This is a genomic window from Geobacter benzoatilyticus (assembly GCF_017338855.1).
GTDB lineage: Bacteria > Desulfobacterota > Desulfuromonadia > Geobacterales > Geobacteraceae > Geobacter > Geobacter benzoatilyticus.
Genome location: NZ_CP071382.1, coordinates 1169156 through 1226147, shown reverse-complemented (window position 1 = coordinate 1226147; position 56992 = coordinate 1169156). Strand labels below are relative to the sequence as shown.

The following is a 56992-nucleotide window of genomic DNA, read 5'->3' as shown; positions in this document are numbered from 1 at the left end:
CATCAACCCGGAGATATTCTTCTCGGGCGAGACCCTCGACGCCCTCATCCCCGAAGAACTCGACGCAATTGCAGCACATCTGCGGCAGGCGGAACTTCGCTGCACCTTCCATGCACCGTTCATCGACCTGAACCCGGGGTCGGCGGAGCGACTCATCCGGGAAGCGACCATGCATCGTTTCGAACAGGTGCTGAATGCAGCGGAGATCCTCCGACCGGACGTCATCGTGTTCCATCCCGGATACGACCGGTGGCGCTACGGCGAAAATCAGGATACGTGGCTTGCCCACAGCATCGTCGCCTGGCGCCGGGTGCTGGAGCGGACGGAGTCGCTCGGCACCACCATAGCGGTGGAAAACATCTTCGAGGAGGAGCCTTCGACGCTGAAGGCGCTCCTTGAAGAAATCAACCATCCCCGCCTGCGGCACTGCTTCGACGTGGGGCACTGGAACCTGTTCAAAACGGTGGGGATGGAGGAGTGGTTCGCCGAGTTGGGGCAGTTCATTGCCGAAACCCACATCCACGACAATTTCGGCAAGCGGGACGACCACCTGCCGCTGGGCGAGGCAGACATCGACTTTGAACTCTTCTTTTCACTAATGGACCGCTATGCCCCGGGCGCAGCCTGGACCATCGAGGCCCACTGCCGCGACGCCCTCGACCGGGCGCTGGTTGCCATCGAGAAATACAGCAAGTGATCACGGCCCGCGCAGGCGGCCTTTTCATGGGACTGCCGAGTCTCTACAGGTAGGGCGAGAAGAGCTTGGCCACCCCGTCCCTCAGCTTTTCCGGCAGGGGCCGGCTATCCATTTCCGCAAGGGTTACTTCACGGGACCGGCCCAGCACCCCTGCCACATGCTTCGCAAGGGTGCCCGAAAATTCCCGGTCGTAGACCTCCAGATTCAGCTCGAAGTTGAGGCGCAGACTGCGGGGATCAAGGTTGGCGGAACCGATGAGGCTCCAGAGGCCATCCACGATGAAGAGCTTGGTGTGGACGAAGGGAGGAGGCTGGTAAAAAACCCGTATCCCCTGCTGGAGAAGCTCCCAGAGGTAGGAACGGGAAGCCCAGTTCACAAAGGGAAGATTATTCTTGCCGGGGAGAATCAGGGTCACTTCCACGCCGCGCAGGGCCGTAGTGACAAGTGCTGCCACCAGCGCACGGTCGGGGATGAAATAGGGGGTCATGATCTGCACGCTGCGGGTTGCGCAGGAGAGAGCCCCCATGAGGATCAGGAACAGTTTGCGGAATTCCTTGTCCGGACCGTCGCCAATGGCCCGGACGATGGCGCGTCCCGCAGGAGCGACCACGGGAAAGTGGTGCTTGCTGTCAAGGAGTTCCCCGGACACGAAGTACCAGTCCTCGAGGAAAATCTGCTGAAGCTCGCCTACCACCGGCCCTTCCACCGAAAAGTGCAGATCTTTCACCACCGACGGAACCGGCCGCTCCACGAGATGCCGGTCGCCAATGTTCATTCCCCCCGCAAAAGCCCTTTCGCCGTCGATTATCAGCATCTTCCGGTGATTGCGAAGATTCATGTAGACGCCCTGCCTCAACGGCAGGAAACGGGCGACCTGAATCCCCGTCCCCTCCATGAGGGTCCGTGCCCGCGGCAGGGAATACTTCTCGCCGAGGCCATCGATGATAACCCGCACATCAACTCCCCGCGCCACGGCATCGGCCAGTACTCCCATGAATCGGCGCCCCGCATCGTCGGAATCGAAGATATAGGTGGAAAGATGAACCGACCGACGGGCGCCGGCAATGGCCTCGATCATTGCGGGATAGGCCTCTTCGCCGTTTTCCAGGGGGACAATGCGGTTTCCCGTCACCAGCGGGATGCTCACGACCCGATCGGACAGCCGCCGGAGTTCGCTCAGGTACTCGGCGCCGGGAGGAAGGGCCGTGGCGGTGCTTTGGTCGATTTCGGAATTGAAGAGTTCGGGGTCCGACAGGCGTCGGCCGCTTTCCAGCCAGGTGCGGGCCCGGCGGGAAATCCGGTTGACCCCCATGCTCCAGTAGAAGAGGGGGCCCATGAGGGGAATCGTGAGGCATATGACGATCCACCCCAGGGCGGAACGGGGATCGCGCTTGAACACCAGGGAGTGCCCTGCCGAAAGAAGCGAGAGCGCAACAAGGGCAGCTACCCCTATGACAACGGCAAAATCATCAATCACATCAGCTCCCGGATGCCCCCTGAATCACCTTAAGATGGTAGCCTATCCCCAGGCCAAGTCAAATAACCGTTCGATTTATTGAGTTTTACATCGAGAACCACTATACTTACCAACCATGCAGCAGTAAAAAGGAATTTTTGTGACCAGAGCCAATCCGCGCCAAACGGCGCTCGACATCCTCATGCGGGTCGAACGCGACCGGGCCTTTGCCGAACCCATTCTTGACCGGGAGCTTTCCCGGGGAACCCTTGCGGGGCCCGACCGGGGCCTCCTCACCGAGCTGGTCTACGGGGTGCTCCGCCGCCAGGGGACCCTCGACTTCCTGGTGGATGCCTTTGCCGCCAACCGGAGCACCAGGCTCGAACGGGCCGTTCTGGTGATTCTCCGCCTCGGTCTTTACCAGCTCTTCTTCCTGGATCGAATCCCCGTTTCGGCCGCAGTGAACGAATCGGTAAATCTCGCCAAGGCTGCGGCTCCCAGGGCTGCGGGATTCGTTAACGCTATACTCCGGCGGGCCGACCGGGAGCGGCAATCTCTTTCCTGGCCCGACCGGGAGAATGATCCCGTCGCGTACATTGCAGCGCGCCACTCCCATCCCCGCTGGCTCGTGGAGCGGTGGATCGAGCAGCTCGGCGTCCCGGAAGCGGAAGAGCTTGCCGCCTCCATGTCGGAGCAGGCCCCCCTGACCATCAGAGTCAACACCCTGAAAACCACCCGCGAGACCCTCATGGCGGAGTTTGCCGCCGCCGGAATCGCTGCGGAGCCCACCTCCTGGGCGCCCCACGGAGTGCGCATCATCTCAAAGGCAGCCGTCACCGCTCTTCCCGGCTTTTCCGGGGGACTATTCGCCGTGCAAGACGAATCTTCGCAACTGGCGGCGCTTTTTCTCGATCCGAAGCCCGGCGAGAGTATTCTCGACGCCTGCGCCGCCCCCGGAGGCAAAGCCACCTACCTGGCCCAGCTCATGGAGAACCAGGGGGAAGTCCTGGCCTGCGACATCTCGGCGAAGAAGCTCCGCCTGGTGGCGGAGGCGGCAACACGGCTCGGCATCGGCATCATCCGCACCATTGCCGCAGATGCCGCCAAACCCGATGTGATTCCCGACGAATCCGTCTTCGACCGGATACTGCTCGATGCCCCCTGTTCAGGGCTTGGCGTCATCCGGCGAAACCCGGAAGGAAAGTGGTGGAAGACTCCGGAGGATGTGGCCAGGCTCGCCGCCACCCAGCGGAACATTCTCGACGCCCTTGCCCCGCGACTTCGGACCGGCGGGGTAATCCTCTACTCCACCTGCTCCACCATGGAGGCCGAAAACGAGGGCATAATCGATGATTTCCTTTCCAGAAACGGGGGTTTTGTGTTAGAAGACTTAAATGCCTTGTATCCCGATGCAGCGGGACTTTTCACCAGCCGTGGAGTTTTCCGGAGTTGGCCCCACCGTCACAGCATGGACGGATTTTTCGCAGCCCGGCTGAGAAAATGCCTGTAATGGAGGATTTAATGAAGAAGATTGCCCCGTCCATCCTCTCCGCCGATTTTTCCCGGCTTGGCGACGAGGTCAGGGCTGTGGCTGCCGCCGGAGCCGACTATATACATATTGACGTCATGGATGGACACTTTGTCCCCAACATCACTATCGGGCCGCTGGTTGTGGATGCAGTCCGGAAGGTGACTACGCTCCCCCTCGACGTCCATCTCATGATTGAAAACCCCGACCGCTACATCCCCGATTTCGCCAAGGCCGGCGCCGACATAATCGTCATCCACGCCGAAGCGTCGGTCCATCTGCACCGCACCATCCAGCTCATCAAATCCTTGGGGAAAAAGGCGGGGGTATCCCTCAACCCGGCCACTCCGCTCTCGGCCCTGGAGTATGTCCTCGACGAACTGGATCTCGTCCTTCTCATGACCGTCAACCCCGGATTCGGCGGCCAGTCGTTCATTGAAGCCTGCCTGCCGAAGATCCATGCCCTGCGGGCCATGCTCGACCGGCGGGGATGCGATGCCGAACTGGAAGTGGATGGGGGTGTGAAGATCGACAACATCGACCGGGTCGCCCACGCCGGAGCCGACGTCTTTGTTGCCGGAAGCGCCGTTTTCGGAAGCGATAATTACGAAGCCACCATAAAAGAGTTAAAGCGCCGAGCAAAAGAGCCGATATTGTAAATACACTCTATGCGCAACATCATTCGACTGACATGACATTGACAGCCCTGGTCATAGACGATTCCGAAACCTTGAGAGCGGAGATTCTCCAGATCTTGAAGGAGGCATCCCTATTTGACTCCTACCTGGAGGCCTGCGACGGACTCGAAGGATTCAAAGTCCTTCTCAACAACCGGGTGGACCTGGTTCTCTGCGACCTGGAAATGCCGAGGATGGACGGTTTCCGTTTTCTTGCCATGATGCGGGCGCGGGAAGAATTTCAGGACGTGCCGGTCATCATCCTGACTGGCCGCGAAGACAGGGATACAAAGATCAGGGGTCTTGAGCAGGGGGCTTCCGATTACCTTACCAAGCCCTTCGATGCGGGCGAACTGGTGGCCAGGGTCCGTGTCCAGCTCAAGGTGAAATCGCTCCAGGATGAGCTGAAGCGCTCCAACGACATGCTGAGGACCCTCTCCATCACCGACCCCCTCACCCATCTCCATAACCGCCGCCACCTCATGGAGATGGTGGAGAAGGAGTTCCAGCGGGCTTCACGCAAAGGGGCGCATCTTTCCCTCATCATCCTCGACATAGACTATTTCAAGAAAGTCAATGATACCTACGGGCACCAGGAAGGGGACCGCGTCCTAACGATTCTTGCCGACATCGTCCGGCGGCGGCTCAGAAGCTACGACCTTGCGGCCCGCTACGGAGGGGAAGAGTTCGTGCTGCTGCTGCCGGAAACTCCCGTCCATGAAGCCCTGCCTATCGCCGAGCGGCTGCGGCTTGAAGTCCAGGAACACATCTTCGACGGAAGCCTCCAGGGGCAGGTCATAACCATCAGTCTCGGTGTAGCAACGTACCCGTCACCACGCATTGAGAGCATCGATTCGCTCTTCAGGCAGGCCGACGAGGCCCTCTACCGGGCGAAGCAAAGCGGCCGAAACCGCGTGGAGCTCATGGCCGGGGTGAGCCCCGCAAAATCAGAGCATTCCGAAGTCTAGCCGCGCTGCGCCTCGCCAGATTCACTTCCCCCCATAATCCGCTCATAAATCCGCCGTACCGCTTCGGTGATTTCCTCATACTCCCGCATGAGAAAGTCGCCGGGATGCCGCAATTTAGGATCATAGCCCAGTCGTCGCGCCAGCTTGTCCAGATATTCCCGGGGCCCTCCCAGATCGTTTATGGAATAGTCATGAATGAGGCGGAGCCGGTTCTCCAGGCGACGGAGAAACTTGTACCCCGCCTGGAGCGCCGTGGAGTCATCTCCGGTAAGCACGCCACAATGCCGCATCGCCTTAAGGGCCAGAAGCGTGTTGGTGCTCCGTATCTCGGGGAGGTTCACGCCGTGGCATAACTGGAGGTACTGGACCATGAACTCGATGTCCACAATCCCCCCCCGGCCGGTCTTGATGTTGTAGCTTCCCTCAGTCTCCTTGGCCAGCTCAACCTCCATGCGAGTCCGCAGGCGGTGGATCTCCTGGCGCACCGGTTCTTCGGCCCCGGAGCCGTAGACCGTTTCCCTCATCACCTCTTCAATCTGCCGCCGCAGCCGCTCGTCGCCGAACACCACCCGCGCCTTGGTCAGGGCCTGGCGCTCCCAGATCTGGGCTTCCTCCCGGTGGTAGTTCCGGAACGATTCCAGGGACGTGACCAGGGGGCCGGCGTTCCCGGAAGGGCGGAGCCGGGTGTCAATCTTGTACACGTACCCCTCCCTGGTGGGGGTGGTGAGGATGGAAATAATCTTTTGCCCCAGCTTGGCGAAGTACTCCCGGTTGGATATCTGTTTATCCCCTCCGTGGGTTTCCCCCTGCTCATCGTAGATATAGATGATGTCCAGGTCCGAGTGGTAGTTCAGCTCGTTGCCCCCCATCTTTCCCATGGCCACCACGGCAAAGTGGGCCTGGCGGAGATCGCCGTCGCTGTCCAGGTACATGGGTTTGCCGAAGCGGGCCAGCTCCTTCTTGGCCATGCGGCAGGCGGCGGTGAGACAGACCTCGGCAAGTCCGGTCAACTGATAGGTCAGCTCCGACTGGCCAAGCTTCCCGTAGATGTCATTCAGTCCGATGCGGAGGAATTCTTCATTGCGGTAGCGACGCAGGATGTCGAGGCGCTCCTCGTAATCTTCCGCGGCGGCAAGCATTCCCTCCAGCTCACCCTCCATAGCTTCTCGGTGCTTGAGGTATGAGGCGCCCGTCCTGGAGACAAGGCTGTCCAGCAGTTCCGGATGACCTATGAAGATCTTCGTCAGCAGCTCCGAGGTGGCAAAGAGGGTCACCAGGAGCTTGAGAATCTCGCGGTTCTCCGCCAGAAGCGCATAGAAGGAAGAGCGGGAGCCCACGGCGCAGAGGAATCGCTCCAGATTATTGAGCGCCATGTCCGGGTCGGGGGAGGCGAAAATCTCCTGGAGGAGAAGGGGCGAGATCTGCTCCAGGAGCCGCCGTGACCGCTCGGTCAGGTGGGCGCGGGGGGGACCGTCGCGCAGGAGGAGCAGGTTCGCGTAGGCGGCATCCACGTTCTCGAAGCGCCGCTCGGCCAGCATATCCTTGATGAGGTCGGGGTCGGCGCTGTGATCGAAGAAGAAATAAGTCTCCGGCCGCACCTCCTCCTTGAGCTTCTCATCCCGGGACAGAAACAGGCCGCCGTAAATGGAGGAAATCCGCCCCCGGTGATGCTCCAGTACTTCCCGGAATCTTTCCAGTCCGTCTTTGCGCAGATAACCGCAGCGCCGGGCCAGGGCCAGCATCTCGTCGTCCTTTTTGGGAAGAGAGTGGGTCTGGCGCTCCTGGACCACCTGAATCCGGTGCTCAACGGTGCGGAGAAACCGGTAGGCATCGGCCAGGGCCCCGGCGTCCTCTTCGGCGATGATGCGCCCGTCGCAAAGGGTTTCCAGGGCCTTGAGGGAGTTCCGCTCCCGCAGGGCAGGATTTTTGCCGGCATAAACCAGTTGCAGGGCCTGGATGAAGAATTCGATTTCGCGGATTCCCCCCCGCCCCAGCTTGATATTCAGCTCCCCCTCCTGCTGCCGGGCCAGGGATGCATCGATCTTTTTCTTCATGGACATCATATCCTCGATCAGATTGTAATCGAGGTACTTGCGGTAGATAAACGGCTCGATGGCAGCAAGAATCCTGTTCCCCAAGTCGATGGAGCCGGCCACGGGACGGGCCTTGAGCATGGCGGCCCGCTCCCACGACTGGCCCCAGTATTCGTAGTAGGTGACCGCCGAGTGAAACGAACAGGCCATGTCCCCGCTCTTCCCCTCCGGCCGCAGACCCATATCCACCCGAAAAACGAAACCGTCGGCCGTCACCTGGGAAACCGCCTTGCTGATCATCTCCCCCAGCTTCACGAAGAAGGCATGGAGCGGGATTTTCCCCTGCATCCCCCCTCGGCCGTCGGGTATTCCTGCCGTTTCACCCTGATCCGACGAGTAAAAGTAGATAAGATCTATATCCGAAGAAAAATTCAGCTCCCGTCCGCCGAATTTCCCCATCCCAAGGATGGTGAATTCAGCCTCCCGGGGGCCGTTGGGTGTCTCCATGAGGGGAGCGCCGTGTTCGTCAACAAGCTTGCGCCGGGCCACGTCGTGGGCCACCTGGAGCGTTGCCGCAGCCAGGGCCGACAGCTCTGCGGTAACCTCCTCCAGGGTAGCGGCACCGGTCAGGTCACGGGCGGCAATCCGGAGGATCTCCATGAACTTGAACCGGCGCAGAAGCGGGAAGAGGATGGTGTAATCGGTCTCCTTCGGCACCAGGGAGCGGAGCTGGGTCAGCATCCCGGTCTCGCTCCGGCCGGTCTCAATCCCTTTTGCCGCGAATACTTGATGAAAGAAGGAGGGGTCGCGGCTGAGGATGTTAACCAGGAAGGGGGAGGAACCGCAGATTGTGAGCAGTTGGAGCAGGGACTCCTTCCGCGTGCAAACGGCAAGAATTTCGTCTCTATCCGCAACGCCGCTCACCCGCTCCAGGCCGTTCAGGGCCATGTCCGGCTGCGGCGCGGCAAGGGAGGCGACGGCAACATCGATTACGAGGCTGTCGGGAAAGACGTGCTGGAGCAGGCGGAGATTCGTGGCGGAGCGGGCGGCATAGACGAATCCCTGCTCCTCCAGCAGCTCCACCAGGGCCTGATCGTTGTCGATATCGGGGGAGGTGCCGATGGCATCCTCCAGGCGGCAGGCAAAGGAGTCGGCGTGGGTCATGGCGTCACGAGGTCTTTGAGCTTCTTGGAGTAATCACCGGTAACCACCCCCTTTTCGGTGATAATTCCGGCGATGTAGCGGGCCGGGGTCACGTCAAAGGCGGGATTGCGGACGGCGATACCTTCCGGCGCCACGGGAAGCCCCTGGAGGTGGGTCACCTCACGGGAGTGGCGCTCCTCGATGGGGATCTGTTCGCCGTTTTCCAGGGACAGGTCGAGGGTGGAAATTGGGGCAGCCACATAGAAAGGTATGTTGTTTTCCCTGGCTAGGACCGCCACGCTGTAGGTGCCGATCTTGTTGGCCGTGTCCCCGTTGGCGGCGATCCGGTCGGCTCCCACCACGCAGCAGGTGATCTCGCCCCGATTCATGAAAAAGCCGGCCATGTTGTCGGAGATGAGGGTAACGGGAATGCCGTCCTTCATGAGCTCCCACGCCGTGAGCCGCGCCCCCTGGAGCCAGGGACGGGTCTCATCGGCAAAGACCTGGATGTTCTTTCCGGCCTCGTGGGCCGCCCGGATTACCCCCAGGGCCGTGCCGTAGCCGGCCGTGGCGAGGCCGCCGGCGTTGCAGTGGGTAAGGACCGTGGCCCCTTCCGGTATCAGTGCCGCGCCGTGGCGGCCGATGGCCTTGCAGATCGCCAGGTCTTCCTGTTCAATCCGGATTGCCTCGACTTTCAGAATCTCGCGCAGCTCATCCAGGGATTTGTCGCAACTACAAACTGCCACCCGTTTCATCCGCTCGATGGCCCAGAAGAGGTTCACCGCCGTGGGGCGGGTGCGGGCCATGACATCGCAGACGTTGTCCAACTGCCGCAGAAACGACTCCTGGGTGTCGGCGATGATCTCCCTGGCCCCCAGTGCCACCCCCATGGCAGCAGCCACCCCGATGGCCGGGGCCCCGCGGATAATCATCCCCCGGATCGCCTCGGCCACGCTCTTGTAGTCGCCGTACTCGCAGTAGACCTCCTCGCCCGGAAGCCGGGTCTGGTCGATCATCACCACCTTATCGTCGCGCCACTCTATGGTTCTGAAGGACATGACTACTCTCCCTTGAGCTTCTTCATCAGCAGCTCGTTCACCACCGCCGGATTGGCCTTCCCCTTGGAGGCCCGCATCACCTGACCCACGAAGAAGCCGAAGACCTTCTCTTTGCCGCCCCGGAACTCCTCCACCTGCCCCATGTTGGCGGCCATGATCTCGTCGATGATCTTCTCGATGGCGCCGGTGTCCGATACCTGGACGAGTCCTTTTTCCTCCACGATGGCCTCCGGGGCCTTGTCGCTCTGCCACATCTCGTCAAAGACGGTCTTGGCGATCTTGCCGGAGATGGTCCCCTTTTCGATCAGGTGCAGCAGCGCCGTGAGCCGCTCCGGCGTGACGGGGCACTCCCCGATTCCCTTCCCCGCCTCGTTCAGTGCCCGGGTCACCTCTCCCATCACCCAGTTGGCAGCCCCCTTGGCCGGGGCGCCGAGGGCCACGCACGCCTCGAAGTACTCGGCCATCTCACGGGTGGCGGTCAGGACTTCGGCGTCGTAGTCGGAAAGCCCCAGCTCGGCGCGGTAGCGATTTCTCCGCGCCTCGGGAAGCTCGGGAAGCGTGAGACGCGCATCTTCGACCCAGTCGTTGGAGATAACGAGGGGCACCAGATCCGGATCTGGGAAGTAACGGTAGTCGTGGGCCTCCTCCTTGCCGCGCATGGAGCGGGTCTCGCCGCTTTCCGGGTTGAAGAGGCGGGTCTCCTGAACCACCTTCCCCCCCTCTTCGATCAGCTCGATCTGGCGTTCGATCTCGTACTCGATGGCCTGCTTCACGAAGCGGAAGGAGTTGACGTTCTTGGTCTCGGTGCGGGTGCCGAAGGTTGTGGAACCCACCGGCATCACCGACACGTTGGCGTCGCAGCGGAAGCTCCCCTCCTCCATGTTGCCGTCGCAGATGCCGAGGTAGACCACGATCTGGTGGAGCTTCTTCAGGTAAGCCACCGCCTCGTCGGCGCTGCGGATATCCGGCTCCGAGACGATCTCCAGGAGCGGCGTACAGGCCCGGTTCAGGTCCACGCCGGAACCGCTCCCCAGGCCGGGGATGTCGCTGTGGACCAGCTTTCCGGCATCCTCCTCCATGTGGATGCGGGTGATGCCTATCCGCTTCGTTTCCCCCTCCACCTCGATATCTAGGTGGCCGTTCTGGCAGATGGGGAGCTCGAACTGGCTGATCTGGTACCCCTTGGGGAGGTCCGGGTAGAAGTAGTTCTTCCGGGCGAAGACCGAGCGCGGTGCGATCCGGCAGTTGGTGGCGAGACCGGCCTTTATGGCGAACTCGACAACCTTCCTGTTGAGGACGGGAAGGGCGCCGGGCATCCCGAGGCAGACCGGGCAGGTCTGGGAGTTGGGGCTGGCGCCGAACTGGGTGGAGCAGCCGCAGAAGATCTTGGTGTCGGTCTTCAGCTGGACGTGGACTTCAAGGCCGATGACGGCTTGGTAGTTCATGGATATCTCCGGATGATAACGTAGGGGCGATCCTTGTGATCGCCCGATCTGGAATGGGCGAATACAAGATTCGCCCCTACGGAATATCTAAATCTGTGCTTTTTGCATATGCCACTCCGTGGCCTGCTCGAAAGCGTGGGCGGCGCGAAGGATGGTCTCCTCCCCGAAGGGGCGGCCGATGAGCTGGAGGCCGATGGGGAGTCCGGCAGTGCTCATCCCGGCGGGGACGGAGATGCCGCAGGTGCCGGCCAGGTTCACTGGGATGGTGAAGATGTCGGAAAGGTACATCTGGAGCGGGTCGCTCGTTTTCTCGCCGATTTTGAAGGCCGGGGTCGGGGCCACCGGGGTGAGGATGGCGTCCACGGTCTCGAAGGCCTTCAAGAAGTCCTGCATGATGAGGGTGCGGACCTTCTGGGCCTTCAGGTAGTAGGCGTCGTAGTAGCCGGAGGAGAGGGCGTAGGTGCCGATCATGATCCGCCGCTTCACCTCGGCCCCGAACCCCTCGGAGCGGGTCTTGCGGAACATGTCGATGAGGTTCGCGGCCCCTTCGGCCCGGTGTCCGAAGCGGACCCCCTCGTAGCGGGCCAGGTTGGAACTGGCCTCGGCGGTGGCGATCAGGTAATAGGTGGCCACGGCGTAGTCGGTGTGGGGGAGCGAGATATCCACGAACTCGGCACCGAGCCCCCGGTAGGTCTCGATGGCCTCGTCCATGGCCCGCTTCACGTCCGGGTCGAGCCCCTCGATGTAGTACTCCCTGGGAAGCCCCAGCTTCAGCCCCTTCACGTCGCCGGTGAGGGCCTTCGTGTAATCGGGGACCGGCACCTCGACGCTCGTGGAGTCCATGGAATCATGGCCGGCCACGGCCTGGAGCATCAGGGCGCAGTCGGTCACGTCCCGGGTCACGGGGCCCACCTGGTCCAGGGACGAGGCGTAGGCGATGACCCCGTAGCGGGAGACCCTCCCGTAGGTGGGGCGAAGTCCCACGCAGCCGCAGTGGGAGGCGGGCTGGCGGATGGAGCCGCCGGTGTCGGTGCCGAGGGTCGCCGTGGCGGTACGGGCCGCGATGGCCGCCGCCGAGCCGCTGGAGGAGCCGCCGGGGATGCAGTCGAGATTCCACGGGTTGCGGGTGGGGCCGAAGGCGCTGGACTCGCCGGAGGAGCCCATGGCGAACTCGTCCTGGTTCAGCTTCCCCACGATGACCGCACCGGCCTCCTTCAGCTTCGCCACCGCCGTCCCGTCGTAGGGGGGGACGAAGTTACCGAGGATCTTCGAGGCGCAGGTGGTGCGGATCCCCTTGGTGACGAAGATGTCCTTGAGGCCGATGGGGATGCCGGTGAGGGGGGTCATGTCGCCGGCGGCAATGCGCCGGTCGGCAGCTTCCGCCGCGGCCAGGGCCTCTTCGGGGGTGACCGTGATGTAGGCGTTCACCTTCGGGTCCACCGCCTCGATTCGGGCGAGCATCGCCTTCGTCGCCTCAACGGAGGATATCTCCTTCCGCTTCAGCCGGTCGTGCAGTTCGTGTATGGTCAGATCATGAAGTTCCATGCTATCTCCGATGCGTGCAATGTAACGTATGTGCTAGAAATTCGTCACCGTGGTGTTCATCTCGAAGGAACCCTGGAGGCTCGACGAGAAGCAGCCGGACAGCAGAAGCGCCCCCGCAAGGAGGAGGAGTCCGGGGATGAGCCGGTGCGCCGGCATGCTCACTCGATCACCTTCGGCACCCGGAAGAATCCTTCCACCCGGTCGGGGGCGTTGGCCAGGGCGTTCTCCACGCCGATGGAGGGGCGGACCGCGTCGGCGCGGAAGGCGTTTTCCACCGGCACTGCGTGGGAGGTGGGGATGATGCCGTCCGTGTCCAGCTCGTTCAGCTTTTCCACGTAGGCGAGGATGGCGTCCATCTGGCCGGTGAAGGTCTCCGTCTCCTCCGGGGCCAGCTCAAGGCGTGCCAGGAGAGCAACGGCGTCTACTTCAGCTCTGGTTATCTTCATGGGGGATCTCCGTGGGGTGCAACAGGTGAAATGAACGGTATTTTGTAGCACGAACGGGGGGAAATGACAAGAAGTGGGGGAAGGAGAGGCCGGCCGTCACAACCGGCCCCGGAAGGTTAGAGTATCGGCTCCAGCGGCAGGGCCTTCCAGACCCGCAGCTTGTTCCGCTTGGCCGCCGAGGCGTACCGGTCCGGATTGTCCCTGGCCGGATTCCAGCTGTTCTCCGGAAGCATGTCCCGCTCGATCCGCTCCTCCACACGGCGGGCCAGGGTGGGGTTGCGGACAAGCACCCCCACCTCGGTGTTCAGGTTGGCGGAGCGGGGGTCCAGGTTGAAGGTGCCGACAAACAGGGTCTCGCCGTCGATCACCAGGGTCTTGGCATGGATGGCGAAGGTGGGGGGCTTCTCCTTCAGCTTCGGGTAGCGCTCGATCAGCTCCTTCCGCACGGCCGGGTCGGGACGGAACTCCCGGATGGCGATCCCCGCCTTCAGGAGCCTGCCGCGCTGCTTCCGGTAGCCGCTGAAGGCCTGGAGATTGTCGGTGGCGGCCAGGGAGTTGGTGACTATCCGCACCTCCACCCCCCGCTTGACGAGTCCCCGAAACAGCTCCAGCCCCCCCTCCGGCATGACCAGGTAGGGGGATTGGATGGTGACCCGCCGCCTGGCCCTGCGCACCGCATCCACCAGGGCCGCCGTGCTCCGGCCGCCCCCCTTCAGACCCTGCCGACCGCTGTTCTTCCCCGGCAGGTCGGAGATGAAGCGGGCCTCCTCCCAGACCATCTCCCGCAGCAGGACGTCGAACCTCCGGGGGAGATCCTGGAGCGCCTGGCGGACCTCCGGGGCGAAGTTCTCCGGCTTCCCGGCATAGGCGTGGAGTCCGGCATAGACCTGGCCGGTCCGCTCCGGGGTCATCTTCTTCAGGGGCTTTTTCAGCAGCTTCTCCACCGGCACCGCCAGGGGGCTTTCCCAGAACCGGGCGAAGCTGGCCTCCGCCTCGGCCACCGCCGGCCCCATCATCAGGATATCCCGGTCCCGGAAGGTGTACTCCTGGTCATAGTCGTAGTATTCGTCGGCCATGTTGCGGCCGCCGGTGATGCCCACCATGCCGTCGAACAGGGCGGTCTTGTCGTGCATCCGCTGGTTGACGGCCCGGAAATCGGTCACAACATTGGCGAGCCGCTTTGCCTTCGAGGTCCCCACCGTCATCTTCGGGTTGTATATCCGGATGTCGATGTTGGGGTGACGGGCCAGGGCCAGGAGCGATTCCGGCGGCGCGTCGATGAGGAGGTCATCCACCAGCACCCGCACCCTCACCCCCCGCTCCGCCGCCCGCAGCAAGGCTTCAGAGGCCAGGATACCGACGTTGTCGCTGCTCCAGATGAAATACTGCACGTCGATGGTCTTCGTGGCATGGTCCGCCAGCCACGCCCGGGCCAGGAGCGACTCCTCTCCTTTTTCGAGGACATACAAGCCGGTCTTGCCGGGGTGGGCGGCCAGGAGAGGCTGGATGCTCCGGAAGAGGGGGAGCGTGGCCGGGGAGGTTTCGGTGGCCGACAGGGGGCGCGGGCCGGGAACAGCGGTGAGGATGAGCAGAGTGGACAGGATGAAAAGCCGCAGATGTCGGATCATTATTTGCCTCTTATTGGTTTCATGGAGTCGGATTAGACCATCCACGATACCCGGAGAAAAAGAAAAAGGGCCATCTATGGCCCTTCCTCAGCTTCTACACCATTTGATCACGCCGCCAGTTTCCACTCACTGTCCTGATCCATTTCCACAAACAGACGCAGGACAGTTGCCGATTTTCTGGCAGCGTCTTCCCGGTGGTAATCCGTGATCTTCTTCCCGCGTGCGATAATTTCACGGAAAAGAAGCTCATTCGATTTACTCATCTCGACCCGCCCATGTTCCCATTTGCTAACCTGGGCCTTGTCGATTTGCAAATTCCTGGCGAGGTCGGAACTGGACCAGCCTAGAGCCTTACGGAGGAATACAATCTCCGCCGGCAAAAGCCGCTCTGCCTTCTTCACCAGGAACTTGGCTATACAGTCGTGCAGGCCCTCAATGTTGCGAATCTTTGGCATGACAACGCCACACTCGGGGCATTTCCGAACAGTAATCCCATTCAGGGTGATGTTCTCAAGACCGCATTCGCGATAATGGTAGTTCTCAACGGACTCAATGAGCTCGCTTCGGTCGCAAATAGGGCATCTCATCTCTTCTCTCTCCACGCAGTCACAATCATTAGTTCGTCTTCGGCAACGAAAGTGACGACAACCGCCATTTTCGGCGTTTCAACTCTGTACCGCCAACTTCCGTTCTCGTACTCGCCTTCACTTACTTTCCCGCCACGAAGAATATTGATGCAATCGCTGGTGTCCATTTCCCGTTCTTTCATGCGATCTATGGCATGTGGTCGGGAATAGGTGACATATCCATCTTTCAGGATATGCTGAATCAGCTTTCTGGCTTCGCTCGGTTTCAACGGTTCAACCATGATATACGCCTTAAGAGGTAGATTTCAACGCTAAAGTTGTGTTCAGCACAACTACAAAAGGCTTCCAGCCTCGGGTCTGTCTGGGATTCATGTGTAAATGGTTTTTGGGGGCCAGTTCGGCTGCGCTTCCACCCTTATTCTACATTACCTCAAAAAGCAGCCTGTCCCCTTTTCAGACCTTGTCCCCTTTTCAGACCTAACCTGCGTAGAACCTTCTTGAGCAATTCCCCCTTGTTCTTCGTATAAAAATACGAGTCATATGCACAGTTCGAATAGCAGTCAACGTTACAGCTTTGCACACGCTCCTTGAGAATTGCGCGAACTCGCTTCAGCTGCTTGAGATCAAGATCGAGGAACCGAAAATCCAGTTCGTCCATCTTCTTCGTGCAACTACGGATATGGCCGGTTGGGGTGACATTGATCCACCCATAGCGGGTCGGATAGTTACACTCCCAAAACTTTTCACGCCGTATGAACTTGAAGATGTTTTCAAAATACGAGTTCGGATCGATGATGGGATACCGGGCCCGCTTCTTCCGCAGAATCGTGTCTACTATCGTACGCAAAAGGGCTTCGTCTCCCGGCATGAAATAGATATCGCGGGCTGACCGGTGAACCGGGTCCAGGGGAGGGACGATAAATCCCAGCGAAAGCTGGATATCCCACTTCCGGGAGAATTCCATAAGCGCCTGGATCTCTTCGAAGTTGTTCTTGTATATCACCGAGTTGATCCGGGCATGCATATGATGCTTGATGCGGGCTTCCTTAAGAGCATCCATCAGTCCTGGGCGGAATATCGAGGTCTTGCGGGTCACGGCAGTGGCAATTGCCCCATCAACTGAAATATTCAGATAATCCAAGCCTACACGACCGAGGATGTTGACGGTGTCAGGGGTAAGTATAGTGCCATTTGTCGTGAGGTCCGTCAGGATGTGATGGCGAGTGCAAAACGATATTGCTTCGGGCAGAGGGTCCCAAATCATTGGCTCGCCTCCAAGAAAAGTCATCAACCCTACGGAGAGTTCTTTAGCTTTCTCCACATGAGCCTGAAAGAACTCAAGGGACATGTCGGCAGATGCGTTGTCGCGCTGCCAACAGTACGCACAATCGAGGTTGCATCGGTCAGTGGGAAGCATGCGGACAAACGCCGGCGTGCCGTGCCGGTGGCTGGAAAGATAAGCCTTGGCGAGGTTCTCAAATTTCGCAACGCGCTCAATGGATCTTTTCATGGATCGTCTCCTCAGCTATGCCCCCCAGCTCATCTTCCCCTATTCTTCTCGCCCATTAGCTCCGCCATGCGGACTGCGGGCCGGTCGCCGACCTGGCGGCCGTCATGGTAGAAGGTGACCAGCTGCAGGTCGCCACCTTTGAATGCCCGGACAGCCACGTCGTCGGGGCTGAAGGTGGCCCGGCCCAGGGATTTCTTCGTGGGCCAGTCGATGCCGCTGTAGGAGAGATATACCAGCTTGGAGCAGTAGACCCGCTCCTTGGATTCCACGTCGAAGTTGAAGTCGTAGGGCTTCCCCACCTGGCGCAGTGCCTGGATGATGATCCGGCCCCGCTCTTCCGGACCGGCGGCGGCCTTGCGCAGGATGCCGAGGCTGTCCACGTTGAGGAAGTGCTCCAGCGTGTTCATCTCCACGCCGGAGCGGAGCGCCTCCACCACCAGCCGTCCCTGGCGGATCTCATCATGGTGGCGGACCACCACCGGGTTATCCCAGATTCCAAGATTCTTCAGCTCCTCCTCGCCGCCAATCCAGACCGCCGCATGGCCCCAGTAGCCGGGGATGAGCTTGTCGGTGAGCCGGAAGGGGGTCTTCTCCAGTAGGATATCGCCGGCCCTGAGGGTTGCCGTAACCTCCTTCGCCACGTCGCCCCGCTTGGCCAGCTTCCCCTTGCGGGTCTCCACCAGCCCCACCGCGTTGCCGAAGAGCATGCTGAAGAGGTTGACCCCTTCCCGCTCCAGGCCGGTGAGGGTGTCGGTGGTGGCGGCCCCCAGGAAGCCCAGCTTGCGGCCGATCACGTAGAGGGGCGATATTGTCTTGACCATGGTGTACGAGGGGCTCTGGGCAATGAGCATGGCAAGGTAGGCGGTTTCGGAATCATCGCGCAGAAGGGCCGGATGTTTTTTCGATTCGCCCTCGAAGAACGAGATGGCCCGCCGGACCCGCTGCCGGTTGGCGATGGAGTTATAGCTGAGGGAGACCTTGGAGAGGGCGGCACTGGTTACGGCATAGCCGGGGTCTTTTTCGTTGAGGATGCGGCGCAGCTTGGGGTCCCCCTCGAAGAGGGAGACCGCCAGCAGATAGTTGTCGTAGAGGACCAGGGCCGAGGCCAGGGAGACCATCACCCCCCTGAAGCGGGCCTCTTCGGTGATCCCCGCCCTCGCCAGTTCGGCGGCCGAGGCGTCGAGCCAGCACTCGTGGCTCTCGGCCACGGCCAGCATCTCTTCCCGCAGGGACAGATGCTCGTTGATCCCCTGGTTGAGAAGCGCGATGTCGTCGCCGGTGAGGGGCTTCCCCTGGTCCGCCTTGGCGCGGACCGCGTTCCCCACCTTGATGGTCTCCGCACGGAGGGCCAGGGCCCGTTCCGCCAGGGTCCGGAAGGAGGTAATTTCCCGGTCCAGGGACCGCTCAACCCCTGCCCGGCCGCCGTTGTGGGCCGAGGCAAGGTGCTCGCGGCACTCCGTCTGGCGCTGGGCCAGGACCGTGGCGGGAGCGAGGATGGCGAGCAGGAGGAGTGCTGCGGCGGTGATGCGCTTCATTCAGTGGCCCCATTGAGAGAATGATTTTTTTTCACCCCCCTGTTCGCCTTGCTCGCTTCCCCCCTACAGGGTAGGGGGGACTGAGGGGGGTCATAATCATCTCTTCGACAGTTGTACTGCATAACTTTTAATAAATTTTTTAAAATTGATCCAGACATCATTGAAGCCGAAGGACTGCATTTCGGCCTCGGCGTCGGCGAGGGACCATCCCTCCATCTTCATCCGGTAGGCTGCCACCACGATGCCGGTCCGGTCCTGGCCGTGGCGACAGTGGATAAAAACCGGCTGGTTGGCCGGGTCTGCCATGAGCGCCACTGCCCGGTCGACCTTCTTCCGGAGACCATCGCGGGACATGGCAATGGGAATGGCGATTGCCTTCATCCCGGCGGCTTCAACCTGCCGCTGTTCGCTCTCGGTGGTGCGGAGATCGATGACGGTCCGGATTCCCATTTTCCGCAGGGTCTCGTATCCTTCCGGCCCCGGCTGGGCCCCCCGGTAGATTCCCGGCGCCACGCGTCCCCCGTTGGGAATCCCCGGCAGGTTGTAGATCCGTTCCGAGAGCCTCGCTCCCGGGGGGAGGATGACGGATGCTTGTGGCTGCGCCGCCGGTTCCGGGACCGTTGCCGCGGCACCGGCGGCCAGTCCCGCTCCCAACACCGTGAGCAGGCAGGCGGCAACGGCTGGTCGAATGGCAATTGATATCATTGATGTTTCTCCTTTTTTTCGTTGTTATTTAGCATCCCACAGCCGCCAGCGCCGCCTCCTTCACCCCCCTGAGATCCAACTTGCCGGTCCCCAGGAGCGGCAGGGCATCCACCGCCACGTAGCACTCCCGTCCCGGCTTCCAGAGGTTGGGGAGGTCGCTTTCGGCCAGGAGCCGATGGAGGGTCTCGGCGTCCCCCGCCTCCCGGGCAAAGACCACCACGAGCCGTTCCCCCCTTTTTTCATCGGGTACGCCGGTGACCGCCACCACGCCGGTCATCCCCAGGCGGGCATGGAGCGCATCCTCCACGGCGCCGTGGGGGACCATCTCCCCGGCGATCTTGCTGAACCGGGAGAGGCGGTCGGTGATGTGGAGAAAGCCGTGGTCGTCCAGCCGGCCGATGTCGCCGGTGACGTACCAGCCGTCCTTCACCACCTCGGCGGTCTTCTCCGGCTTGTGGAGATAGCCGAGCATGATGTTGGGCCCCTTCACGAGGATAAGCCCCGTCTCCCCCTCGGGGAACGCGGCGAAGGTGTCGGGGTCCACGATCTTCACCACCACGCCGGGAACCGGGAGCCCTACGCTCCCTTCACGGGATGCGACCTGGCGGACCCCGTTGACCTCCACGTCGGGAAGCGACAGGGAGATGACCGGCGACAGCTCCGTGGCGCCGTACCCTTCCATGGGGCGAATGCCGAACTTTTCCTGGAAGGCGTCGGCCAGCTTCGGCTTCAGCTTCTCGGCACCGGTGATGACGAGCCGAAGCGTAGAGAAGTCCTCCGTCCTGGCCCGGCGAAGGTAGGCCATGAGGAAGGTGGGGGTGGCGATGAGGAGGGTGGATTGCCGCTCCCGCACGGTGTTGGCAATGGTCTCGCCGTCCAGGGGATTAGTGTGGTAGACCGCCGAGAAGCCCGAGAGGAGCGGGAGCCAGAGGGTGCCGGTGAATCCCAGGGAGTGGAAAAAGGGGAGGGCCGAGCAGATGTTGTCCCGCCGGGTGGCCCGGAACACCATCCGGAGCGCCTCCAGGTTGGAGAGGATGTTGTGGTGGGAGAGCATGACCCCCTTGGGTTCGCCGGTGCTCCCGGAAGAGAAGATCACCGTGGCGAGCCGGTCGGCATCGAACCCGGCGGGGCGGGAAAAGGCGCGGAGGGGTAAGAAGCGTGCCTTGATGAACGCCCGGCGCTTGTCGCCGTCGGTGAGCCCTGCCAGGAGGTCCTCCACGTAGAGGGCCCCCGGCAGCTCCGGCAGGGTGCCGAGCTTCTCCAGGAAGACCCGGGAGGTGATAACGGTGGTTATGGCGCACTGGGCAAGGGCCGAGCGGATTCCATCGGCAGAGGCGGTGTAGTTCAGGTTCACCGGCACGGTGCCGTTCAGGGTGAGGGCGATGTTCACCAGGGCGCCCCCCACGGTGGGGGGGAGGCAGACCCCCACCATTTTTGGAAGTTCTCCCCCCTTTGTAAAAGGGGGGTAGGGGGGGATTTGAGCCGGAGATGAAATCCCCCTGAATCCCCCTTTCGCAAAGGGGGACTCCAAAATTTCCTTCAGCTTCGCCGCCAGGGTCACGGCTCCGGTGAGGGCCTTGCCGTAGGTGAGCTCCCGGCCGCCGGTGTCGGCCAGGGCGGGGCGATGCCAGTTCTCCCGAGCCGCCTCGGCGAAGAGTTCTCCCAGGGGGCGGCGCCGGGGCTTGCGGGCATCGAACCAGGCGGCGGAAAGCTCCATCACGGCCCGGCGCACGTCGTGGGGAGAGCTCCCCGCCGGAAGCGGCGCGCCGAAGAGAACTGTCACCCGGTAGGGGATGAGGGAGGGGAGGCGGGAAAGGAGCTTGCCGTGGGCGTAGGAGAGGGCACTCCCCCAAGCGCCGCCGATGTAGACCGGGATGATGGGGTGGCCCGTCCCCTTCACGATATGCTCGAATCCCCCCTTGAAACGGTTCAGCATACCGGTGCGGGTGATCTCCCCCTCGGCGAAGATGCAGACCAGATAGCCGTCATCCAACGCTTTGCGGGCGGTGGCGATGAACTCCAGAAGCCCCCTTTTCCCGTCCCGTGACGAAACCGGGATCACCCCCATGAGGGCGCAGAGCTGCTTCAGCCCCGGTGCGCTGTAGATCTCACGCTCCATGACGAAGCGGATCCGCCGCTGCTGGGTGGCGAGGAGGATAAGGGCGTCGAGCCAGGAGACATGGTTCGCCACCAGGAGCGCCCCCCCCTCCACCGGCACGTGGCGGTCGTCGATGGTGGTGACCCGGTAGCGTATCCGCATGACCGCCAGGGCGATGAAACGGAGAAGGAAATCGGGGAGGACCCGGAGGGTGACTGCGGTGAGGACGAGGGTGATCGCCCCGAGGACCGTGAAGCAGGCGCCGGGGGAGAACCCCAGGGGGCCGGAGAGGGTCCAGAGGAGTCCCGAGGCCATGAGCACCCCGACCCAGCTCAGGAACGAGGAGGCGGCCAGGATTTCACCCCGCCGGTCGGCCGGAGCCCGGAGCTGGATGAATGACTGGAGCGGCACGATGAAGAGGCCGGCGCTGACGCCGAACATGGCCACAATGGCCAGCACCGTCACAAGGTTCGCCGGGGCTGAGGCCAGGGCGAAGGAGCAGAGGGTGAGCCCCACGGCGCCGATGGGAACCACGCCGAACTCCACGGTGCGCCCCGAGAGGCGGCCGGCCCAGAGTGACCCGGCGCCGATGCCGATGGCGGCGGCCAGGAAGAGGTAGCCGCTCTGATCCTCGGAGAGGCCGAGAAGCTTCATGCCGTAGGGGAGAAGGTTCAACTGGCAGAAGGCCCCCACGAAGAGGAAATAGGCGGCGCCGATCACCGCCAGGATAAGATAGCCGTCGCCGGTGAGGCCTCTGATGGTGCGCCAGTAGCTGATCGGCAGGAAAGAAATTGCCCGCTCCGGGGCCACAGCCGGAGTCGAGGGGAGGGTGCGGGCGATGGCAAGGCCGGCCGCGGCAATGGCCACCCCCGCCAAAAGCGCCACGCCGTGGCGCCCTCCGGCCAGCTGCACGAGGAACGGTGCCAGGGCCGTCCCGCCGACGATGGCGAGAAATGAGGCCATCTCCAGGAGGCTGTTGGCCTTGGAGAGCCCTTCCCGGGGGACCAGTTCCGGCACCACCCCGTACTTGGCCGGGGCGAAGAGGGCACTGTGGGTGCCGAGGAGAAACACCGCCCCGTAGAGGATTGGCGGACTGGCCAGGAAGAGGCCGGTCACCGCCAGGAGGGCGATTCCCACCTCCAGCATCTTGACCCAAACCACGATCCGCCCCTTGGGGAGCCGGTCGGCCAGGGAGCCGGCCAGGGCCGAGAAGAGGAGGAACGGCGCCACGAAGGCGGCGCTCCCCAGGGCCGCGATGGTCCCGGCCTCCTCCCGGCCGTAGCGGCCGATGAGGTAGAAAACTATAATCAGCTTGATGAGGTTGTCGTTCAGCGCCCCCAGGGCCTGGACAAGGTTCAGGCGGCGGAAGGAGGCGGGGAGGGTGGTCGGTTCGGTGATATTCATGAAAAGCTCCGGATTACAGTCTAAAGGCATTGAACCACAGAGACACAGAGACACGGAGAACTGCAAAATCTAAGAACTCTTTTCTGGTTTAAAACCAAAAATCTTAAAAGGTTTTCTCTGTGTCTCTGTGCCTCTGTGTTAAACAGTTTTTTGTAGTTTGATCAATCCCGAGTACGCCAACGGCCCGGAACAGAATTTCCTCCGGCATCCCCAGGGCCAGCTTCAGGGCCACATCCTGGTCCCATGGGTTGCCGATGGCGGCCAGCCGCCGGGCCTCCATCGGCCCGAGCCGAAGGAGGTGAAACCATGGAGAGGTGAGCCCCGTGGCCGGCAGGGGCATGTCGGTGCCGTAGAGGAGGCGACTGTGAATCTCCCGGTGTGCCAGAACCCGCTCCAGATGCCCCAGCCGGTTCACCTGGGTGAGGGCCGAGATGTCGGCGTACAGGTTCGGGAATTGGGCGAAGAGGGGGAGGAGCCGGGCCAGGTTCGCCTCCCCATTGCTCCGGCCGCTGGTGGCGCAGTGGGCGGCGATTACCGTCACCCCCTCCTCCAGGGGGAGCCGGAGCCGCGCCGGGTCGGCCAGGGCGTTGTCGGCCCGGGTGAAGGACTCCTCGAGGCCGGTGTGGGTCAGAAGCGGGAGCCCCAGTTCAGCCAGCCGCCGGTAATAGGGGATGAGACGCCGGTCCGCAGGGTCGGTTCCCTGGATTGGGGGGAGCCACTTCACCAGCACCGCCCCGGCCGCGGCAGCGGCGTAGAGGCGCTCCAGGGCGTCGGGGCGAAGGGGGTTGACGCTGGCGCCGAAGAGAAGGTTCGGGTAGTGGCGGCATGCGTCGGCCAGAAAGTCGTTGGGGATGTACATCTCGGTCCGGTCCCGGTCCAGTTGGCCGCCGCCGTCCACCACGCCGTCCATGGCCAGCACCACGGCCTGCTGGATCCGGGACGAGGCGGCGAGACGCTCCGAGAGGCGCCGGAGCACCAGCCGGTCCCCCTCCCGCCCCAGTTCCGCGTCGGTAACGCCGAAGGATGAGAGGTAGAAGCGGTACTTCCAGCTCCGGCGAAGCTTCGGTGAGATGAAGCAGCCGCTGTCGCCGGCGCCGATACCGGCTGCATGGCAGTGGATGTCGATAACGGTCATTTCCGGCTCCGGTGGTTCATGCAGCAGTCGGTGACGGTCTTTACGGTCATGGCCGTGAAGACCGGGGCGGCGGCAACGGCGCTCAGCAACAATAGGGCAAGTGGGGTGAACATGGCAACCTCCTGAACAATGTTTTCTGTTCAGGAAATTGCCGATTGCATGCCAAGTCGGCAACGGACGAAAGTATTCAGCAATCTCGGCTTATTACAATGTCAGGGGGGTTGCATTCGCCCGTTCAGGTCAAATCATGATTGACATTTTATGCACAGCAACTATACATCAAATGCATGAACACCATCGAGACCATACTGGCAACGGAGCGGGATTTTTTTGCCAAGGTGGCCAGGGCCTCCTTTCTCAATCCCTTTGGCGAGAGCCGCGACGAACTGGACCTGCTCCTGGCGGGTACCGACGCCGGCGACCGGGACGTCCTTTCCGCCATCATCGGCCGGGTGGCCGAACGGGTGGCCGTCTTGCAGCGGGAACTGCGGGGCAATCACCACCGCCTGCCCGCCGCTGACCGGGAAACGGTCCGGACGGTTTTTCTCTTCCACCTTTTCCACCGCTTCATAGGCGACTTCGACCGCCTGATCCGGGAGCAGGCCGCGGCCGGCGACGCCCCCTGCCCGGTCCCCTTTGCCGGCGGCTTCATGGCCGCCTTCAGGGAGGCGGGATTCACCGAGACGGAGAGCCGCCGCTACCTGGGCCTCTTTTACCAGCTCCGCCGCGCCTTCTATTTCATCCGGGAGGGACTCACGGGCTCCAGCCCCTCCCTGCGCCGGGTGCGGGAGCACCTCTGGCAGACCCTCTTCACCCACAACATCCGCTGGTTCGGCCAGTACCTCTGGGACCGGATGGAGGACTTCTCGGTCCTCATCCTCGGGGAGACCGGCACCGGCAAAGGGGCCGCGGCCGCCGCCATCGGCCGGTCGGGCTTCATCCCCTTCGACCCGAAAACGGGCCGCTTCAGCGAGAGCTTCACCCGCAACTTCCTGGCGGTGAACCTCTCCCAGTACCCGGAGGGGGTGCTGGAGTCGGAGCTATTCGGCCACAAGAAGGGAGCCTTCACCGGCGCCATCGACCACCACGAGGGGGTTTTCAGCCGCTGCACCCCCCACGGCGCCATCTTCCTGGACGAGATCGGCGAGGTGTCGCTTCCGGTACAGGTGAAGCTCCTCCAGGTGCTCCAGGAGCGGAGCTTCTCGCCAGTGGGGAGCCATCAGCGGCTCCGGTTCAGCGGCCGGGTCATCGCCGCCACCAACCGGGACCTGAACCGTCTTCGGGAGCGGGGAGAGTTCCGGGACGACTTCTACTACCGCCTCTGCTCCGACGTGATCACCATCCCGCCGCTGCGGCAGCGGCTCCAGGAACGCCCCGAGGAACTGGGCGAACTGGTGGCGGGAATCCTCAAGCGCCTGACCGGCACCGCGCCGGAGCGGGAGGTGCAGGTGCTGCGCAAGGCCATCGAGCGGGAGACCGGGAAGAATTATCCCTGGCCGGGAAACGTGCGGGAGCTGGAGCAGGCGGTGCGGCGGGTGCTGGTGACGGGGCACTACCGGGGAGAGGAGAAGGGGGCGCCGGCTGGCGCAACGGAGCGGTTCCTGGCGGACGCTGCGGCGGGGGGGCTCGATGCCCAGGGGCTTCTGGCCGGCTACTGCCGCATCCTCTACGAGCAATGCGGCACCTACGAGGAGGTGGCCCGCCGAACCAACCTGGACCGGCGGACGGTGAAGAAGTATCTGCAGCAAGCGGGGGAGTGATATATAAACAAAAAAATCAAATCGCGGCTGGACTTAGGTCAGATTTGGTCGGGCCGAATGAGTACAACCGCAGGCGTAGCAGCGCTACGTCGAGGATTGTGCGATTGAGAACCGGCCGAAGATGGCCTGAAGACGGCCGCGATCAGACCCGCTCCAGCCCCGCAAACCTCACCAGCAGCTTCTTCGGCCCCACCGAGTTGAACCAGACGATCACCTTCTGGTCGTCACCTTTCCCCTCGATCTTGCGGATGACGCCCACGCCGAACTTGCCGTGGCGCACCTTCATGCCGAGCCAGATGCCGCCGTCTTCGGGCTCGTCGGGGATCACCTCGATGTCGTCGAAGTCGGGCTCAATCTCTATTTCGAAGATGCTCGCCAGGTTGTGGCGCGCCGGTTCAGAGGCCTGCACTTCCCGCTCCATCCCCCGACCTGCGCCGAAGCCGAAGGAGGACTGGTACTCGTCCTCCAGGTCCAGGAGGTCCCTGGGAACGTCGGCGATGAAGCGGGACGGCATATTAACCTGATCCTGGCCAAAGAGGCGCCGGCGGCGGGCGTTGGTGAGGACGAGCCGCTCCCTCGCCCGGGTCATCCCCACGTAGCAGAGACGCCGTTCCTCCTCCATGGCCTCCGGGTCGTCCAGGGAGCGGACGTGGGGGAAGAGCTTCTCTTCCATGCCGATCATGAAGACCATCGGGAATTCCAGCCCCTTGGCCGCGTGGAGGGTCATGAGGGTGGCCGACTCCCGCTTGGCCTCGCCCCGCTCCAGGTCCGACACGAGGGCCACCTGCTCCAGGAAGGCGGCCAGGGTCTTCTCGTCGCTTGACCGCTCGAACTCCTCCATGGCGGAGCAGAGTTCCTGAAGGTTGTCGAGGCGATCCTGGGCCTCGTCGGTCCGCTCCTCCTTGAGCTTGGCGGCGTAGCCGGTTTCTTCGATGATGCGGGAGGCCAGCTCCGAGAGAGGGACCGTACCGGCAAGACCGGCGAAGCGCTCCATGAGGGTCATGAAGCCGGCGATCTTCCCCCGGGGTCCGGTGGTAAGAAGCCCGCCGGTGGACGCCTCGCTGAAGGCGTCGTAGAGTATGATTCCCTTGCGGAGCGCCAGCTCCGCCACCTTTTCCACGGTAGCGTGGCCGATCCCCCGGGCCGGGACGTTGATGATCCGCTTCAGGGAGACCTCGTCGGCCGGGTTCACAAGAACCTTCAGATAGGCGAGGATATCCTTCACTTCCATCCGCTCGTAGAACCGCATCCCCCCCACCATGTGATAGGGGATCCCGTCGGCCACCATGGCGTCCTCGATGACCCGGGACTGGGCGTTGGTCCGGTAAAAGACCGCCACGCCCCGCAGGTCGCCTCCCCGCCGCACGTGCTTTTCGATCTCACGGCAGACGAAGCGGGCCTCCTCCCGCTCGTCGGCGAGCCGCCGATAGACAATGCTCTCCCCGGCCGGGTTCTCGCTCCAGAGTGTCTTGGCCTTGCGCCCCCGGTTTTTGGCCACCACGGCCCCGGCCGCGGCCAGGATGTTCCGGGTTGAGCGGTAGTTCTGCTCCAGCTTCACGGTGACCACGCCGGGGAAATCCTTCTCGAAATCGAGGATGTTCCGGATATCGGCCCCCCGCCAGCGGTAGATGGACTGGTCGTCGTCCCCCACCACGCAGAGGTTGCGCCGCTCCCCGGCCAGAAGCCGCACGAGCCGGTACTGGATCGGGTTCGTGTCCTGGTACTCGTCCACGAGGATCCAGCGAAACTTGTCCCGGTAGCGGGCCAGCACCTCGGGGTGCTCTTCGAAGAGGCGGACAGTCAGCATGAGGAGGTCGCCGAAGTCCAGGGCGTTGCACTTCTTCAGCCGTTCCTGGTAGGCGCCGTAGACCCGGGCCAGCATCTCGCCGGTGTAGTCGCCGGTGGGAATCTCCTCCGGGGGGATGCCGCGGTTCTTGCAGTCGTCGATGGCGGCGGCAAAGGAGCGGGCCGGAAAGCGCTTCTCGTCGAGGCCAAGGCCGGCAATCACCTCCTTCAGGAGCTTTTCCGCGTCCTTGTCGTCGTAGATGGCAAAGGAGGAGTCATACCCCAGGTTATGGATGTCGCGGCGCAGGAACCGGGCGCAGGTGGAGTGGAAGGTGGCGATGAGGGGGGCCTCGCCGCTCCCCACGAGGCGTTCCACCCGCTCCCGCATCTCGCCGGCAGCCTTGTTGGTGAAGGTGACCGCCAGGATCTGCCACGGGGGGACGCCCCCCTCGCGGATCAGGTGGGCAATACGGTGAACGATGACCCGGGTCTTCCCCGACCCGGCGCCGGCCAGGACCAGGAGCGGCCCCTCGCCGTGGAGAACCGCCTCCTTCTGGGGCGGGTTGAGGTTTTTCAGGAGGTCCATGGGAGTACCTTTTCACACAGTGGAGACTTGGATCAACGGTCCATATTTACGGTCCGGGGGAATTTAGTCAAGAGGATGTTGTGGTATAGTAGCCAGGTTCAGCATCCAAAACCGTCAAGGATTCGGGGAGGAGTTGCCATGAAACGGTACCGCACCATCAAGACGCCGCTAGGGGACATGGTTGCCCTGGCCCGGGGAGAATACCTGTGCGGACTCTGGTTCGTCGGCCAGAAGCATGGACCGGCTGGGGGAGGGGACTGGCTGCATGATCCGGAATACCCGCTTTTCGCGGAACTGCGCCGTCAGCTCGATGCCTATTTCGGCGGCCGGCTGCGGGAGTTCCACTTGCCGCTGGCTCCCGAGGGAACTCCGTTCCAATTGGCGGTCTGGGAGCTTCTGCGCGCCATCCCCCACGGGATGACCACCACCTACGGCGCCCTGGCCGGCAGTCTGGACAAGGGAGGGGGCGGCCGTTCCACCTCGGCCAGGGCGGTGGGGAGCGCCGTGGGGCGGAACCCTATCGGCATCATCATCCCCTGCCACCGGGTTGTGGGGGCGGATGGTTCCCTTACGGGGTATGCGGGGGGACTTCAACGGAAGGCAGCCCTTCTGGCCCTGGAAAGGGGAGAGGTAGTGCCGGTTCCCGGTTAATTTACTTTCTGTTTGGACGGGGCCGTGTCGGCGTGGGCCATATCTGGCGTAACAGCGGCCTTGTAGCTGTCGGGGATCTCGAACAGTGCCGGCGACAGGGGACCTACGACCACATCCTCCCAGGTGGCGGTCTGGCCCCGCTCATCCTGCCACCGGAGCGGAACCGGCAGGGGAGGGATCGCCTCCCAGAGGAACCCCTTGAAGGTGGTGCCGTTCTGGGTAATTTCCGCAGCGTACTTCATTGCCTCCCGGCCATCCAGCGGCTCTTTCCCAAGCTCCGTACGGACGATTTGAATGGAGGGGTCGAAGAAGAGGGGGAACTCCTTGTGGAGTGCGCTCAGGGGGATCTCCCGATAGATGCCCATGTTCGGCGCCAGGAGCCAGGCCACCCCCTTGTCGTAGCGAAGAATCGACACCGACGTCTTGCGCGGGCTCTGGAACTTCATCAGCACCCGGTCGCTTGCGGCGGAAACCTTAGCGGTGCCCGTCACCCCGTCGATGGTGGCGTTGTAGATGGCGGTCCAGGAACGGTTAGAAGAGGCGCACCCCCCCAAGACGATGCAGAGGAGTGCAACCATAACGGAACGATACTGCATGATGCCTCCCGATGGAAGGGCACCCGCGGATTCCGCAGGTGCCCTTTTGCTGGTGATGCTTACCGCTTGACTTCGGTCCTTGCAGTTTTCACGTTGTTGGTCCGGTTGATGTCATCGGCGTTCGTGACGGTTGCCGTCCAGGAAACCTTGGTGCCGTAAGAGGGGGCGGTCCATACGAAGCTGTAGATTACGGATTTGTCATCGGCCGGGGTTGTGATGTTTTGCGAGAAGTTCCCCACCACCCGTCCGTAGGAATCTTTCCCGACCAGGGTCAGGGTGCCGCCGGCAACGCCCGGCTGCAGGTTATCCACGGTGACTCTCAGGGTATTGACCGTGTTCTTGTAGACCTCTGAAGGAACGGACAGGTACGGGATGGCCAGATCGATGGGGGCCACCACCACGCCGTCGGGGTCCTCATAGGTTACCAGCAGTTGGGCGCTGCGGACCACGGTGGGCTTGCCCACTTCACCCTTCACATAGAGCATCAGGTCCAGGTCCTGGGTCATGGGGCAGTCTTCGGCGGAATAGCCGTCGATGGGGTCGTAGTTGCCGAAGATGTCGGTGGTCTCATCCAGGAAAGCGTTCCAGTTCTTGGAATCGGCCAGGGCGGGGAGACCGGTGACGGGATCCTTGATGGAGAGCAGGTCGATGGTGGTGGTAGTGGGTGTACCGACCACGTACTGCGGGATTTCGACCCCCGGCAAATCCTGGCCGAACTTGCTCGACTTGAAGCGGAACCGGGGGTTCACGCCGCCGAAGGGATCACGGTCAAGGGTGGTGTACCAGGCGTTGGTGTACTCGAAGAGGCCGGTGGCGGGGTTGAGGGCCTTGAGCACCGTGCCGGCAGGCAGTAGCTCCAGGTCGCCACCTTCCTGGGAGTCAACAGAGGAAACCCAGGTTCCCGCTGGCAGCCCTGAGCAGGCCGCCGGGTTAAGGGCCGGAGCGGTGGGGCAGACGGTGTATTGGGGGAGGATGCCGGTGGCGTTCTCGTTCTCGAAATCCTCGGGGCGGATCTGGTCGTTGGGGCTGTTGGTGATGTCGTGGTCAAGGACCAGCTTGGCCGAAGTTACCTTGTAGTTTGCGCCGGCGGCTTTCCATTTGTCGGGGAGCGCCATTTTTGTGTAGATGTAGACTGGGGTCGGCTCCTGGTTGTAGTTCCCCCAGAAATAGAGCATCTTGCCGTCATCCTTCATGCGCTGGTTGTAATCGACTCCCAGTTGGAGGGGGTTCGGGTCGGCGGGGTCGCGCATGAGGTGGTCCATGACCACGTACTTCTCGGTGGCGGCCTTGGACTTCAAGGCACCGAGCCCCTTGGCCCACTCGCCGCCGATGGGGCCGGTCTTCCAGTTGCCGGTTTCGTTGTCCTGGACGCTGATGCCGATGACGTTGCCATTGCCGTCCAGGATGTCGGCCACGCGGCCGTCGTCGAACACGCCGTCCCGGGGCTTGGGCTGGAGGGCCGACGGGTCGAAGTTCTTCACGAACCAACCGTAGGTTGAATCGATGCCGTAGTAGGTGAGGCCGTCTTCCACCACGGGACTGCCGAGGCAGGTGGCGCCGATGATGCCGCGGCCGCACTGGATGTCCTCCTTCTTGAAGACGTGGGTGGTGGTGTAGTCCACGGACACGGCGTGGGCCGCGCCCGCCGCCAGGGTAAGACCGGCTGCCGTCGCTGCAATCATTCTCATCCTCTTTGCCACAGTTCCTCTCATCACGTTTCTCCTTTTCCGGTGAATTTCCTTACCAACCCTATTTTTTACCGACACAATCTATGTCTCTCTGAGCAAGGGAAGTGCCATGTAGTCTGCATTCAGGGAATGTGCTGATATGAGGGCGGTTTCGGCCATTTGACCGACATGCCGGGGTGGAGAAATGGGTGCAACCGGAGCTGCGCTTTCTTCGGGAAGAGCGGGTGGTAGCGGGTTCGCAGCCGGGAGAAGATTTAGTGGAAAATCAGGCGGACAGCTGACTGCGGTGCCCCTTGTGATGCGGGGCAACCGGGGGAGCAACCAGGGTTGCAGGGAAACCCTGGTTGCGGGGGTTAATTGGCGATGGCGGATGCGCTGAGCTGCTTCAGACGCTTGGCAAGTCCCTGGCGCGTGATGCCGAGCATTGACGCCGCCATGGTCTGGTTGCCCCTGGCGCGCTGCATGGCCTCCATGACCAGCTTGTTTCCTCCTTCTTCAAGGGTGGGAAGCCGCTCCGGATACTTGATCCCCTCTTCCTTGGCCGACGCCTGCTGGTCGCCGCAGTAGCCGATCTTCTCCTTGAAGGTGTCCAGGGACAGGATGTGGGAGCGGTGGCGGCTCACGGCGTCGTAGATCATTGCCCGCAGTTCGCGCACGTTTCCCGGGAAGGAGTAGATGGAAAGGAGCGTGGCCAGTTCCCGCGGGGGCGTTGGGCGCCTTTTCCCCAGGGCGCTTGCGGCCTCGGAAAGGAAATGGTCGATGAGCAGCGGCAGGTCCTCGAAGCGCTCCCGCAGGGGTGGAATCTGGACCTGGTGGGCGTTGAGGCGGTAGTAAAGGTCTTTGCGGAACCCATTGAGGCAGTTTTTTTCGCTCAAGTTGCAGTTGGTGGCGAACACGAGTTTAGCCTTCAGCTTGCGGGGGACGTCCGAACCGATGGGGAAGAACTCCCGCTCCTGCAGGAGCCGGAGGAGTTTAACCTGGGAGGCGGGGCTCAGGTCGCCGATCTCGTCCAGGAAAAGGGTGCCGGCGGCGGCCTCCTCGATCATCCCCCGGCGTTCCCGGTCTGCCCCGGTGAAAGCGCCCCGGGCATGGCCGAACAGGGTATCGGAGAAGATGGTGTCATCGAGCCCGGCAGCATTGACCGCCACCCAGGGGCCGTCGGGGCAGCGGAGGCGGTGGATGGCCCGGGCGACGAGCTCCTTGCCCACGCCGCTCTCGCCGGTGACGAGGACCGGCTCGCTGCTCTGGGCCACAGCCTCGCAGTACTGGAACAGCGCCCGCATCTTCTTGCTGGTGGTCATGATGCCGGCAAAAACCTCCGGGTGGGCCAGGTGGTCCTCCAGGAAGCGCTCCTTGAGGCTGTTGTTCTCGGAGCGCATCTCCTTCATGGAAAAGGCCCGCTGTATTCCGGTGATTAGGCGCTCGATCTCCACGGTCTTCACATAGTAGTCGAAGGCCCCCAGGTGCATGCAGCGCACCGCCGTTTCCACCTGGTTCAGGCCGCTCAGGACGATGACCGGGACGTCGGGGTGCTCCTGCACGATCATCTGCAGAAGGTCCATGCCTGAGAAATAGGGCATGGTCAGGTCCAGCAGAATCAGGCTCACCTCGGTCTCCCGCAGGATGTCCATCACCTTCCTGCTGTCGGAGCATTTGATGATGTTGTCGATGCCGGTGGCCTCCCGGAGAGTTAGTGAGAGGCTGCGAAGCCACGCGGTTTCATCATCCACCAGGAGAATCGGCTGATTGGGATATTTTTCAGGGCTCATGCGTTGACAACCTCCTTGTCGGCCGGCAGATACAAAGTTGCCGTCGTTCCGGCGCCTAAATCCGAATGGAATTCAAGCGCCCCTCCGTAATTCTTGACGATGCGCATGCAGATGGATAGTCCGAGACCGGTCCCGCCGGAGTCCCGTTTCGTGGTAAAAAACGGGTCGGAGATGCGGGGGAGCACCTCCGCCGGGATTCCGCGCCCCTCGTCCCGTATCTGCACCACACAGGCCTGACGGTAGGGGTCGTAGAAGGTGCCCACGGTGATTCCCTTTGATTTGTCCGTCAGGGACTGGCAGGAGTTCATAATGAGATTGATCACCACCTGTTCGATCCGCTGCAGGCTCCCCTCGAAGGGGGGCAACCCGTCTGTCAGGTTAATGGCGAAGTGATCCGTTGAATTCTTGATGGCGTTGGCAACCAGCCGCACGGATGCCCGGACCGCCTCGTTGAGGTCCACCGGTTCGCGGATGTCGGCATCGTCGGCCCGGGCAAAATCCTTCAGATCATCCACGATCCGCTTGATGCGGCCGGCACTCTCCTGCATTTCAACCAGCAGCATGGGGAGTTCCATGCACATCTCCGTCCAGGGGAGCCCTCCGATTGTCAGGTCGGGGTTCAGGCCGATGCGCTCCCGAAGCAGCGGCATGACCTCTCCGCACGCCTTTTTGACCAGATCGGAATTGAGAATCATAACGGCGTTGGGATTGTTGATCTCATGGGCCACGCCGGCAGCCAACTCCCCCAGGGAGGCGAGCCGGCTCGTCCGGACCGATTCCTCCTGAAGCCTGACCTTCTCCGAGATGTCGCTGGCCAGCATGATGACGTGGCTTACGCTTTCCGTCCCCTCCCTGACCGGAAACGCCTTCACTTCGAGGGTCCGGCCGTCGGGGGTCCTTATGGTGGATTCTTCGTTTTCGCCCGATTCGAAAGCCCTTACCGCCGGGCAGTTGTCGCAGAGCGTGGTCCGGTTATAGAGCATTTCGCAGCAGTACTCTCCCGGAACGGTCCGCAGCGCGGCCCCGAAGGGATCGCCGGCCCCCTTGTTGGACCAGATCACTTTCATGTCGGGAGAGATGAGGGTGAGACTGTCGGGGATGCCGTCGAGGATAATCCGGAATTGCCGGGAGAGATTCCGGTAGTTCTGCTCGCTCTGGCGAAGCCTTGCTTCGGCCCGGCGGCGGAGCAGGAAGCTCCAGGTGAGGAGCAGGGTAATGCTAATTGAGCCGAGCAGAATGGCAACCGACCAGAGGAATTGGGACTTGCTCAGATTGTAAAAGGGCTTGGGCCCGTTGACCAGTATATGTCCCGGCGGCAGGTTTGCTGGTGGTATTCCCAATCGCTGCAGTTCCTCGTAGTCAAAGGTTGGCGGCGTAGATACCGGGGAGCGGAGCGGGATAGCAGCCACAGGTTTGCCATGCATCACCTCCAGCGCCATCCGCGCAGCAATGCGCCCCTGTTCCCGCACGTCCACGAGCGGTCCCCCCACAATCCCTTCACCAAGATAGGTGTTCCACGCGCTGCAAAGGGGAAGGCGGGACTGCCTCAGCAGACCGGTCTGCTCGTAAAACGACAGAAGGCTTCCGGAGCGGTCCCATATCGATCCGTTGGCGAAAAGCAGAGTGGACGTCCCGGTATTTTGCAACCGCTCGATGATGTCCTCGGCGGGCAGGTCATTCCAGAAATCAAACTCCACCCGATGGGCGAAGGTCTGGGCCACGGCCATGAGGCGTTGGGTGTTAAGGCGATCCGTAAGCTCCAGGGTGCCGCCGATGACGACTATCCTGCCGGTATCGGGATGAAGCGACAGCGCCTGGCGGATAATTCCCGCATAATCGGGGTCGGCACGGACTCCGGTATATTCTGCCGGCACCGTCACTGGCTTATCGATGCCGACGGTGGCACAGGTAATGATGGGGGTCCCGCGGAACAGGTCGTGACTATGGTCGAGGGCATACTGCAACGCCTCGTTTCCCACAGCAACCACCAGGTCAAAGGATCGTTTCTGCAGTTTGTATATCAGCACGGAATCGATCATGCGGGAAACCTTGAAAGCCCGCTGATGGCGCTTCATATCGAGATATTCCACATCCATGTGAATCCGGTCGGATGAATTCGACATTACATCCTGGATTCCCTCCATGACCTGATCGGCACAGGGGAAGCCCGGATGGAAGGAGTGCAGCACCAGGATGTGATTGGCAGCCCGTGCCTCATAGTTGGCATATGCCGGGGGGGGACTCGCAACAGCAAGCATTGTGGCTGAAAGGTAAACCCCCAACAGCAAGATGAAGCCCGGCTGAATTCTGAATCGGGACATGGCAAGCCCTTTGGATTAACACTATTCAATTAATACATATAATTAAGATAAAATAACCGTACTGCACATAATGTTCCACTTGCCTCTTCATCCCTAGCGCCCAACAGCCGCCACCCGAATATATCGATAAAATAAGCGGTTGCTGACCGAGATGCGGAAAGGATGCCGATACGGCGGCTCCCGGCCAAATACCGTGAAATGACCGCCCCCCCAACCAGGCAAAAGAATATTCACACAATATTCCAATATGTTACCGGTTTTTTGCTATTTGACTTGCACGAAGGCCATTCCGCGACCCGGCCCAGGCCCGGCTTCTGGATGATTTTGGTTGGCCCCGGCAAGAATGGTGTGATATGTGATAACCCGTGGACACTATCCTACCTCTACGCAAACGCCTCAAGTGGCAACTGGGCACCTTCGCGGCCGCCGCCGCATCCATGCCCGTGCTGCTGCTTCCCACACCGGCCGCAGTGGCTCTGGGGGGCGCAACTGGCTCCCTCGCCTACCGGTTACTGGGGAAAGTTCGCCGGAACACTGTCGCCAACATCAGGAACTCGCTCCCGGCCCTACGGGCCATGGAAGGGTGGGACCCCGCCGCCGGCACGCCCGAAGAGCTCGCGCGAAGCACTTTCGCCAACCTGGGAAAGTCTGTCGTCGAGATGATAAAGCTCTATTTCGGCCAGGGGAGATGGCTGGTGGAGCGGACGGAACTGCGGGGGCTGGAGCACTACCTGAAGGCAAAGGAACGGGGTAAGGGGGTAATCTTCATCACCGGGCACTGCGACAACTGGGAACTGGTGGCCCACGCCTTCGGCACCCACGCCGAAGGGATGGCGGTGGTGGCCCGCCGCCAGAAATTCGAACCCTTAACGCTGCTGCTGGAGCGCCTGCGCAACCGGCACGGCAACAGCATCATCTATGCTGACGGCGCGGCCCGCCAGATCTTTTTCCGGCTCCGAAAAAACGGCGCCATCGGCCTTCTCATGGACCAGGCGGTCCCTTCCCACGAGGGGGAGCTTGTGGAGTTCCTCGGCAGAAAGGCCTGGACCACCACCATGCCGGCACTGCTGGCGGCCAAGACGGGGGCGGCCCTGGTGCCCGGTTTCGGCCACCGGGAAGGCAATCGGCACGTGGTCGAGTTCTTCCCCGAGATCGTTCCCGACCCTTCAGGCGATCCCGTCGCCACAACCCGGCTCCTCAACCGGGCCATCGAGCAGTACATTGCCCGCCATCCCGACCAGTGGCTCTGGGTTTACAACCGCTGGAAGCGGGTACCCAAGGGCTAGGCCGGCCGCCGGCCGGCGGCGCCCTTCAATTTCTCCATATCGTAGATTACCACCCGGCTCCCCTCCACCTCGATTAGCCCCTCCTCCTTCAGCTTCCGGAACGAGCGCGACAGGGTCTCGCTGACCGTGCCGAGGCGCGACGCCAGTTCTCCCTTTTTCACATCCAGATCCAGATAGGTGGTCCCCTGAAAGACCGTGGATTTGCGCTCGGCCAGTTCCACCAGGTGGGCGGCGAGCCGTGCCGGCACCTCGGCAAAGGTGAGTTCCTCTATCTGCCGGGCGAAGCGGCGGAGCATGAGGGAAAGGGAGATGATGAGGTTCAGGGAGAAGCGGGGGTTCCGCTCCAAGAGGCCCATGAAACCCTCCCTCGGAAAAAAAAGCGCCTCCCCTTTGTCCGTGGCCCGGGCTTCTGCCGGGTACTTGCCATCGCCGAAGAAAGCGGCCTCAGCGAAGGTCTCGCCTGGGTGGACAAAGTGGAGAACCTTTTCTTTCCCGTCGGGGGAAACCTTGCAGAGCTTCATGCTCCCCTGGGCCAGGAGATAGAAGCCGTTGGCCGGCTCCCCTTCGGAGAAGAGGGTCTCACCCCGGCCGAAGGGACGCCGCGTGGCGATGGCAGCTACTTCGTCCAAGTGTTCGCCGTCCAGGCCGGAAAAGAGGAGGGATTTCTTGAGGATCTCTGTCAGTTCCAAGGGATTGTCCTTTCAATCGGAAGTTACGGTGCGTCCGCCGGCTTCGAGAGTCCTTTGCACCATAAGGCGGAAGAGCTCCTCCAGACCCGTCTGGACTGCCGGTGATTCAATGATCCCCAGGGCCCGGGCGATGGCCTCGAAGGTGGCCAGCCCTTGGGGGTGGTGCTCCCGGCGGACTCCCCATTGAGTGGGGAGCCCCTCGGGGAGCCGCACCATCTCAGCGTGGGCGAGGCCGGGGAGCCGTCGCCCCATGCGGGACGCCTGGCGCCAGGTGCCGTCGGGGACCACCAGGGTGACGGGGCGGGGATCCCGTTCCACGAGTTCCCGCGTCAGGACCGGCACGTCGTCGCCGGGGTAGAGGAGAAGAGTCCGCCGCTCCGGCACTGCCAGGTCGCTCAGGTCCAGGAGGGAATCCCGCTCGCCATGGATGCGGAGCTCGCTGTTGGGCAGAGCCTCCAGGGCAAGGGGGCCGGTGGCCGTGGGTTTCGGGTATTCCCGGTGGTGCATGACGAGGACCACCCTGGTCGCCAGGTCATACCGGGGTATAGCCGGGCAGACACACCGCTCAAGGTGCATGCGGCAGCGTTCGCACCGCTCGCTTCGCTTCGCTCGGATTCCCATGGTCCCTCAGTGCCCCACTAACTCTCGCACCCGTTGGGCAACTTTTGCCGGGGTGAAGCCGAACTCCTCCGCCAGGACCTTTTCCGGGGCCGAGGCACCGAAGTTTTCCATGCCGATGAAGAGCCCTCCCGGCCCGAGAAGGCGCCACCAGAGGCCGCCGTGACCCGCCTCCACCGCCACCCTGGGGACGCGCCCCGGCAGGAGCCGGCGCCGGTACGCCTCGGGCTGGGACTGGAAGGTTTCGATGCAGGGAACCGACACCACCCGAACCGTCACCCCTTCGCCCGCCAGGATATCCGCCGCCGCCAGGGCCAGCCCCACCTCGGAGCCGCTCGCCATGATGACCGCGTCGGGGGTTGTCCCGCCGGAGCGGACCACGTAGCCCCCCTTGGCGAAGGTCTTCGCCTCCAGTGGCTCCTCCCGCACGATTACCGGCACCTTCTGGCGGGTGAGGATGAGGGCCGTGGGGCCGTCGGTGCGGCGCAGGGCAGCGCCCCAGGCAAGGGCCGTCTCGGGGCCGTCGGCGGGGCGGATCACCCGGAGATTGGGGATCAGCCGCAGGGACGAGAGCTGCTCCACCGGCTGGTGAGTGGGGCCGTCCTCCCCCACGAAGAGGGAATCGTGGGTAAAGACGTAGACCGCCTGCTGCTTCATGAGGGCCGCCAGGCGAATGGCGGGGCGGCAGTAGTCGGCGAACACCAGGAAGGTGGCGCCGTAGGGGATGAAGCAGCCGTAGCGGGCCATGCCGTTCATGACGGCACCCATGGCGTGCTCCCGGATGCCGAAGTGGAGGTTCCGCCCCCCGAAGCTTCCGGGGAGCACCGAGGGGGAATCGGCGATCCGGGTGTTGGTGGAGGGTTCCAGGTCGGCGGAGCCTCCGGCCAGGGCCGGCACCACCGCGGCCGCGGCCTGGATTGCCTTGCCCGAGAGGGCACGGGTGGCGCCGGTGGCATCCTCAACTGCGGCCAGGAGCCGGGCCTCCAGGTCCCTGGGGACCGCCTTCTGCCACATGCCGTCCCAGAGCCGGGCCTTCTCGGAGTTGCGGCGGCGCCAGCGGCGGAACTCGTCCTGCCAGGCAGCGTGAGCCGCCATGAGCTCATCCCGGCGCTTTCCGCAGATCTCCCGCACCCGCTCCGGCACATGGAACAGCTCGTCGGGCCAATTCAGGTTCTTCCGGGTGGCAGCCGCCTCCTCGGCCCCGAGGGGGGAGCCGTGGGCGCCGGCCGTGTCGTGCTTTCCCGGCGAGCCGTGGGCGATGTGGGTCCGGGCTATGATGATGGAGGGGCGGTCACGCTCCACCTTGGCCCGCCAGAGGGCTTCACCCATCTGGTTCACGTCATGGCCGTCCACCGCCTGTACGTGCCAGCCCAGAGCCGAGAAGCGTCCGGCCGTATCCTCCGAGAAGGCCAGATCCGTAGCTCCCTCGATGGTGATTCGGTTGTCGTCGTAGATATAGACGATGTTCCCCAGTTTCAGGTGCCCGGCCAGGGAGGCCGCCTCCTGACTGATCCCTTCCATGAGATCCCCGTCGCTGACGATGGCGTAGATTTGGTGGCCGCACGGGTCGAAGCGCTCGTCGGCAAAGCGGGCCGAGGCCATCCGGGCCGCCAGTGCCATGCCTACCCCCATGGCGAACCCCTGCCCCAGGGGGCCGGTGGTCACTTCAACGCCGGGGGTGTGGCCGAATTCCGGGTGGCCGGGGGTGCGGCTCCCCCACTGGCGGAACTGCTTCAGCTCCTCCAGGGGGAGGTCGAAGCCGAAGAGGTGGAGCAGACCATAGAGGAGCATGGAGCCGTGCCCCGCCGAGAGGACGAAGCGGTCCCGGCCGGGCCACTCCGGATCCGCGGGTGCAAAGCGGAGATGGGAGTGCCAGAGGAGGAAGGCGTAGTCGGCGGCCCCCATGGGAAGCCCCGGATGGCCCGAACTGGCCGCCTCCACGGCGTCCACCGCCAGCATTCTAAGGGTATCGGCGCCGAGACTGGCGTCGTCGTTGGTGAGCAGTGCTACAGACATTGTGTCCTCCCTGACTTTGTCGTTCATTCATTAAATAGTCCAGCGCTTCTCAAACGGCCCTGCTCGGGTACACTTGTCTTAATTGAAGGAGGTTCGACAATGCCCGACACATACGACCTGGTCATCCTCGGTTCAGGCTCCACCGCCTTTGCAGCGGCCCTGCGCGCCCAATCCCACGGGGCGCGGGTCCTGATGGTGGAGAAGAGCCTCCCCGGCGGCACTTGTATCAACTGGGGATGCGTGCCGAGCAAAACCCTGATCCACGCCGCGCTATTCTATCAGGAGGGGAGGCTGGGGGCAAGGCTCGGCCTCGGAGAAGGGGGCGGAGCGGTGGTGCCGGAGCGCCTCATGGCCCGAAAAGATCAGGTCGTAGAGTACCTGCGCACGACAAAATACCTGGACGTACTCCGTAGCGTGCCCGGGGTGGAACTGGTGACGGGAACCGGCCGCTTCCTGGATCCGGGGAGGCTTGAGGTCAAGGATAGGGTCATACGGGGTGAGCGGTTCCTGGTGGCCGTGGGTGGCAACCCGAGAGTTCCGCGGATTCCAGGGCTCGAATCGACTCCTTTCCTCACGAGCCGGGGAGCGCTCCTTCTCAAGGAGATTCCCGCGTCCCTGATCATAATCGGCGGCGGAGTCATCGCCGTGGAACTGGGACAGATGTTCCAGCGGCTCGGCAGCCGGGTTACGATCCTGGAGCACGGCCCCCGCATTCTGGGACCGGTGGAACCGGAACCGGCCATGGCGGTACATGACGTACTGCGGGGGGAAGGGGTGAAGATCAGCTGCCGCACGACGATCTGCTCGGTGGCCTGGGACGGCACGGCAGTAAAGGTGGAGGCGGAGCGGGACGGGGAGAAGATCAGCTTTGCCGCCGAAAAGCTCCTCCTGGCGGCGGGGACGGCCCCGGCCACCGGGGAAATCGGCCTGGAACCGGCCGGTGTGGAAACCGATTCGCGGGGTTTCGTCAAGGTGGACGAACGCATGCGGACCTCAGCGCCGGGCATCTGGGCCGCCGGCGACTGCACCGGCGGGATGATGATCGCCACGGCCGGCGCCCGGGAGGGAATCGTGGCGGTGGACGACATGCTGAACCCCGGCTGCGGATGCACCTTCGATCCCCTTGTGGTACCCATGGCCATTTTCTCCGATCCGGAAGTGGGAATGGCGGGCTACACGGAAGAAGGAGCCAGGGCTGCGGGATTCGACGTATCCGTGAATGTCATGCCGGTTTCAGCCATACCCAAGGCCCACGTCACCGGCCATACGGCAGGCGTCGTGAAAATGGTGGCCGACCGGGCTACGGGGAGGCTTCTGGGGGTGCATCTGGCCTGCCACCGGGGGGCCGACATCATCAACGAGGCGGCCCTGGCCATAAGGTTTCGCGCCACCGTGGAGGATTTGGCAAATGCGTTGCATGTTTACCCTTCAATGGGAGAGGGGCTGAGACTCTGCGCCCAGGGATTCAGCAGGGATATCAGTAAGTTGTCGTGCTGTGCCGAATAGCAGCTTCAGACCGGCCGCCACGAGGCGTACTATGGAAAGTAACGCAAAAAGTTCACACCTTGACCCTGATTTGTCACGGCGTCTCCACCACGCCCTCACATGCGGCAAGGAGGAACTATTCGAAGCGCTTCTGGATACCTCAATGGACGTACTGAGGGCGGCGCTCCGGAATCCGGCCCTGGACGACAACCACCTCCTGGCTCTCCTGGGCCGCCGCGACCTGACGGAAGAGCTTCTCAAGACGATTGCCGGACTCGACGCGGTTGCCGGCAACCACCGGCTCACGGTGGCCCTGGTCCACAATCCCGGTACGCCGGCCACCATCGCTCTCCCCCTGCTTCCCCACCTCTACCTCTTCGAGCTCGTCACCATCACCGAGTTTCCCGGCACCACACCCGACCAGCGCCTGGCCGCGGAACGGGCCATCATCCAAAGGCTCCCCACGACTCCCCTCGGCACCAGAATCACCCTTGCCCGCCGGGCAACCGCGCCGGTGCTCGACGCCCTCATGAAAGAAGGTGACGCGCGGGTTGTGGAGCCGTGCCTCGCCAATCCCCGCCTCAAGGAGGCATCGGTCTTTCAGCTCGTCTCCTCCTCCCGGACCTTGTCCGAATCCATTGCCGCCGTCGCCAGGCATCAGCGCTGGGCGAACCGCCCCAATGTGAAGAAGGCCCTCCTTCGAAACACCAACACCCCCTGTTCGGTATTTAAATCCCTCATCAGCGGGGCCCAGCTAATGGACCTTCGGAACCTGATCGCGTCGGGGCGCCTCACCGGAGACCGCAAAAGCCTGATTCAGGAAGAGCTCCGGCACCGGGGCTTCTGACCGGTTTTCTGCTCCCGGAGCACTACGTCATTTCGTCGCTTCGTGGTTGAATCTCTCTCCCGCAATCCTGCCGTCCCGCACGTCGAAAATCCGGTCGAACCCCTCCACCATGCGGTGGTCGTGGGTAACGACCATAATGGCCGAGTTGTTCTCAACGGCCAGTTTCTTGAGGAGCACCATGACGTTTTTGCCGTTCTCTGTGTCGAGGGCCGCCGTGGGCTCGTCGGCCAGGATCACCCTGGGGCGGTTGGCCAGGGCCCGGGCGATGGCAACCCGCTGGGACTCGCCGCCGGAGAGGAACGCGGGATAGGTGCCCACCCGGTGGCCCAGGTTCAGGGCTTCGAGGAGTTCGACGGCCCGTTTCCCCGCCACCCTCTTCGGGAGGCCATTTATCTCCAGAGCCACCATTACGTTTTCCCGGGCGGTAAGGAAAGGAATCAAGTTGTGGGACTGGAAGATGAAGCCGATCTTCTCCCGGCGGACTTTCTTCAGGTCGATCCCCGGCACCCATCCCCCGTCGGCCACGGTGGTGCCGTCGAGGATGACCCTTCCCCGGGTCGGCTCATTAATGAGGCCGATGGCGGTGAGGAGGGTGGTCTTTCCCGACCCGGAGGGGCCGAGAATCGCGACCAGCTCCCCCGGCTTCACCTGGAGGGAGGCGTCGGCAAGGGCCGTGACCGCCGTATTTCCGCTGCCATAGATCTTTGTCAGATTTTCCACTTCCACAGCGTACATGCGCTCTATCCTCCCAAGGCCGCGGCCGGCTCCACCCTCAGGGCCTTGCGGATACCCACGAAACTCGAAATGACGCAGATGACGACGACAATCACGAACAGGGCCCTCAGGTCCCCGGCGAGCAGTTCCACCCGGCGCGGAAATTTGTCGTAGGTGAGCGAGATGATGCCGTAGCCGATGGCGTAGGCCATGACCCCCATGAGGAGCGACTGCTGGAGGATCATCCCGACGATGACGCGGTTCTGGGCGCCGATCAGCTTGAGCGTAGCGATGACCCGGATCTTGTCGATGGTGGAGGTATAGATGATGAGGGAGATGATGACCGCCGAGATGATGAGCAGGATGAGCCGGAAGAGCCCCAGTTGCATCCGGGCCTTCTCGATCATCCCCTTGGCGAGGATCTCTGTCTGCTCTTCGTTGGAGATGGCCCGGAAGTGGTTCCAGCGCCCGATCCGCCCCTGGACTTCCTCCAGGTTCGCCCCGGCCGCAAGGCGCGCCACCACCGTGTTCACCGTGTGGGTCGATTCCGTCAGGGCCGCCACGTTTTCCCGGAGGGTCTTCGCCTGGGGAAGCGAGAGGGCGGGGATGCCGGCCAGGCGGGCATTGATCCGCTCCCGCTGGTTGCGGACGGCGTCGTTGTCATACTTGAACTGGATATCCTGGGCGTCGGCCAGGCTCACATAGGCCGCGGGATCGCCGGAGGAGGAGACCATCTTCCCGGTGATGCCGACCACGGTGTAGTCGTGGAGCCCCAGGCGGATCGTCTCCCCCAGCTCCATCTTCATCCCCCGGGCCGCCACCATCTCGTAGTGCTTCTGGCGGATTCCCCGCCCGGCGATGATTTCGGGGGGCCCCCCCAGGCCGTTCAGGTCATGGCCGACGAGGAAGAAACGGAACGGCTTGCCGTGCCGATCGATCTGGATGGTCTGGAAGGAGAGGGGTGAGGCCTCGGCCACGCCGGGGACTGCCATGATCCGGTAGCGGATGTCCTCGGGAATGCGGGAGATGGCCGCAAAGGGGCCGCTCGTATCCTGCTGCACCACCCAGAGGTCGGCGCCGGTGGCACGGCTTATGGAGAGGGCGTCGGCGATGAGCCCCCGGTAGATTCCCCCCATGCTGATGACTACGCCGAGGAGGAGCCCCAGCCCGATGGTGGTGAGGACGAAGCGCCCCCGGTGGTAACGGATGTCCCGGATGGCCAGGTTCATGGCGCGGTCCTCACCTTCATACCGTCCGTGAATTTTGCCATTTCCGCCGGGGGAGCCAGGGCAATCCGCTCGCTCCCGTCCAGGCCGCTGCGCACCTCCGCAAGGTTGCGCCGGTCCTCGATACCCACCGCAATTTCCCTGAACTTCAGCCTGCCGCCGGCCGCGACGAACACTCCCCGTTTCCCACCCCGGAAGGCTATGGCCCCTGCCGGGATGGAAAGGGCTCTCTTTCCTTCTTCCGTAACTATATACACCTCGGACTGCTCCCCGAGGCGGAAGTGTTGCAGCGGCAACGTAAAGGCCACGTCCACCTCCAGCTCTTCGGTCACCCGGTCGCTCTCCCGGCCGATACGGGCAACCCGCCCGGCAAACTGTTCGCCGGGGGCCGAGCGGAGGGTGATGACGGCCTTTTTGCCGACTGCGACCCCCCTGAGCCGGGATTCGTCCACATTGGCCTTCACCCAGACCGTGGCGGGATCGGCAAGGGTGAAAATTGCGAGGCCGGGCGTCACCGTCGCTCCTTTCTCAAGGTCACGGGAGATGATGATCCCATCCTGTGGCGCATATATGAGGGTATCCGCCACCCGGCTGCGGGCAACGCCCAGCCCCGCGCGGCCGGCCTGATGCTCCATCCTGGCCGCGGCCAGCGCCGCGGAGCTGCGGGCTTCCTCTTCCCGGGAGACCCGGTAGTTGTTCTCGTACTGCTCCGACTCCTGCTGGGAAACAAGATTTTTATCCGCCAGGGTCCTGAAACGCCGGGCATTTTTCTCCGCCAGTTCGGAATTGGCCCGGGCCTTACGGAGAGCGGCCTCTTCTACGCCGATGTTGGCGGCCGCCTTGGTAACCGCCGACTCCGACTGGCGCTGCTGCTGGAGGAAATCATCGTTTTCGAGCCGCGCCAGGAGCTGTCCCCGCTTCACCGCGTCCCCCTGGTCCGCATAGAGTTCGACAATCCGGCCGGTGATTTTGCTGGATATCCCCACCACCACTTTGGCCTCGACGGTGCCGTTGCCGTAGACCTGGGCAACCAGGTCCCGTTTCTCAACCTTCACCGTTGTGACCTTCGGCGGGGCAAGGATGGTCATCTTGAGCAGGATGGCAACGGCCACGGCGATGGCGGCCCAAACCAGGCTCTTTTTGATGCGTGCCGGCATTGTGCGCAGGTTCATGATTCTCTCCTCGGAGATTGCTGTGGTTATTCTTTACCCACTGCCCGGTCTAGACGGGCCAGGGCGGCATGGTAGTCGTATCCGGCCTGGATGCGGGCCGTTTCGGCATTCAGTGCCTGGGACTGGGCGTCGGTCACCTCGATGATGCTCCCCACCCCCTCCCGGTAGCGCCCAACGGCGAGATCCCGGCTCTCGGCGGCGGCCGCCACCTCCTTTTCCGTCGATTCGCTGCGGGCCGCTGCGTCCCCGGCGCTGAGCCAGGCGGACTCCACCTCATTGGCGATGCGCAGTTTCAGGTTGCTCTGCCGGGCATCCGCGGCCCGCAGCAAAGCACGGGCCTCCTTCCCCTTCTCAACGGTGGAAAAACCGGAGAATACCGGTACGGTGAGATTCACCCCCACTGCCCATACATCGCCGCCGGGAGGGAATGTGCTGTCGGCATAGCCGATGCTCGCCGTCCCAGAGAGGATGGGATAATGGCCGCTTCGGGCGGTTTTAACGCCGGCCTCAGCCGCATTTCTCAGGGCGGCGTACTCCCTGAGCTCGGCCCGGGCGGCAAAGGCGGCACGCAGGCTCTCCTCCAGGCCGGGCAGAGGAGCGGCAAAAGCGGCGGGCTCCGCAAGCACCCGACCGTCAAGGGAGGAGACCCCCATGGCGTTTGCCAGTTCGACCCGGCCGATTTCCCGGTTGCTTTCGGCACGGATTAGGGCGGTTCGCGCCTCGTAGAAGCTTGCCTCGGCCCTGGCAACGTCCACCTTCGCCCTGATCCCCTGGTTGAAAAACTCCCGGGCCTGCCGGAACACCGCCTCCCTGGCTGCAACGGTTTCCCTGGTGGCAGCCACCTGTTTCTCGGCGGCCAGCAGCAGGTAATAGGCAAGCCTGGCACGAAAAGCCACGTCCTGGCGGGTTACCTCCCTGGACGCGGCGGCAGCCCTGCGATTTTCGCGCGCAGCCTCCACCGCCCCGGCAGTTCGGCCGAAATCGTAAATGGTCTGCCGGAGGTAGAGGGCATCGGTGTGCACCTCCGTGGCCTTTACGCTCTCAAGGGGGGTGAGATAGGAGCGCCCTTTGCTCCAGTCAGCGGCAATGGCGATGCCGGGGTAATAACCGGCAACGGCCTGCCCCGCCCGCGCCTCAGCGGCGGAGACGTTCTCATTGGCCTCAATGGCGAGGGGGTGGCTTTTCAGGGCGGTGGCTACGGCTTCATCCATGGTCAGAAGTTCTGCTGCATGGAGCTTTGCGGACAGAATGAGGATCAGGCCAAGTGCCATGGTCATCTTCATGGAGGGGTCCTTTTCATTCCACATTTAGAATGTTAAGCGAATAAATACTCACATCATGCACAAAAAAAATCAGCGAATCAGGTGCATGAAGTTATCCCAGAGTTTTTTGGCTTCATCACGGATGTCGAAGGATGTGCCGGCGACGGTCCAGCGGAGGGCGGTGAATTGGATCATCCCCAGCATGGTCAGGGCCGTCTCCCGCGGCGCAAGGGAATTCCTGATTTCCCCTTCGGCAATGCCGGCCGCAATGATGCCGGCGAGGGTTTCCACATAGCCGGCCATGCGCTGGGCGATGACTCGGGAGAGTTCCCGGTCGCCGAGATGAACCTCGTCGGAGAAGATGAAGCGTGGAATCCCCGGAAGCTCCGCTATCAACGAAACATGGGAGAAGAAGATGGCCCTAAGTTTCTCCAGGGGGGGGCCGCTCCCCCCTGCAATGGCCGCCGCCTTCCCCATGACCTCGGTGCCGATGAAATCAGCCAGGGCAGAGAGGATCTCCTGCTTGCCGCCGAAATGCCGGTAGATGTTGGCCTCGCTCATGCCGGCCCGGCCGGCGATGGCGGCAATCGTAAGAGAGTTCACCCCCTGGGCGCCGATGACCTGAATGGCCGCCTGGACGATCTCCTCCTTGCGTATGCGTGTACTTTTCTTCGGCAGCATATCAATCCTCATGCGAATATTCATTCACATAATACTTGGGCAAGAGAACATCCGTCAACCGTTAATCATGGTCGAGTCCCATCACCGTTTCAAGAGCCGGGCGACCTCCCCCTCCATGTCGGTCGCATCGATCCGCGCCTGCTGCAGAAGCGCCCCCCAGCTCTTCCCCCCATCTTTGGCGTCGCGCAGGATCCGGGGCGCCGGTCGCTTCGTTTTCCGGGCAATGAGGGATGCAATAATCATTTCCTGGTTCGAAGCACCCCCTTTGCGCATTCCCGTCAACTCCCCATTGCTCAGCAGCCGGTAACGAAGAAGCAGCTCATCTACCGCTGCCGCGGCGAGGCCCGATGCCGGGGCCTTTGCGGCCAGCACCCCGGCGAAGGTGGAGCCCAGGGACCGGGGGGAGATCCCCTGGGCGGCGACAACGTCCTGCCACGACTTGCCCGACTGTTTCGCATCCAGCAGTGATTCCGGGGTCGTCCCGGATTTGGAGGCAATCCCGTAGGCAACCCAGAGGTCATCCGCCGAGGTTCCCTTCTGCTTCTTCATCACGATCGATTTTTTCTCGACGCCGAAAACGGCAGCGAAAAATGAATTCTGGGTGGTGGCCAGGAAATATGGGTCGGCCACCGTCGGCCTTGCGGGATCGTAGGAGCGGTCGGTGAAGCAGTGGCAGTTTATTGTCGGAATTGCCCCGGCAGTGATGGGCAGGAGAAGAATAGACATCAGAAAAAATGAAATGATTCCGGAGTGTGAGTTGCGCATTGAAGAACCTTTCAGTGTGAAATGATCGCTCCCCGTTCAGAGTCCATAGAGGGGATTTGCCGCGACTCGGCGATGATATCTTAATCGATCAGGCAAACCCACGTCTTGACCTGAGTCAAGACAGTCAAACAGATAATATTAAAATCCCTTGACATACAGTTTTCAGAATGTTTTACTGTGCATATGCACAATATCAAACAGGAGGTTTTCCCATGAAAATCTGTTTTCCGGTGGCAACCGACGACGGTCTGGCCAGCAAGGTTTACAACCATTTTGGTTCAGCCCAGCGTTTCATCGTGGTGGACACAGAAACCGGCGCGACCCTTTCCATCAACAACGGCGACAAGCAGCATACCCACGGAGCGTGCAGTCCCCTGAGGGCACTGGCCGGCAATCCCATCGACGCGGTTGTGGTGGGTGGCATCGGCGCCGGCGCCCTTACCATGCTGAACCGGGCACAGATCCGGGTGTTCTGCTCCCAGGCGGCCACCGTGGGAGAAAATGTTGACCTGTTCAAGAGCGGAGCGTTCCAGGAAATCGCACCGCAGACCTGCGGCGGCCACAGCCACGGTCACGGCTGCGCCCATTAGGCACGGGACCTGACCCATGTCGCCGCGCAAAAAGAAACACCGCAACTGCATTTGTCCCCTAAGGGAGAAGCTGGGGCACGTCTTCAAACCCGCCGGTACCCCCCTCATGGATATGGAAGTCATCAGCCTTGAACATGACGAACTGGAGGCCCTCTACCTCTGCGACGGCCGGGATCTGAACCAGGAACGGGCCGGCGAGATGATGGGGGTCTCCCGCGGAACTGTTCAGAGACTCCTGGCCCAGGGGCGGAAAAAGGTCATCGACGCCCTGGTGGGGCAAAAAGCTCTGGCGATTGCCGGTGATCTTCCCGGCGAAGAGTCCGGCCGAGGCAATGCAACTACTCCGGAATGCCCACAGGAGAAAGGAAACTGCAATGTCTGAATTTTACTCGGAGAAGGTCAGGGACCATGTCCGCAACCCCCGTAACGTCGGCTCGCTGGATGACGCCAACGTGGTGGTTCAGGCCGGCGACCCCGACTGCGGCGATGCGGTCCTTTTCTTCCTGAAAATCGAGGGGGAGGTTATCCGCAACGTCAAGTTTCTTATCAAGGGATGCGGCGCGGCAATCGCCACCTCGTCGGTGGCCACGGAACTGGTCATGGGGAAGGGTCTCGACGAGGTGCTGGCCCTTGACGACCAGGCCATAGCCTCTGCCCTGGACGGGCTTCCCGAGGAAAAAATGCACTGCTCCAACATGGCTGCATCGGCCCTCCATGCGGCCGTTGAACAATACCGGTCCACGGTTGCGGGGGAGACTTCACCTGTGGAATAAATTAATGGACTGGACACAAAGAGATTAACTACTGCAACAGGGAGGATTTACGTGAGTGATGTACAGCTGGGAGAAAAGGTGACGCAGAAATCGTGCAGCAGGGAACAGACCGAAGAGCTATACAAGCTCAAGGAGCAGATCGACCTGCAGGAAACCCTCTTCGGAATCCGGAACAAGATCGTGGTCCTGTCGGGCAAAGGTGGTGTGGGCAAGAGCTCCGTGGCCGCAAATCTGGCCGTATCTCTATCCCTCCAGGGGAAAAAGACGGGGCTTCTCGACGTGGATCTCCACGGTCCGAGCATCCCGACCATGCTCGGCATCGAAGGGAAGCTCCCCGCCTCCGCCGGTGGCCGGATCGAGCCGGTGGCCTACAGCGAAAACCTCAAGGTCATGTCGGTGGGGCTCCTGCTCCGCAACCAGTCGGAGGCGGTGGTCTGGCGGGGACCGGCCAAGCACGGCGTCATCAAGCAGTTTCTGGCCGCCGTGGAGTGGGGGGACCTGGACTACCTCATCGTCGATTGCCCCCCAGGCACCGGCGACGAACCCCTGTCGGTCATCCAGCTTCTGGATGGGGCCGAAGGCGCCATCATCGTCACCACCCCCCAGGATGTAGCCCTCACCGACGTGCGCAAATCGGTCACTTTCTGCCGGCAGATGAATCTGCCGGTGCTCGGGGTCGTCGAGAACATGAGTGGTTTTGTCTGCCCCCACTGCGGCGAAAGCGTGGACATCTTCAAAAGCGGCGGCGGAAGCAGGATGGCCGACGAAATGAATGTGCCGTTCCTGGGGAGGATACCGCTGGACCCGGCCATGGTCAGCGCCGGCGATGCAGGCGCCCCCTTCGTGGAGCATCAGGCAGCCTCTCCCGCGGCCAAGGCCTTCGGCGAAATCGTTGCCACCGTGGCGGAGCTCTGCGCCCCAGGCAAGTAAGGAGCAATCCATGGACCCGTTCGAGGAACTCAGGACCGTTGCTGTTCAGCAGAACCTGGTGGGAGATTTCCCGGCATGGCTCCTGGGGGATGTCCTGGGCATTGCCGATAATCCGGAGAGGTATCGGGACACCATCACTCTGGTCGAGACACTCATTGCCCAGATCAAGGACTATGATCCCTTTGCCGGCACGGGATGCTTCGATGATTCGGTGGGCATCGAGCAGGTTCAGGCTACGCTACGCCGCATAAAGCACGGTTGACTACCGGAGCCCGAGAGGGGAAAACCCTCGAGGGCTCTTCATTTCTTGGCGGCACGGGGTTTCGCCACCACCACCCGAGGCGAGCTGTTCACCCTTCACTGAAGGTGCAAGAATCGCTCTGGTAGTGCAAATACTGCATCTGATGCGACACCCATCCACTAAACTCAAACCGTAAATTTCCCAAAAAATCAATATATTGACAACAGACTAACCGCTGGCATGGTCCTTGAGATACTTCTTTCCGAGGAACAACACAGCACTCTCAAGGAGGAAGATCATGAACAACAGGAAATTGGGAATTTACGCACTGGTAGCGGCATGCGCGCTCTCCTTCGGCGCGGAGGCATTCGCCAGGGGGAGCGGTGGAAGGCAGGGGGGAGGCCAGACTCAGCTGAGAGACGGCAGCGGTACCATGCAGCAAAGCAGGACCAAGACCATGTCGCAGGATCGGAAGCAAATCAAGGACGGCAGCGGCGCCAAGCAGCAAACCAGAACGCAGACCCGGACCCAGGATCAGGAACAGCTCCAGGACGGCAGCGGCACCATGCAGCATATCAGGACGCAGACCCGGACCCAGGAAAGTCAATAATTGCAAAAACGTCAGCTGATCATGGATTCCCGCGGCAGCGAATGGTGGAGAAGGCTCGACATCTTCAGGCGAGCCTTCCTGCACCGGCACCTGTCCGCGGGATTTTCTTTCCGGGGGAAGTGCAAAAAACAGCCGGGCCGTGCAGAATCTGCACTGTTTTTACGGCCTCAAGGCTGGGGCACAAAGCGAAAACCCAAACAATATTAAATCATTACAACAAAACAACCCCTCTGGCACGATGCTTGAGATGCTCCTCTGCAGCAGCATCATTTCCGCGCAAGGAGGATACACCATGGACGGTAGGAAAATGGCTGTGTGGGGAATGACTTTGGCATGTGGGCTGACCATCGGCAGCGAGGCCTTCGCCTTGGGCAAAGGTGATCTCGACCAGCTCCGCCTGAAAGACGGAAGCTGTCTCACCACGACAAGCGTGCCCCTGGCATCCCAGACGCTGACCACCACGACAACACCGACCCAGGACAGGCTGAAGGACGGAAGCTGCCTGACCACCCCTGATCAGGACCGGCTGCAACTTAAAGACGGCACCGGGTCCGTGAATGTGGACGGTTACGGAGCGGACGACGTACTCCCGGATTCCGGCGAAACCCTCTTCTGACCACTAGTATCCAAGCATCACCCCGGCAGCATAAAACCTGAAACCGTGGCGGATGAAATCCCGCTTCGCCGGTGCGTCACCCGTCACGGTTTCACCCCGCCTTCCAAGGTTTCAGACCATTCCCGTTCATTATTTCAGGTATCGCAGCGCCTCGTCCCCCAAAACCCTCTCCACGGCCAGGGGGAGGAGTTCGGCGGAGTCCTTTCCGGTGGCGGCTATCATCTTCAAAGCGTAGCGGGCAATGTTGATGCCGTCGCGAACCGAGTAAAGCTCGTCGGCCCCATGGGCCCGCTGGAGGAAATCGACCACGTACGTGAGTATCCGCGTCGGGGCGAAGGGGAGATTCTCCCTGAGAATCATCAGCTCCTCGTCGGCCTCGGGAAAGTCGATGAAAATCTGGGGCTGGAGCCGGGAATGGATGTACTCGGGAACCTCGAAGGTGGAGGCATCCTCGTTCATGGTGACCACGATCCTGAAGTCCCGGTGGGCCGGCACCCGCAGCCCAGTGATGATGGACTCCACGTAGCGCCGGTCGTCCAGGAGCGGTGCCAGGGAAGCCCACGCCTTCTCGCTCATGCGGTTCCCCTCGTCGAGGATGAGCACCCCCCCCTTGACCATGGCCGAAACCAGGGACGACGCGGCGTACTGGATCTTCCCGTCGGGGCCGATGACCGGGGTGATGATGAGGTCCTCGGGGCGGGTGTCCATGGTGGCCTGGAAGAGGTAGACGGGGCGTCCCAGGCGCTGTGCCGCCGCGTAGGCGAGGGTGGTCTTCCCCACGCCGGGCTTGCCGATGAGGCGGGGGTTGAAGGGGATGTCCCGGTCGTCGATGACCATCCATGCAGCCAGGAGCTGCTGGAGGAGATCATCCTGCCCGACCCATTTCAGGGAAAGCTGGACTGGACCGGCCAGAGTAAGGGAAATCCCGTCGATTGTCGTCTGTTCCATATTCAATTCACCTGTCGATAACGTACATCATGGCGAGTTTCGCCCGGTTGTCCAGGCATTGCGGGCAGAGGGCGCCGGCGTCGTTCCAGAGCTCCGCCGCCAGCCATTCGCCCGCCTCCTCGTAAAGGGAGCGCTCTTCTCCGGGAACGAACTCCATCCCGCACACCGTGCAGATCTTTGCTTCATTGTCCATGACTTTACCTGTTCAAGCGTGTTTACAAAATTGCATCCTGCCGTGTTTCACCTATACTTGCCCTGATACTATACAAAGGAGTTCTCTTCATGCTTACCATGCAGGACATCAAGAACCACTACTATTTCACCGACGAAGACGCAGAGCTCCTGCGGTCTCTCCAACCCGTTGCAGATGCCAACATGGACCGGATGGCCGACGAGTTCTACGATTACCTCCTGGGAATCCCCGAAACGGCGACCTACATAAAAGACGAGAACTTCCTCCTGAAGCTGAAGAAGACCCACAGGGACTGGTTTTCGTCACTCTTCACCGGCACGTACGACAACCAGTACCTCAACACCCTCCAGAGGATCGGCTCTGCCCACGTCCGGGTCGGACTGAATGCCCACTTCGTGAACGTAGGCATGAATCTGGTGCGTCACTTCGTGGTGGAAATGCTCCAGGAAAACTTCCCCGGCCACGAGGAGCGGCGACGCCTGCGGGCCGCCTGCGAGAAGATCATCGACATCAATCTCGACATCATGAGCGCTTCGTACCAGCAGGAAGAACTCAAGAAATTCTTCCTCTCCCGCCGCCTGGAATCCCAGCTCATCAAGGCAACCGAACGCTTCACCCACGGCCTGAACCTGGTCCTGGTGCTGGCCCTGGCCGGGCTCTCCCTGTCGGTGGTGGGGCTGTTCGTCTGGGATATCGGCCACATCTTTCAGGGTAACGTGGAGAAGGGTATCCTCTCGGCCCTCGGTTCGCTGCTCATTCTCTGGATGATGATCGAACTCATGGAGAACGAGGTCAAGATCCTCAAGGGGGGCCGGTTCAACATCCTCTTTTTTATCGGCGTCATCATCGTGGCCATGATCCGGGAGATTCTCATCTCAACCCTGCGCCACGACCCCCTCACCACCCAGGCGTTCCTGGCCGGCACGCTCCTCATCCTCGGCGTAGTCTATTTTCTGGTTTCCAAGAGCCAACAACCCTACACCTCCCACTGAGGGACTCGCCGCCGGATTCGGGCCATCTTCGGCCGACCCTTCCTCGGGCACTCCTCGACGTAGCGCTGCTACGCCTGCGGGTTCCCTCGGGCGGGAACGGCCGAATCTGACCCAAATCCGGCGGCGATGACACTTCATCCTTACATCATCGATAATTATTTTAGCTTATTCCGCACCAGGTCCGCCAGGCAGTCGATGAAAGCCGGGGAGCAGTTCAGGGACGGAGAGCGCCGGAACCTGGCGTACCCCAGCTTGTGGGCCAGCATGGCGTACTCGATGTCGATCTCGTGGAGGGTCTCGATGTGGTCCGACACGAAGGAGAGGGGGACCATGAGGAGGTTTTTCACCTGGTGGGCCGCCAGGTGCTCCAGCATCTCCTCGGTGGAGGGCTCCAGCCACTTGACCGGCCCGGCCCGGGACTGGAAGGCCAGATGGTACGTAACCCCCTCGAACCGCTCCATTACAAGCCGCACCGTCTCCTCGATGTGGGAGAGGTACGGGTCCCCCTCGTCAATGAATGATTGGGGAAGGGAGTGGGCCGAAAAGAGAATCTGTACCTCGGCCAGGGGGTGGAAGTCGTCGAGCCCCTCCTTTATTTTCTCGGCCAGGGCCTCGATGTAGCGGGGGTGGTCGTAGAACCGGTCCACATAGGTGATGTCGAAGCCGGCGCCGGACTGATCCAGGACCCGCTTCAGCTCGTTCACGCTGGAGCCGGTGGTTGCCCGGGAGTAGTGGGGGTAGAGGGAAAGAGCGATGATCCGGGTGATCCCCTCCCGCCGGATGGCCGCCAGGGCCTCCACCGTGGTGGGTTTCCAGTAGCGCATGGCCGTAAAGCAGCGGTATCCCTCCCCAAGGGCCTCTTCCAAGGCTTGAGCCTGGGCCTCCGTCAGTTCCCGAATGGGGGACTTGCCACCGATCTCCTCATATTTACGTTCCACCGGGCGGGCACGCTTCCTGGCGATGAGCCGGGCAATGAACGGCTGCAGGAAGGAAGGCCCTATCCGGATAATGTCCCGGTCGGTGAAAAGATTAACGAGAAATGGCTCCACGGCTTCCAGGGAATCGGGCCCCCCCATCTGAAGGAGAAGGACGGCAGTTTTTTCTGACATGGTCGCCTCATTAATGATATAAACTCCGGCCTCGCGGCATTCTCTTCCAGATACCCCATTAGCCTGGAACGGTCAAGGAGGAATAGAATAATCGTCCGCGGGAACTTCGGCACGGTTGGTGTATAGTTACTCGTAAGACACACGATCCACGTGCCGGAAAGAGAGTGCCCCATGGCTTTCAGGATGGCTCTTACCCGCAAGTTCCTCACAACAGTCGGCACCACCGTGCTTGTGACGCTCGGCATCCTCTTTTTCTTCATGTACGAGCAGTCCAAGGAGGCCATTTACAACCTCGTGGATCGCCAAAGCACGGCCTTGCTCCAGCAAGTGCTCATTACCCGGGCCTGGATATCGGAACATGAAGGAATCTACCTGCGTCAATCGCCCGGCATGGAACCGAACCCCTATCTGCCCGGCTCCGGCATCACCGATAAAGAGGGACGGAAGTACGTCTTCCACAACCCCGCCCTGGCAATCCGCAAGCTCTCCGAATACGCGGACCGCCAGGGGCTCTACCGCTTTCACCTTGCCAGTCTCAGACCCCTGAACCCTGCCAATACGCCGACTCCCTTCGAGGCGCAGGCCCTCAGGCAGTTTGAGCTGTCGGGCTACAACGCCAGCAAGCGGGGAATAGCCGGCATCGTGCAGGAGGGGAGCAATTCTGCCTACCAACGGGTTATCCCCCTCGTGGTTGAAAAATCGTGCCTTGTGTGCCACCTGCGGCAGGGGTACCGGCTTGGCGATATCCGCGGCAGCCTGAGCGTAACCATTCCCCTCCATGAAGCGGAGCGGCAGATCGGCAAGGCGCGCATCCTCTATGCCTCGGCAGCCTTCGGGATAATGGCCGTGGTTATGGGCACCCTTTACCTACTCCTGCGCCGGATGGTGCTCAAGCCTGTGGCCCATCTCCACACCGTGGCCTCAAAGCTCAGTGCCGGCAACTACAATGCCCGCGCCGCCCTAGCCACGGGGGACGAACTGGAGAACCTCGGCGCCGCCTTCAACTCCATGACCGACCAGATAATCAACGGTTACCAGTCGGGCCTCAAGACCCTGGCGGCAGCCGTGGAGGCCAGGGACTCCTACACCCGCGGCCACATAGACCGGGTGGCCCGCTACGCCCTCGGCATCGCCCGTGAAATGGGCCTTGCACCCGAGATCATCACCAAAGTTGAAATAGCGGCCATTCTCCACGATATCGGCAAGATCGGCATCCCGGACGCTATCCTCCGCAAGGAAGGCCCCCTCTCACCGGAAGAGTTCGGGATAATGCAGGCCCACTCCCTCAAGGGAATGGAAATCATCTCCACCTCCAGCTTTTTCTCCTCGGTTATGGACGCCATCCTCCACCACCATGAATTTTACGACGGATCGGGCTACCCCGGCGGACTCAGGGGCGAAGAGATTCCTCTGGTGGCGCGGATCATCACCGTGGCGGACAGCTTCGACGCCATGACCACCGACCGCCCCTACCGCAGGGGCCTCGACTGGAAAACGGCCCTCGAAGAGATTGTGGCGGCAAAGGGAAGCCAGTTCGATCCCCTGGTGGTCGATGCTTTTGTACAGGGGATGAAAAAGGGAAACTTTGTCGTGCGGGGCGAGACAGACGCATCCCGCAGAACCGGCGATGTTGAGCCCGCTGCTCAGTAGTGGGGGGGCGGCTCCTCGTCCTCCGGCGCCCTCACCATGGATGGCGCCGCGGCCTGAAGCTGCTCCCGGAGCAGTTTCAACTCCTCCTCCATCCGGCTGATGGTCTGCTGCTGCCGGTAGACCACATCATTCAGTTCGTGCACTGTGCGCGACAGGTGGGTGACGTGGATTTCCAGGTCAGTAATGCGATCGTCCATGGGACCCTCTCTCAACGGAAAACAGGAAAAGGCAGCCACCTGAGCTGCCTTTTCCCTTTCCAATTTTGCTTTTCCCGGTTCTTTTACTTCTGGGACAGCCGGTGCACGCACTCGACCATGTGGATGGCGTTCTCCGGCGGCACCGTGGGGAGAATGCCGTGCCCCAGGTTGAAAATGTGGCCGGGCCGTCCCGCGTTCTCGTCCAGAACCCGCTTCACCTCGGCTTCTATAACATCCTTCGGCGCAAACAGGACCGTGGGATCCAGGTTCCCCTGGACCGCCATGTTCGGGCCGAGAACTTCACGGGCCTTGCCCAGGTTCACATGCCAGTCGAGCCCCATGACGTCGCCGCCGGCCTTCTGCACGGTGTCCAGCATGGTGCCGGACCCCTTCACGAAGTGGATGACCGGGGTGTTCTGGCGGTCCAGGCCGTTGATGAGCTTCTGGGTGTAGGGGAGGACGAACCGCTCGTAGTCCACAGGGGAGAGGACGCCGCCCCAGGTGTCGAATATCTGGATCGCCTGGGCGCCGGCCTTGATCTGGGCGTTCAGGTATTCCATGTCCATCATGGTCACCTTCTCCATGAGGGCGGCATAGACCTCGGGGGCAGCATACATCATCCGCTTGA

General features: G+C 62.2%; 52 protein-coding genes (2 of these 52 cut by a window edge). 18 read left to right on the top strand and 34 right to left on the bottom strand.

All coding sequences use genetic code 11. The features are described 5' to 3' along the window. A protein-coding gene (locus JZM60_RS05800) for a sugar phosphate isomerase/epimerase family protein (RefSeq protein WP_207164562.1) crosses the window boundary here: on the top strand, positions 1-697 show its 3' portion. The gene continues 74 nt to the left of window position 1, outside the view; the window shows 697 of its 771 coding nt (coding positions 75-771); the start codon falls outside the window, past its left edge; the stop codon is at positions 695-697. A 43-nt stretch (positions 698-740) separates the two neighbouring features. Here the strand turns inward: JZM60_RS05800 and cls are convergent, their stop codons facing one another. Further along, positions 741-2171 (bottom strand): cardiolipin synthase, encoded by a 1431-nt coding sequence (gene cls / locus JZM60_RS05795; RefSeq protein WP_420907835.1) that lies wholly within the window; start codon positions 2169-2171, stop codon positions 741-743. Positions 2172-2313: 142 nt separating this feature from the next. On the opposite strand from cls, the gene rsmB reads away from it, so the two are divergent. The 3 genes from rsmB to JZM60_RS05780 are packed head-to-tail and all read left to right on the top strand — an operon-like array spanning position 2314 to position 5326. After that, the gene (gene rsmB, locus JZM60_RS05790) at positions 2314-3663 is read left to right on the top strand and encodes a 16S rRNA (cytosine(967)-C(5))-methyltransferase RsmB (RefSeq protein ID WP_207164560.1); all 1350 of its coding nucleotides are present in this window, start codon (positions 2314-2316) and stop codon (positions 3661-3663) included. A gap of 11 nt (positions 3664-3674) precedes the next feature. Continuing rightward, on the top strand, positions 3675-4340 hold the full coding sequence (gene rpe, locus JZM60_RS05785; RefSeq protein ID WP_207164559.1) for a ribulose-phosphate 3-epimerase: 666 nt from the start codon (positions 3675-3677) through the stop codon (positions 4338-4340). A 32-nt stretch (positions 4341-4372) separates the two neighbouring features. Further along, positions 4373-5326 carry a diguanylate cyclase gene (locus JZM60_RS05780; RefSeq protein ID WP_207164558.1) on the top strand — a complete coding sequence of 318 codons (954 nt, stop codon included), beginning with the start codon at positions 4373-4375 and terminating at the stop codon, positions 5324-5326. On the opposite strand, the gene glnE is transcribed toward JZM60_RS05780, so the two are convergent. From glnE to JZM60_RS05715, 14 genes are all read right to left on the bottom strand, one after another. Further along, positions 5323-8523 carry a bifunctional [glutamate--ammonia ligase]-adenylyl-L-tyrosine phosphorylase/[glutamate--ammonia-ligase] adenylyltransferase gene (glnE, locus tag JZM60_RS05775; protein ID WP_207164557.1) on the bottom strand — a complete coding sequence of 1067 codons (3201 nt, stop codon included), beginning with the start codon at positions 8521-8523 and terminating at the stop codon, positions 5323-5325. The two genes, JZM60_RS05780 and glnE, sit on opposite strands and share 4 nt — an antisense overlap. Next, positions 8520-9560 carry an S-methyl-5-thioribose-1-phosphate isomerase gene (gene mtnA / locus JZM60_RS05770; protein WP_207164556.1) on the bottom strand — a complete coding sequence of 347 codons (1041 nt, stop codon included), beginning with the start codon at positions 9558-9560 and terminating at the stop codon, positions 8520-8522. The genes glnE and mtnA overlap by 4 nt, the downstream gene beginning before the upstream one ends. Positions 9561-9562: 2 nt before the next feature. Then, positions 9563-11005 (bottom strand): Asp-tRNA(Asn)/Glu-tRNA(Gln) amidotransferase subunit GatB, encoded by a 1443-nt coding sequence (gene gatB, locus JZM60_RS05765; protein ID WP_207164555.1) that lies wholly within the window; start codon positions 11003-11005, stop codon positions 9563-9565. Positions 11006-11092: 87 nt separating this feature from the next. Beyond that, positions 11093-12550 (bottom strand): Asp-tRNA(Asn)/Glu-tRNA(Gln) amidotransferase subunit GatA, encoded by a 1458-nt coding sequence (gene gatA / locus JZM60_RS05760; RefSeq protein WP_207164554.1) that lies wholly within the window; start codon positions 12548-12550, stop codon positions 11093-11095. A gap of 33 nt (positions 12551-12583) precedes the next feature. Beyond that, positions 12584-12712 carry a hypothetical protein gene (locus JZM60_RS16845; RefSeq protein WP_277603789.1) on the bottom strand — a complete coding sequence of 43 codons (129 nt, stop codon included), beginning with the start codon at positions 12710-12712 and terminating at the stop codon, positions 12584-12586. Then, a complete protein-coding gene (gene gatC / locus JZM60_RS05755) occupies positions 12709-12996 on the bottom strand; it encodes an Asp-tRNA(Asn)/Glu-tRNA(Gln) amidotransferase subunit GatC (RefSeq protein WP_207164553.1) in 288 nt (95 codons plus the stop codon). Before gatC ends, JZM60_RS16845 begins: the two co-directional genes overlap by 4 nt. Positions 12997-13112: 116 nt before the next feature. Then, a complete protein-coding gene (locus tag JZM60_RS05750) occupies positions 13113-14624 on the bottom strand; it encodes a phospholipase D-like domain-containing protein (protein ID WP_207164552.1) in 1512 nt (503 codons plus the stop codon). A 107-nt stretch (positions 14625-14731) separates the two neighbouring features. Further along, positions 14732-15226, bottom strand: a complete 495-nt coding sequence (locus tag JZM60_RS05745; RefSeq protein WP_207164551.1) for a type II toxin-antitoxin system MqsA family antitoxin — start codon at positions 15224-15226, stop codon at positions 14732-14734. After that, positions 15208-15492: a DUF4258 domain-containing protein gene (locus tag JZM60_RS05740; RefSeq protein WP_207164550.1), complete on the bottom strand. Its 285-nt coding sequence runs from the start codon at positions 15490-15492 to the stop codon at positions 15208-15210. The genes JZM60_RS05745 and JZM60_RS05740 overlap by 19 nt, the downstream gene beginning before the upstream one ends. A 149-nt stretch (positions 15493-15641) precedes the next feature. After that, positions 15642-16721, bottom strand: a complete 1080-nt coding sequence (locus JZM60_RS05735) for a radical SAM protein (protein ID WP_207164549.1) — start codon at positions 16719-16721, stop codon at positions 15642-15644. Between the two features lie 29 nt (positions 16722-16750). Further along, on the bottom strand, positions 16751-18256 hold the full coding sequence (locus JZM60_RS05730) for a YiiX/YebB-like N1pC/P60 family cysteine hydrolase (protein ID WP_207164548.1): 1506 nt from the start codon (positions 18254-18256) through the stop codon (positions 16751-16753). 96 nt (positions 18257-18352) lie between these two features. Next, positions 18353-18961, bottom strand: a complete 609-nt coding sequence (locus JZM60_RS05725) for a fused DSP-PTPase phosphatase/NAD kinase-like protein (protein WP_207164547.1) — start codon at positions 18959-18961, stop codon at positions 18353-18355. A 28-nt stretch (positions 18962-18989) separates the two neighbouring features. Further along, the gene (locus JZM60_RS05720) at positions 18990-22463 is read right to left on the bottom strand and encodes an acyl-[ACP]--phospholipid O-acyltransferase (RefSeq protein ID WP_207164546.1); all 3474 of its coding nucleotides are present in this window, start codon (positions 22461-22463) and stop codon (positions 18990-18992) included. Positions 22464-22566: 103 nt separating this feature from the next. Continuing rightward, entirely contained in the window at positions 22567-23598 is a 1032-nt protein-coding gene (locus tag JZM60_RS05715; RefSeq protein ID WP_207164545.1) for an amidohydrolase family protein, read from the bottom strand. A gap of 287 nt (positions 23599-23885) precedes the next feature. Between JZM60_RS05715 and JZM60_RS05710 the strand changes: the two genes are divergently transcribed. Further along, a complete protein-coding gene (locus JZM60_RS05710; protein ID WP_207164544.1) occupies positions 23886-25358 on the top strand; it encodes a sigma 54-interacting transcriptional regulator in 1473 nt (490 codons plus the stop codon). 142 nt (positions 25359-25500) lie between these two features. Here the strand turns inward: JZM60_RS05710 and JZM60_RS05705 are convergent, their stop codons facing one another. Continuing rightward, a complete protein-coding gene (locus JZM60_RS05705) occupies positions 25501-27729 on the bottom strand; it encodes an ATP-dependent helicase (RefSeq protein ID WP_207164543.1) in 2229 nt (742 codons plus the stop codon). Between the two features lie 138 nt (positions 27730-27867). On the opposite strand from JZM60_RS05705, the gene JZM60_RS05700 reads away from it, so the two are divergent. Continuing rightward, positions 27868-28380 (top strand): methylated-DNA--[protein]-cysteine S-methyltransferase, encoded by a 513-nt coding sequence (locus tag JZM60_RS05700; protein ID WP_207164542.1) that lies wholly within the window; start codon positions 27868-27870, stop codon positions 28378-28380. Here the strand turns inward: JZM60_RS05700 and JZM60_RS05695 are convergent. The 4 genes from JZM60_RS05695 to JZM60_RS05680 form a co-directional block, all read right to left on the bottom strand. Further along, positions 28377-28976: a hypothetical protein gene (locus tag JZM60_RS05695; RefSeq protein ID WP_207164541.1), complete on the bottom strand. Its 600-nt coding sequence runs from the start codon at positions 28974-28976 to the stop codon at positions 28377-28379. The two genes, JZM60_RS05700 and JZM60_RS05695, sit on opposite strands and share 4 nt — an antisense overlap. Positions 28977-29035: 59 nt before the next feature. Beyond that, positions 29036-30658, bottom strand: a complete 1623-nt coding sequence (locus JZM60_RS05690) for a hypothetical protein (RefSeq protein WP_241426383.1) — start codon at positions 30656-30658, stop codon at positions 29036-29038. Positions 30659-31017: 359 nt separating this feature from the next. Further along, the gene (locus tag JZM60_RS05685) at positions 31018-32433 is read right to left on the bottom strand and encodes a sigma-54-dependent transcriptional regulator (RefSeq protein WP_207164540.1); all 1416 of its coding nucleotides are present in this window, start codon (positions 32431-32433) and stop codon (positions 31018-31020) included. Then, positions 32430-34754, bottom strand: coding sequence for an ATP-binding protein (locus JZM60_RS05680; protein WP_207164539.1), 2325 nt, complete (start codon positions 34752-34754; stop codon positions 32430-32432). Before JZM60_RS05680 ends, JZM60_RS05685 begins: the two co-directional genes overlap by 4 nt. A gap of 365 nt (positions 34755-35119) precedes the next feature. Here JZM60_RS05680 and JZM60_RS05675 point away from each other — a divergent pair, with 365 nt between their 5' ends. Next, positions 35120-36040, top strand: a complete 921-nt coding sequence (locus JZM60_RS05675) for a lysophospholipid acyltransferase family protein (protein ID WP_207164538.1) — start codon at positions 35120-35122, stop codon at positions 36038-36040. Here JZM60_RS05675 and JZM60_RS05670 read toward each other — a convergent pair. The 3 genes from JZM60_RS05670 to tkt are packed head-to-tail and all read right to left on the bottom strand — an operon-like array spanning position 36037 to position 39363. Continuing rightward, positions 36037-36729 carry a Crp/Fnr family transcriptional regulator gene (locus JZM60_RS05670; protein WP_207164537.1) on the bottom strand — a complete coding sequence of 231 codons (693 nt, stop codon included), beginning with the start codon at positions 36727-36729 and terminating at the stop codon, positions 36037-36039. The two genes, JZM60_RS05675 and JZM60_RS05670, sit on opposite strands and share 4 nt — an antisense overlap. 12 nt (positions 36730-36741) lie before the next feature. Further along, positions 36742-37350, bottom strand: coding sequence for a tRNA-uridine aminocarboxypropyltransferase (locus JZM60_RS05665; protein WP_207164536.1), 609 nt, complete (start codon positions 37348-37350; stop codon positions 36742-36744). Positions 37351-37356: 6 nt separating this feature from the next. Next, positions 37357-39363 (bottom strand): transketolase, encoded by a 2007-nt coding sequence (gene tkt / locus JZM60_RS05660; RefSeq protein ID WP_207164535.1) that lies wholly within the window; start codon positions 39361-39363, stop codon positions 37357-37359. Between the two features lie 99 nt (positions 39364-39462). Here tkt and merA point away from each other — a divergent pair, with 99 nt between their 5' ends. Further along, entirely contained in the window at positions 39463-40869 is a 1407-nt protein-coding gene (gene merA / locus JZM60_RS05655; protein WP_207164534.1) for a mercury(II) reductase, read from the top strand. A gap of 31 nt (positions 40870-40900) precedes the next feature. Next, on the top strand, positions 40901-41695 hold the full coding sequence (locus JZM60_RS05650; protein ID WP_207164533.1) for a hypothetical protein: 795 nt from the start codon (positions 40901-40903) through the stop codon (positions 41693-41695). A gap of 27 nt (positions 41696-41722) precedes the next feature. Here the strand turns inward: JZM60_RS05650 and JZM60_RS05645 are convergent, their stop codons facing one another. Genes JZM60_RS05645 through JZM60_RS05620 form a run of 6 tightly spaced genes read right to left on the bottom strand, consistent with a single transcriptional unit; the run spans position 41723 to position 47476 of the window. Beyond that, positions 41723-42430, bottom strand: coding sequence for an ABC transporter ATP-binding protein (locus tag JZM60_RS05645; RefSeq protein WP_207164532.1), 708 nt, complete (start codon positions 42428-42430; stop codon positions 41723-41725). Positions 42431-42435: 5 nt separating this feature from the next. Then, positions 42436-43638 carry an ABC transporter permease gene (locus JZM60_RS05640; protein ID WP_207164531.1) on the bottom strand — a complete coding sequence of 401 codons (1203 nt, stop codon included), beginning with the start codon at positions 43636-43638 and terminating at the stop codon, positions 42436-42438. Next, on the bottom strand, positions 43635-44807 hold the full coding sequence (locus tag JZM60_RS05635) for an efflux RND transporter periplasmic adaptor subunit (protein ID WP_207164530.1): 1173 nt from the start codon (positions 44805-44807) through the stop codon (positions 43635-43637). Before JZM60_RS05635 ends, JZM60_RS05640 begins: the two co-directional genes overlap by 4 nt. Positions 44808-44833: 26 nt before the next feature. After that, entirely contained in the window at positions 44834-46114 is a 1281-nt protein-coding gene (locus JZM60_RS05630; protein ID WP_241426382.1) for a TolC family protein, read from the bottom strand. A gap of 45 nt (positions 46115-46159) precedes the next feature. After that, entirely contained in the window at positions 46160-46774 is a 615-nt protein-coding gene (locus tag JZM60_RS05625; protein ID WP_338148867.1) for a TetR/AcrR family transcriptional regulator, read from the bottom strand. Positions 46775-46831: 57 nt separating this feature from the next. Next, positions 46832-47476 (bottom strand): hypothetical protein, encoded by a 645-nt coding sequence (locus JZM60_RS05620; RefSeq protein WP_241426381.1) that lies wholly within the window; start codon positions 47474-47476, stop codon positions 46832-46834. A gap of 251 nt (positions 47477-47727) precedes the next feature. On the opposite strand from JZM60_RS05620, the gene JZM60_RS05615 reads away from it, so the two are divergent. From JZM60_RS05615 to JZM60_RS05585, 7 genes are all read left to right on the top strand, one after another. Next, positions 47728-48105 carry a NifB/NifX family molybdenum-iron cluster-binding protein gene (locus tag JZM60_RS05615; protein ID WP_207164528.1) on the top strand — a complete coding sequence of 126 codons (378 nt, stop codon included), beginning with the start codon at positions 47728-47730 and terminating at the stop codon, positions 48103-48105. Between the two features lie 16 nt (positions 48106-48121). Next, complete coding sequence (locus tag JZM60_RS05610) at positions 48122-48487, top strand: DUF134 domain-containing protein (protein ID WP_207164527.1); 366 nt, start codon at positions 48122-48124, stop codon at positions 48485-48487. After that, the gene (locus JZM60_RS05605) at positions 48480-48878 is read left to right on the top strand and encodes an iron-sulfur cluster assembly scaffold protein (protein ID WP_207164526.1); all 399 of its coding nucleotides are present in this window, start codon (positions 48480-48482) and stop codon (positions 48876-48878) included. The genes JZM60_RS05610 and JZM60_RS05605 overlap by 8 nt, the downstream gene beginning before the upstream one ends. 51 nt (positions 48879-48929) lie before the next feature. Beyond that, positions 48930-49808, top strand: coding sequence for an Mrp/NBP35 family ATP-binding protein (locus tag JZM60_RS05600; protein WP_241426380.1), 879 nt, complete (start codon positions 48930-48932; stop codon positions 49806-49808). 10 nt (positions 49809-49818) lie between these two features. Beyond that, a complete protein-coding gene (locus JZM60_RS05595) occupies positions 49819-50070 on the top strand; it encodes a GSU3529 family protein (protein WP_207164525.1) in 252 nt (83 codons plus the stop codon). Between the two features lie 277 nt (positions 50071-50347). Beyond that, complete coding sequence (locus JZM60_RS05590; RefSeq protein WP_207164524.1) at positions 50348-50659, top strand: hypothetical protein; 312 nt, start codon at positions 50348-50350, stop codon at positions 50657-50659. Positions 50660-50951: 292 nt separating this feature from the next. Further along, a complete protein-coding gene (locus tag JZM60_RS05585; protein ID WP_207164523.1) occupies positions 50952-51275 on the top strand; it encodes a hypothetical protein in 324 nt (107 codons plus the stop codon). A gap of 129 nt (positions 51276-51404) precedes the next feature. Here JZM60_RS05585 and JZM60_RS05580 read toward each other — a convergent pair whose 3' ends face one another. Continuing rightward, on the bottom strand, positions 51405-52223 hold the full coding sequence (locus JZM60_RS05580) for an AAA family ATPase (protein WP_207164522.1): 819 nt from the start codon (positions 52221-52223) through the stop codon (positions 51405-51407). A 7-nt stretch (positions 52224-52230) separates the two neighbouring features. Continuing rightward, the gene (locus tag JZM60_RS05575; protein ID WP_207164521.1) at positions 52231-52416 is read right to left on the bottom strand and encodes a hypothetical protein; all 186 of its coding nucleotides are present in this window, start codon (positions 52414-52416) and stop codon (positions 52231-52233) included. A gap of 89 nt (positions 52417-52505) precedes the next feature. Here JZM60_RS05575 and JZM60_RS05570 point away from each other — a divergent pair, with 89 nt between their 5' ends. Next, on the top strand, positions 52506-53408 hold the full coding sequence (locus tag JZM60_RS05570; protein ID WP_207164520.1) for a protoglobin domain-containing protein: 903 nt from the start codon (positions 52506-52508) through the stop codon (positions 53406-53408). A 155-nt stretch (positions 53409-53563) separates the two neighbouring features. Here the strand turns inward: JZM60_RS05570 and hemH are convergent, their stop codons facing one another. Continuing rightward, positions 53564-54517 carry a ferrochelatase gene (hemH, locus tag JZM60_RS05565; protein ID WP_207164519.1) on the bottom strand — a complete coding sequence of 318 codons (954 nt, stop codon included), beginning with the start codon at positions 54515-54517 and terminating at the stop codon, positions 53564-53566. Positions 54518-54688: 171 nt separating this feature from the next. On the opposite strand from hemH, the gene JZM60_RS05560 reads away from it, so the two are divergent. Next, positions 54689-56167 (top strand): HD domain-containing phosphohydrolase, encoded by a 1479-nt coding sequence (locus tag JZM60_RS05560; protein WP_207164518.1) that lies wholly within the window; start codon positions 54689-54691, stop codon positions 56165-56167. Here the strand turns inward: JZM60_RS05560 and JZM60_RS05555 are convergent. Both JZM60_RS05555 and hemE read right to left on the bottom strand, forming a co-directional pair. Beyond that, the gene (locus tag JZM60_RS05555) at positions 56161-56364 is read right to left on the bottom strand and encodes a SlyX family protein (RefSeq protein WP_207164517.1); all 204 of its coding nucleotides are present in this window, start codon (positions 56362-56364) and stop codon (positions 56161-56163) included. The genes JZM60_RS05560 and JZM60_RS05555 overlap by 7 nt on opposite strands. A gap of 83 nt (positions 56365-56447) precedes the next feature. Next, a protein-coding gene (gene hemE, locus JZM60_RS05550; RefSeq protein WP_207164516.1) for a uroporphyrinogen decarboxylase crosses the window boundary here: on the bottom strand, positions 56448-56992 show its 3' portion. 478 nt of this gene lie beyond the right edge of the window; only the last 545 of its 1023 coding nucleotides appear in the window; the start codon falls outside the window, past its right edge; its stop codon occupies positions 56448-56450.

Coding starts and splice junctions, on each gene's coding strand:
- rpe (WP_207164559.1), top strand. CDS start 3,675: ATGAAGAAGATTGCCCCGTCCATCCTCTCCGCCGATTTTTCCCGGCTT.
- JZM60_RS05780 (WP_207164558.1), top strand. CDS start 4,373: ATGACATTGACAGCCCTGGTCATAGACGATTCCGAAACCTTGAGAGCG.
- glnE (WP_207164557.1), bottom strand. CDS start 8,523: ATGACCCACGCCGACTCCTTTGCCTGCCGCCTGGAGGATGCCATCGGC.
- mtnA (WP_207164556.1), bottom strand. CDS start 9,560: ATGTCCTTCAGAACCATAGAGTGGCGCGACGATAAGGTGGTGATGATC.
- gatB (WP_207164555.1), bottom strand. CDS start 11,005: ATGAACTACCAAGCCGTCATCGGCCTTGAAGTCCACGTCCAGCTGAAG.
- gatA (WP_207164554.1), bottom strand. CDS start 12,550: ATGGAACTTCATGATCTGACCATACACGAACTGCACGACCGGCTGAAG.
- gatC (WP_207164553.1), bottom strand. CDS start 12,996: ATGAAGATAACCAGAGCTGAAGTAGACGCCGTTGCTCTCCTGGCACGC.
- JZM60_RS05750 (WP_207164552.1), bottom strand. CDS start 14,624: ATGATCCGACATCTGCGGCTTTTCATCCTGTCCACTCTGCTCATCCTC.
- JZM60_RS05740 (WP_207164550.1), bottom strand. CDS start 15,492: ATGGTTGAACCGTTGAAACCGAGCGAAGCCAGAAAGCTGATTCAGCAT.
- JZM60_RS05735 (WP_207164549.1), bottom strand. CDS start 16,721: ATGAAAAGATCCATTGAGCGCGTTGCGAAATTTGAGAACCTCGCCAAG.
- JZM60_RS05730 (WP_207164548.1), bottom strand. CDS start 18,256: ATGAAGCGCATCACCGCCGCAGCACTCCTCCTGCTCGCCATCCTCGCT.
- JZM60_RS05725 (WP_207164547.1), bottom strand. CDS start 18,961: ATGATATCAATTGCCATTCGACCAGCCGTTGCCGCCTGCCTGCTCACG.
- JZM60_RS05720 (WP_207164546.1), bottom strand. CDS start 22,463: ATGAATATCACCGAACCGACCACCCTCCCCGCCTCCTTCCGCCGCCTG.
- JZM60_RS05715 (WP_207164545.1), bottom strand. CDS start 23,598: ATGACCGTTATCGACATCCACTGCCATGCAGCCGGTATCGGCGCCGGC.
- JZM60_RS05710 (WP_207164544.1), top strand. CDS start 23,886: ATGAACACCATCGAGACCATACTGGCAACGGAGCGGGATTTTTTTGCC.
- JZM60_RS05705 (WP_207164543.1), bottom strand. CDS start 27,729: ATGGACCTCCTGAAAAACCTCAACCCGCCCCAGAAGGAGGCGGTTCTC.
- JZM60_RS05700 (WP_207164542.1), top strand. CDS start 27,868: ATGAAACGGTACCGCACCATCAAGACGCCGCTAGGGGACATGGTTGCC.
- JZM60_RS05695 (WP_207164541.1), bottom strand. CDS start 28,976: ATGCAGTATCGTTCCGTTATGGTTGCACTCCTCTGCATCGTCTTGGGG.
- JZM60_RS05690 (WP_241426383.1), bottom strand. CDS start 30,658: ATGATTGCAGCGACGGCAGCCGGTCTTACCCTGGCGGCGGGCGCGGCC.
- JZM60_RS05685 (WP_207164540.1), bottom strand. CDS start 32,433: ATGAGCCCTGAAAAATATCCCAATCAGCCGATTCTCCTGGTGGATGAT.
- JZM60_RS05680 (WP_207164539.1), bottom strand. CDS start 34,754: ATGTCCCGATTCAGAATTCAGCCGGGCTTCATCTTGCTGTTGGGGGTT.
- JZM60_RS05665 (WP_207164536.1), bottom strand. CDS start 37,350: ATGGGAATCCGAGCGAAGCGAAGCGAGCGGTGCGAACGCTGCCGCATG.
- tkt (WP_207164535.1), bottom strand. CDS start 39,363: ATGTCTGTAGCACTGCTCACCAACGACGACGCCAGTCTCGGCGCCGAT.
- merA (WP_207164534.1), top strand. CDS start 39,463: ATGCCCGACACATACGACCTGGTCATCCTCGGTTCAGGCTCCACCGCC.
- JZM60_RS05650 (WP_207164533.1), top strand. CDS start 40,901: ATGGAAAGTAACGCAAAAAGTTCACACCTTGACCCTGATTTGTCACGG.
- JZM60_RS05645 (WP_207164532.1), bottom strand. CDS start 42,430: ATGTACGCTGTGGAAGTGGAAAATCTGACAAAGATCTATGGCAGCGGA.
- JZM60_RS05640 (WP_207164531.1), bottom strand. CDS start 43,638: ATGAACCTGGCCATCCGGGACATCCGTTACCACCGGGGGCGCTTCGTC.
- JZM60_RS05635 (WP_207164530.1), bottom strand. CDS start 44,807: ATGAACCTGCGCACAATGCCGGCACGCATCAAAAAGAGCCTGGTTTGG.
- JZM60_RS05630 (WP_241426382.1), bottom strand. CDS start 46,114: ATGTGGAATGAAAAGGACCCCTCCATGAAGATGACCATGGCACTTGGC.
- JZM60_RS05625 (WP_338148867.1), bottom strand. CDS start 46,774: ATGAATATTCGCATGAGGATTGATATGCTGCCGAAGAAAAGTACACGC.
- JZM60_RS05620 (WP_241426381.1), bottom strand. CDS start 47,476: ATGTCTATTCTTCTCCTGCCCATCACTGCCGGGGCAATTCCGACAATA.
- JZM60_RS05615 (WP_207164528.1), top strand. CDS start 47,728: ATGAAAATCTGTTTTCCGGTGGCAACCGACGACGGTCTGGCCAGCAAG.
- JZM60_RS05610 (WP_207164527.1), top strand. CDS start 48,122: ATGTCGCCGCGCAAAAAGAAACACCGCAACTGCATTTGTCCCCTAAGG.
- JZM60_RS05605 (WP_207164526.1), top strand. CDS start 48,480: ATGTCTGAATTTTACTCGGAGAAGGTCAGGGACCATGTCCGCAACCCC.
- JZM60_RS05595 (WP_207164525.1), top strand. CDS start 49,819: ATGGACCCGTTCGAGGAACTCAGGACCGTTGCTGTTCAGCAGAACCTG.
- JZM60_RS05590 (WP_207164524.1), top strand. CDS start 50,348: ATGAACAACAGGAAATTGGGAATTTACGCACTGGTAGCGGCATGCGCG.
- JZM60_RS05585 (WP_207164523.1), top strand. CDS start 50,952: ATGGACGGTAGGAAAATGGCTGTGTGGGGAATGACTTTGGCATGTGGG.
- JZM60_RS05580 (WP_207164522.1), bottom strand. CDS start 52,223: ATGGAACAGACGACAATCGACGGGATTTCCCTTACTCTGGCCGGTCCA.
- JZM60_RS05575 (WP_207164521.1), bottom strand. CDS start 52,416: ATGGACAATGAAGCAAAGATCTGCACGGTGTGCGGGATGGAGTTCGTT.
- JZM60_RS05570 (WP_207164520.1), top strand. CDS start 52,506: ATGCTTACCATGCAGGACATCAAGAACCACTACTATTTCACCGACGAA.
- hemH (WP_207164519.1), bottom strand. CDS start 54,517: ATGTCAGAAAAAACTGCCGTCCTTCTCCTTCAGATGGGGGGGCCCGAT.
- JZM60_RS05560 (WP_207164518.1), top strand. CDS start 54,689: ATGGCTTTCAGGATGGCTCTTACCCGCAAGTTCCTCACAACAGTCGGC.
- JZM60_RS05555 (WP_207164517.1), bottom strand. CDS start 56,364: ATGGACGATCGCATTACTGACCTGGAAATCCACGTCACCCACCTGTCG.